Annotated in this window: 56 protein-coding genes (2 of these 56 running past the window's edge); 27 read left to right on the top strand and 29 right to left on the bottom strand. The window is 72.6% G+C overall.

Annotated elements, in window-relative coordinates; translation table 11 throughout:
• The 3 genes from ACIF8S_RS20470 to ACIF8S_RS20460 form a co-directional block, all read right to left on the bottom strand.
• A protein-coding gene (locus ACIF8S_RS20470) for a hypothetical protein (protein WP_400000599.1) crosses the window boundary here: on the bottom strand, positions 1-548 show its 5' portion. Its footprint begins 346 nt before the window's first position; only the first 548 of its 894 coding nucleotides appear in the window; the start codon lies at positions 546-548; its stop codon lies off the left edge, out of view.
• Positions 549-680: 132 nt separating this feature from the next.
• Entirely contained in the window at positions 681-1,490 is an 810-nt protein-coding gene (locus ACIF8S_RS20465) for an RNA polymerase sigma factor SigF (protein ID WP_400000598.1), read from the bottom strand.
• Positions 1,491-1,638: 148 nt separating this feature from the next.
• The gene (locus ACIF8S_RS20460; RefSeq protein ID WP_199785221.1) at positions 1,639-1,779 is read right to left on the bottom strand and encodes a hypothetical protein; all 141 of its coding nucleotides are present in this window, start codon (positions 1,777-1,779) and stop codon (positions 1,639-1,641) included.
• A gap of 258 nt (positions 1,780-2,037) precedes the next feature.
• Between ACIF8S_RS20460 and ACIF8S_RS20455 the strand changes: the two genes are divergently transcribed.
• Genes ACIF8S_RS20455 through ACIF8S_RS20445 form a run of 3 tightly spaced genes read left to right on the top strand, consistent with a single transcriptional unit; the run spans position 2,038 to position 3,519 of the window.
• Positions 2,038-2,430, top strand: a complete 393-nt coding sequence (locus ACIF8S_RS20455; protein WP_400000597.1) for a DUF2795 domain-containing protein — start codon at positions 2,038-2,040, stop codon at positions 2,428-2,430.
• Positions 2,431-2,458: 28 nt separating this feature from the next.
• Positions 2,459-2,944 carry a CBS domain-containing protein gene (locus ACIF8S_RS20450; protein WP_400000596.1) on the top strand — a complete coding sequence of 162 codons (486 nt, stop codon included), beginning with the start codon at positions 2,459-2,461 and terminating at the stop codon, positions 2,942-2,944.
• Between the two features lie 29 nt (positions 2,945-2,973).
• On the top strand, positions 2,974-3,519 hold the full coding sequence (locus ACIF8S_RS20445) for a type 1 glutamine amidotransferase domain-containing protein (protein ID WP_400000594.1): 546 nt from the start codon (positions 2,974-2,976) through the stop codon (positions 3,517-3,519).
• Between the two features lie 88 nt (positions 3,520-3,607).
• Here ACIF8S_RS20445 and ACIF8S_RS20440 read toward each other — a convergent pair whose 3' ends face one another.
• Positions 3,608-3,895, bottom strand: a complete 288-nt coding sequence (locus ACIF8S_RS20440; protein ID WP_400000592.1) for a DUF6158 family protein — start codon at positions 3,893-3,895, stop codon at positions 3,608-3,610.
• A 61-nt stretch (positions 3,896-3,956) separates the two neighbouring features.
• Here ACIF8S_RS20440 and ACIF8S_RS20435 point away from each other — a divergent pair, with 61 nt between their 5' ends.
• Positions 3,957-5,069 (top strand): Vms1/Ankzf1 family peptidyl-tRNA hydrolase, encoded by a 1,113-nt coding sequence (locus ACIF8S_RS20435; protein WP_400000591.1) that lies wholly within the window; start codon positions 3,957-3,959, stop codon positions 5,067-5,069.
• Positions 5,070-5,084: 15 nt separating this feature from the next.
• On the opposite strand, the gene ACIF8S_RS20430 is transcribed toward ACIF8S_RS20435, so the two are convergent.
• On the bottom strand, positions 5,085-6,704 hold the full coding sequence (locus ACIF8S_RS20430; protein WP_400000589.1) for an ABC-F family ATP-binding cassette domain-containing protein: 1,620 nt from the start codon (positions 6,702-6,704) through the stop codon (positions 5,085-5,087).
• Between the two features lie 160 nt (positions 6,705-6,864).
• Here ACIF8S_RS20430 and ACIF8S_RS20425 point away from each other — a divergent pair, with 160 nt between their 5' ends.
• Positions 6,865-7,686, top strand: a complete 822-nt coding sequence (locus ACIF8S_RS20425) for a methyltransferase domain-containing protein (RefSeq protein WP_400000587.1) — start codon at positions 6,865-6,867, stop codon at positions 7,684-7,686.
• Between the two features lie 34 nt (positions 7,687-7,720).
• Here the strand turns inward: ACIF8S_RS20425 and ACIF8S_RS20420 are convergent, their stop codons facing one another.
• The 13 genes from ACIF8S_RS20420 to ACIF8S_RS20360 all read right to left on the bottom strand — a co-directional run bounded on the left by ACIF8S_RS20420 (position 7,721) and on the right by ACIF8S_RS20360 (position 17,965).
• Positions 7,721-8,053, bottom strand: a complete 333-nt coding sequence (locus ACIF8S_RS20420) for a gas vesicle protein K (RefSeq protein WP_400000790.1) — start codon at positions 8,051-8,053, stop codon at positions 7,721-7,723.
• 113 nt (positions 8,054-8,166) lie between these two features.
• Complete coding sequence (locus ACIF8S_RS20415) at positions 8,167-8,355, bottom strand: gas vesicle protein (RefSeq protein WP_024883840.1); 189 nt, start codon at positions 8,353-8,355, stop codon at positions 8,167-8,169.
• A complete protein-coding gene (locus ACIF8S_RS20410; protein WP_400000585.1) occupies positions 8,352-9,131 on the bottom strand; it encodes a GvpL/GvpF family gas vesicle protein in 780 nt (259 codons plus the stop codon). Before ACIF8S_RS20410 ends, ACIF8S_RS20415 begins: the two co-directional genes overlap by 4 nt.
• On the bottom strand, positions 9,128-9,490 hold the full coding sequence (locus ACIF8S_RS20405; protein WP_349800154.1) for a gas vesicle protein: 363 nt from the start codon (positions 9,488-9,490) through the stop codon (positions 9,128-9,130). The genes ACIF8S_RS20410 and ACIF8S_RS20405 overlap by 4 nt, the downstream gene beginning before the upstream one ends.
• Positions 9,487-10,800 carry an SRPBCC family protein gene (locus tag ACIF8S_RS20400; protein ID WP_400000583.1) on the bottom strand — a complete coding sequence of 438 codons (1,314 nt, stop codon included), beginning with the start codon at positions 10,798-10,800 and terminating at the stop codon, positions 9,487-9,489. Before ACIF8S_RS20400 ends, ACIF8S_RS20405 begins: the two co-directional genes overlap by 4 nt.
• Positions 10,797-11,480: a DNA primase gene (locus tag ACIF8S_RS20395; RefSeq protein ID WP_400000581.1), complete on the bottom strand. Its 684-nt coding sequence runs from the start codon at positions 11,478-11,480 to the stop codon at positions 10,797-10,799. Before ACIF8S_RS20395 ends, ACIF8S_RS20400 begins: the two co-directional genes overlap by 4 nt.
• Positions 11,477-11,743 carry a gas vesicle protein GvpG gene (locus tag ACIF8S_RS20390; RefSeq protein WP_093765955.1) on the bottom strand — a complete coding sequence of 89 codons (267 nt, stop codon included), beginning with the start codon at positions 11,741-11,743 and terminating at the stop codon, positions 11,477-11,479. Before ACIF8S_RS20390 ends, ACIF8S_RS20395 begins: the two co-directional genes overlap by 4 nt.
• A 4-nt stretch (positions 11,744-11,747) precedes the next feature.
• Entirely contained in the window at positions 11,748-12,521 is a 774-nt protein-coding gene (locus tag ACIF8S_RS20385; RefSeq protein WP_349800149.1) for a GvpL/GvpF family gas vesicle protein, read from the bottom strand.
• The gene (locus tag ACIF8S_RS20380; RefSeq protein ID WP_190001543.1) at positions 12,518-12,937 is read right to left on the bottom strand and encodes a gas vesicle structural protein GvpA; all 420 of its coding nucleotides are present in this window, start codon (positions 12,935-12,937) and stop codon (positions 12,518-12,520) included. The genes ACIF8S_RS20385 and ACIF8S_RS20380 overlap by 4 nt, the downstream gene beginning before the upstream one ends.
• Positions 12,938-13,001: 64 nt before the next feature.
• Positions 13,002-13,448: a gas vesicle protein GvpO gene (gene gvpO, locus ACIF8S_RS20375; RefSeq protein WP_349800146.1), complete on the bottom strand. Its 447-nt coding sequence runs from the start codon at positions 13,446-13,448 to the stop codon at positions 13,002-13,004.
• A 121-nt stretch (positions 13,449-13,569) separates the two neighbouring features.
• Positions 13,570-14,496: a non-homologous end-joining DNA ligase gene (gene ligD / locus ACIF8S_RS20370; protein ID WP_400000578.1), complete on the bottom strand. Its 927-nt coding sequence runs from the start codon at positions 14,494-14,496 to the stop codon at positions 13,570-13,572.
• A complete protein-coding gene (locus ACIF8S_RS20365) occupies positions 14,493-16,340 on the bottom strand; it encodes a transketolase (RefSeq protein ID WP_400000576.1) in 1,848 nt (615 codons plus the stop codon). Before ACIF8S_RS20365 ends, ligD begins: the two co-directional genes overlap by 4 nt.
• On the bottom strand, positions 16,337-17,965 hold the full coding sequence (locus tag ACIF8S_RS20360; protein ID WP_400000575.1) for an NAD(P)/FAD-dependent oxidoreductase: 1,629 nt from the start codon (positions 17,963-17,965) through the stop codon (positions 16,337-16,339). Before ACIF8S_RS20360 ends, ACIF8S_RS20365 begins: the two co-directional genes overlap by 4 nt.
• 143 nt (positions 17,966-18,108) lie before the next feature.
• Here ACIF8S_RS20360 and ACIF8S_RS20355 point away from each other — a divergent pair, with 143 nt between their 5' ends.
• Entirely contained in the window at positions 18,109-19,059 is a 951-nt protein-coding gene (locus tag ACIF8S_RS20355) for an LLM class F420-dependent oxidoreductase (RefSeq protein ID WP_400000573.1), read from the top strand.
• 87 nt (positions 19,060-19,146) lie between these two features.
• Here the strand turns inward: ACIF8S_RS20355 and ACIF8S_RS20350 are convergent, their stop codons facing one another.
• Positions 19,147-19,638: a phage holin family protein gene (locus tag ACIF8S_RS20350; RefSeq protein ID WP_400000572.1), complete on the bottom strand. Its 492-nt coding sequence runs from the start codon at positions 19,636-19,638 to the stop codon at positions 19,147-19,149.
• A 121-nt stretch (positions 19,639-19,759) separates the two neighbouring features.
• Here ACIF8S_RS20350 and ACIF8S_RS20345 point away from each other — a divergent pair, with 121 nt between their 5' ends.
• A complete protein-coding gene (locus ACIF8S_RS20345) occupies positions 19,760-20,107 on the top strand; it encodes a VOC family protein (protein WP_024883854.1) in 348 nt (115 codons plus the stop codon).
• Positions 20,108-20,158: 51 nt separating this feature from the next.
• Here ACIF8S_RS20345 and ACIF8S_RS20340 read toward each other — a convergent pair whose 3' ends face one another.
• The 6 genes from ACIF8S_RS20340 to ACIF8S_RS20315 form a co-directional block, all read right to left on the bottom strand.
• A complete protein-coding gene (locus ACIF8S_RS20340; RefSeq protein WP_400000571.1) occupies positions 20,159-22,117 on the bottom strand; it encodes a DUF5107 domain-containing protein in 1,959 nt (652 codons plus the stop codon).
• A 119-nt stretch (positions 22,118-22,236) separates the two neighbouring features.
• Positions 22,237-22,794, bottom strand: a complete 558-nt coding sequence (locus tag ACIF8S_RS20335) for a GNAT family N-acetyltransferase (RefSeq protein WP_400000569.1) — start codon at positions 22,792-22,794, stop codon at positions 22,237-22,239.
• A 41-nt stretch (positions 22,795-22,835) separates the two neighbouring features.
• Positions 22,836-23,768, bottom strand: a complete 933-nt coding sequence (locus ACIF8S_RS20330; RefSeq protein ID WP_400000567.1) for an LD-carboxypeptidase — start codon at positions 23,766-23,768, stop codon at positions 22,836-22,838.
• A complete protein-coding gene (locus ACIF8S_RS20325; protein ID WP_400000566.1) occupies positions 23,765-25,729 on the bottom strand; it encodes an LpqB family beta-propeller domain-containing protein in 1,965 nt (654 codons plus the stop codon). The genes ACIF8S_RS20330 and ACIF8S_RS20325 overlap by 4 nt, the downstream gene beginning before the upstream one ends.
• Before the next feature lie 5 nt (positions 25,730-25,734).
• Positions 25,735-27,039, bottom strand: coding sequence for a M20/M25/M40 family metallo-hydrolase (locus tag ACIF8S_RS20320; protein ID WP_400000564.1), 1,305 nt, complete (start codon positions 27,037-27,039; stop codon positions 25,735-25,737).
• Entirely contained in the window at positions 27,032-27,865 is an 834-nt protein-coding gene (locus tag ACIF8S_RS20315; protein ID WP_400000562.1) for a M55 family metallopeptidase, read from the bottom strand. Before ACIF8S_RS20315 ends, ACIF8S_RS20320 begins: the two co-directional genes overlap by 8 nt.
• A 175-nt stretch (positions 27,866-28,040) precedes the next feature.
• Between ACIF8S_RS20315 and ACIF8S_RS20310 the strand changes: the two genes are divergently transcribed.
• The 7 genes from ACIF8S_RS20310 (at position 28,041) to ACIF8S_RS20280 (ending at position 34,717) form a co-directional block, all read left to right on the top strand.
• Complete coding sequence (locus tag ACIF8S_RS20310) at positions 28,041-28,934, top strand: SDR family oxidoreductase (protein ID WP_400000560.1); 894 nt, start codon at positions 28,041-28,043, stop codon at positions 28,932-28,934.
• A 234-nt stretch (positions 28,935-29,168) separates the two neighbouring features.
• Positions 29,169-30,350: a substrate-binding domain-containing protein gene (locus ACIF8S_RS20305; protein ID WP_400000558.1), complete on the top strand. Its 1,182-nt coding sequence runs from the start codon at positions 29,169-29,171 to the stop codon at positions 30,348-30,350.
• A 3-nt stretch (positions 30,351-30,353) separates the two neighbouring features.
• The gene (locus ACIF8S_RS20300; RefSeq protein WP_400000557.1) at positions 30,354-31,094 is read left to right on the top strand and encodes an ABC transporter ATP-binding protein; all 741 of its coding nucleotides are present in this window, start codon (positions 30,354-30,356) and stop codon (positions 31,092-31,094) included.
• Positions 31,091-31,831, top strand: coding sequence for an ABC transporter ATP-binding protein (locus tag ACIF8S_RS20295; protein ID WP_400000555.1), 741 nt, complete (start codon positions 31,091-31,093; stop codon positions 31,829-31,831). The genes ACIF8S_RS20300 and ACIF8S_RS20295 overlap by 4 nt, the downstream gene beginning before the upstream one ends.
• The gene (locus ACIF8S_RS20290; RefSeq protein WP_400000554.1) at positions 31,831-32,757 is read left to right on the top strand and encodes a branched-chain amino acid ABC transporter permease; all 927 of its coding nucleotides are present in this window, start codon (positions 31,831-31,833) and stop codon (positions 32,755-32,757) included. The genes ACIF8S_RS20295 and ACIF8S_RS20290 overlap by 1 nt, the downstream gene beginning before the upstream one ends.
• Positions 32,754-33,821 (top strand): branched-chain amino acid ABC transporter permease, encoded by a 1,068-nt coding sequence (locus tag ACIF8S_RS20285; RefSeq protein ID WP_400000552.1) that lies wholly within the window; start codon positions 32,754-32,756, stop codon positions 33,819-33,821. Before ACIF8S_RS20290 ends, ACIF8S_RS20285 begins: the two co-directional genes overlap by 4 nt.
• A complete protein-coding gene (locus ACIF8S_RS20280) occupies positions 33,818-34,717 on the top strand; it encodes an alpha/beta fold hydrolase (protein WP_400000550.1) in 900 nt (299 codons plus the stop codon). The genes ACIF8S_RS20285 and ACIF8S_RS20280 overlap by 4 nt, the downstream gene beginning before the upstream one ends.
• A gap of 66 nt (positions 34,718-34,783) precedes the next feature.
• Here ACIF8S_RS20280 and ACIF8S_RS20275 read toward each other — a convergent pair whose 3' ends face one another.
• On the bottom strand, positions 34,784-37,216 hold the full coding sequence (locus ACIF8S_RS20275) for an MFS transporter (protein ID WP_400000548.1): 2,433 nt from the start codon (positions 37,214-37,216) through the stop codon (positions 34,784-34,786).
• Between the two features lie 188 nt (positions 37,217-37,404).
• Entirely contained in the window at positions 37,405-37,851 is a 447-nt protein-coding gene (locus ACIF8S_RS20270) for an SRPBCC family protein (RefSeq protein WP_231156288.1), read from the bottom strand.
• Between the two features lie 158 nt (positions 37,852-38,009).
• Between ACIF8S_RS20270 and ACIF8S_RS20265 the strand changes: the two genes are divergently transcribed.
• From ACIF8S_RS20265 to ACIF8S_RS20250, 4 genes are all read left to right on the top strand, one after another.
• Positions 38,010-39,047, top strand: coding sequence for an Rv2578c family radical SAM protein (locus tag ACIF8S_RS20265; protein ID WP_400000546.1), 1,038 nt, complete (start codon positions 38,010-38,012; stop codon positions 39,045-39,047).
• Between the two features lie 133 nt (positions 39,048-39,180).
• Positions 39,181-40,764 carry an alpha/beta hydrolase gene (locus tag ACIF8S_RS20260; protein ID WP_400000545.1) on the top strand — a complete coding sequence of 528 codons (1,584 nt, stop codon included), beginning with the start codon at positions 39,181-39,183 and terminating at the stop codon, positions 40,762-40,764.
• Between the two features lie 48 nt (positions 40,765-40,812).
• Complete coding sequence (locus ACIF8S_RS20255; RefSeq protein WP_400000544.1) at positions 40,813-41,211, top strand: RidA family protein; 399 nt, start codon at positions 40,813-40,815, stop codon at positions 41,209-41,211.
• Entirely contained in the window at positions 41,208-41,732 is a 525-nt protein-coding gene (locus ACIF8S_RS20250) for a GNAT family N-acetyltransferase (protein WP_400000542.1), read from the top strand. Before ACIF8S_RS20255 ends, ACIF8S_RS20250 begins: the two co-directional genes overlap by 4 nt.
• Before the next feature lie 46 nt (positions 41,733-41,778).
• On the opposite strand, the gene ACIF8S_RS20245 is transcribed toward ACIF8S_RS20250, so the two are convergent.
• Entirely contained in the window at positions 41,779-42,384 is a 606-nt protein-coding gene (locus ACIF8S_RS20245) for an adenylosuccinate lyase (protein ID WP_400000540.1), read from the bottom strand.
• 350 nt (positions 42,385-42,734) lie between these two features.
• On the opposite strand from ACIF8S_RS20245, the gene ACIF8S_RS20240 reads away from it, so the two are divergent.
• The 9 genes from ACIF8S_RS20240 (at position 42,735) to pssA (ending at position 53,644) form a co-directional block, all read left to right on the top strand.
• Positions 42,735-44,540, top strand: coding sequence for a 3-hydroxyacyl-CoA dehydrogenase family protein (locus ACIF8S_RS20240; protein ID WP_400000538.1), 1,806 nt, complete (start codon positions 42,735-42,737; stop codon positions 44,538-44,540).
• 163 nt (positions 44,541-44,703) lie between these two features.
• Positions 44,704-45,519 carry a TetR family transcriptional regulator gene (locus ACIF8S_RS20235; protein ID WP_400000537.1) on the top strand — a complete coding sequence of 272 codons (816 nt, stop codon included), beginning with the start codon at positions 44,704-44,706 and terminating at the stop codon, positions 45,517-45,519.
• Positions 45,520-45,898: 379 nt separating this feature from the next.
• Positions 45,899-47,242 carry a crotonyl-CoA carboxylase/reductase gene (gene ccrA, locus ACIF8S_RS20230; protein ID WP_400000535.1) on the top strand — a complete coding sequence of 448 codons (1,344 nt, stop codon included), beginning with the start codon at positions 45,899-45,901 and terminating at the stop codon, positions 47,240-47,242.
• A gap of 14 nt (positions 47,243-47,256) precedes the next feature.
• Positions 47,257-49,284, top strand: coding sequence for a protein meaA (locus ACIF8S_RS20225; protein WP_400000533.1), 2,028 nt, complete (start codon positions 47,257-47,259; stop codon positions 49,282-49,284).
• Entirely contained in the window at positions 49,281-50,243 is a 963-nt protein-coding gene (locus ACIF8S_RS20220) for a CoA ester lyase (protein WP_349800083.1), read from the top strand. Before ACIF8S_RS20225 ends, ACIF8S_RS20220 begins: the two co-directional genes overlap by 4 nt.
• Positions 50,244-50,248: 5 nt before the next feature.
• Entirely contained in the window at positions 50,249-50,761 is a 513-nt protein-coding gene (locus ACIF8S_RS20215; protein ID WP_400000531.1) for a MaoC family dehydratase, read from the top strand.
• Positions 50,762-50,764: 3 nt separating this feature from the next.
• The gene (locus ACIF8S_RS20210; protein WP_400000530.1) at positions 50,765-51,979 is read left to right on the top strand and encodes an acyl-CoA dehydrogenase family protein; all 1,215 of its coding nucleotides are present in this window, start codon (positions 50,765-50,767) and stop codon (positions 51,977-51,979) included.
• A 170-nt stretch (positions 51,980-52,149) separates the two neighbouring features.
• On the top strand, positions 52,150-52,806 hold the full coding sequence (locus ACIF8S_RS20205) for a phosphatidylserine decarboxylase (RefSeq protein ID WP_400000528.1): 657 nt from the start codon (positions 52,150-52,152) through the stop codon (positions 52,804-52,806).
• A 22-nt stretch (positions 52,807-52,828) separates the two neighbouring features.
• Positions 52,829-53,644 (top strand): CDP-diacylglycerol--serine O-phosphatidyltransferase, encoded by an 816-nt coding sequence (pssA, locus tag ACIF8S_RS20200; protein WP_102640756.1) that lies wholly within the window; start codon positions 52,829-52,831, stop codon positions 53,642-53,644.
• Between the two features lie 338 nt (positions 53,645-53,982).
• On the opposite strand, the gene ACIF8S_RS20195 is transcribed toward pssA, so the two are convergent.
• Positions 53,983-54,110, bottom strand: partial view of a glycerate kinase gene (locus ACIF8S_RS20195; protein ID WP_400000788.1) — the final stretch only. The gene runs 973 nt beyond the window's last position; 128 of the gene's 1,101 nt are visible here — the last part of the coding sequence; its start codon lies beyond the right edge, outside the window; the stop codon is at positions 53,983-53,985.

Below are 54,110 nucleotides of genomic sequence, written 5' to 3'. Positions count from 1 at the left end.
GCGTAGGGATCCGCGGCGTACGGATCCTCGGCGTACGGGTTCGCGGCACCGGGGTCCACCGCTGCGGGACCCGCCGCCGTACCCGCCGCTCCGGGTGCGCCTGCCGTGCCCGGGGACCCGGCGCGCTCCTCGGCGTCGGCGCCGGGGATCAGCTCCTCCCAGGCGGTGTCGGGGGCCGCGGGCGGCTCCGCCGCGGACTCCGGCGCGAGCGGGTCCGCCTCCCCGGGCTCCTCGGGCACGAGGCCCTCGGAGGCGTCGAGGGATGTCGCGCCGTAGAGGTCCGCCTCGGTGAACTCCTCCACGAGGGTCTCCGCCTCGTACTCCTCGACGTCGTGCGCGCCCGGTTGCACGGGGCTCGGCGCCGCGCTCCACGACGGGTGCCCCGGCCGGCCGTGTCCGCCGGTCGGCGACGCGCACGGCGAGGGCGGGGCGGTCCTCCACGCGCCGACGCCGCCCGGGGCCGTCCCGGCGGACGCGGCCGGTGCGAGCGCGCCGAGGACGGTGCCGGCGACGGCGGCGACGGACAGGGCACGGGCGGTGCGGCGCATGGTGCGGGCTCCTTCGAGCGGCGGCTGGGACACGTCGGTCGTCCCGGTGCCATCACAGCCCGCCCGCCTCCGGCCCGCGCGCGGCCGGGCACCATTGGCGGGACCGGACACGCCCGTGCGGGTGAAGGGCGGTCACTCCTCGTCGGTGTCGTCCATGTCGCCCATGACCTGCTCCCGCACCCGGCCGCAGCTGCGGGTGATCAGCCGGGAGACGTGCATCTGGGACAGGCCCAGCTCCTCGGCGATGCTGTTCTGGGTCATGTCGTCGAAGAAGCGCATGTACAGGATCGCCCGCTCGCGCTCCGGCAGCTCGGCCAGCCGGTCCTTGACCGCCTGGCGGTCGACCACGGTGTCCAGCGCCGGGTCGGGACCGCCCAGGGCGTCGCTCAGGGAGTAGCCGTCGTCGCTGCCGGGCAACTCGGCGTCCAGGGACAGCGCGCTGAAGCTCTCCGACGCCGCCTGTCCGGTGCGCACCTCGTCCTCGGTGAGTCCGGCGCACTCGGCGATCTCGCTCACGGTGGGGGCACGGCCCTGGACGGTCTGGGAGAGCTCCTGGGCGGCGTGCCGGACACGGTTGCGCAGCTCCTGGACGCGGCGCGGCACGTGCAGGGTCCACATGTGGTCGCGGAAGTGCCGCTTGATCTCCCCGGTGACGGTGGGCACGGCGTAGCTCTCGAAGGCGTTGCCCAGCTCGGGGTCGTACCGGTCGACGGCCTTGAGCAGACCCAGGGCGGCGACCTGGCGCAGGTCGTCGTAGCTCTCGCCGCGGCTGCGGAACCGTCCGGCGAGGCGGTGCGCCATGGGCAGCCAGGCCTCCACGATCTCGTCCCGCAGCGCGTCGCGCTCGGGCCCTTCGGGCAGTGCGGCGAGCCTGAGGAAGGCCGCCGCTGTGTCGGGTGCGTCGTCGTGGGGATGCGCCTTGGCGCCGGTTCGGGTGCGCATGGTGCGTCGCAGCTCCCTCGGAGGTGCTCGGGGACGGACGGTCACCGTGGCGGACGCACCCGCCGGGGACAGGGGCGCCGCGGCGGGGTTTTCCGCCACCACGGACGTGCCTCCTGTCCGAAGCACTTCAAGACCGCCTGCCCCCGCGTCAGCCGCGCAAACGTCCCGCGGGGGACTCGCGTGGTTCGGGATCGGCCTCCCGGGGTGGCAGGACGAAGTCCTCGTAGCGGCCCAGCATCAGGATCACGCCGAGCATGAGGGACGGGACGAGCAGGGCGAGCACCGCCATGGCCGGTCCTTCCGGAAGCCGCGTGGGGGGCGTGCGCTCCGGGTCTCCCGGCGTCCCGGCGCCAAACCCCGGCGATCCGCGGCCGTCGCCCGGTCCTGCCCGGTCCTGCGCGGTTCCCCCCGGTCAGGGGCGGGACCGCCGTCCGGAGGACGACTCCGGTCCCGGCTCGGATCCGTCCCGGATCGCGGCCCTTGTACCGGTGTCGGCCCGCGCTCCTCGGGTACGCGGTCGGCACCCCCGAAGGACCTGGAGGGAGACATGCAGCGAGGCAGTGACCGGCTCAGCGTCCACCGTGACGACGAGATGAAGCACGAACTGCAGGACCTGCTGCGGTCGGGGCACCCGACCCGCACCGAGGAGTGGCACGACCCGGAGCCCGTCGCCGACGACGACCCGGAGGTCGCGCGCGGCCCCGTGACACCGGGCCGCGGTCCGACGTCGCTGGAGTCGACGCGACTGGAACTGGCCCGGATCCTGGGCCGTGGGGTCTTCCCCGCGGGCCCCCGTGAACTCATGCGTGCCCTGGACCGGCGGCACGCCCCCGACGCGCTCGTCGAGGCACTGGAGCGGCTGCCGCGCAAGGACCGGTACACCGGTGTCCAGGAGCTGGCCGAGGCGCTGATCCGGTCCCGGGAGACGGAGACGGCATGACGGTCCGGCACAGGGAGGCCCGCTGACCATGGCCCGGTACGTGAAGGACGTGATGACCCCCGGGGTGGTGGCCGTACGGCCGGACGCCTCGGTCGTCGAGGCGGCGCGGCTGATGCGCGGCCAGAACATCGGCGACGTGGTGGTGGCCGACGGACAGCGCGTCGTGGGCGTGGTCACCGACCGGGACATCACCGTACGGGCGGTCGCCGAGGGCAGGGACCCGTTCGGGGTGAGCGTGGAGTCGGTATGCACGCCGGACCCTCTGACCCTCGCCCCGGACGACCCGGTGTCCTCGGCCGTCGCGCTGATGCGGGAGCACGCGGTGCGCCGGATCCCCGTGGTGGAGGGCGGTCTGCCCGTCGGCCTGGTGACGCTCGGCGACCTGGCCGAGGCCCGGGACCCGGAGTCGGCGCTCGCCGACATCAGCCGCGCGGAACCCGACGACGGCAACCGAACGACGAACCGGACGACCGACCGACCGGTTGACCGACCGACCGACGAACCGAACGACTGACGAACCGAACGAAGGGACGTAGCACCATCATGCGCATCGCATTTCTGACCGCACCCGAGGGCGTGGAGCAGGTCGAGCTGACCGAGCCCTGGAAGGCGGCCGAGGAGGCCGGGCACGAGCCCGTCCTCGTGTCGACGCAGTCCGGGGAGATCCAGGGGTTCAACCACCTCGACAAGGCGGACACCTTCCCCGTGCAGGAGGTCGTCGGCGACACGTCGGCGGACTCCTTCGACGGGCTGGTGCTGCCCGGCGGGGTCGCCAACCCGGACTTCCTGCGGATGGACGACAAGGCCGTCGCGTTCGTCCGTGACTTCTTCGAGCAGGGCCGGCCGGTGGCCGCGATCTGCCACGCGCCGTGGACCCTCATCGAGGCCGACGTCGTACGGGGCCGCGTGCTGACCAGCTGGCCGAGCCTGCGGACGGACCTCCGCAACGCGGGCGCGACCTGGGTCGACGAGCAGGTCAAGGTCTGCGACCACGGGTCCAACAAGCTGGTCACCAGCCGCAAGCCGGACGACCTGAAGGCCTTCTGCGAGACCTTCCTGGAGGTCTTCACGGCGGAGCGCGCCGCCTAGGCGGTCGCCGCCTGGGCGGCAGGAGAGAACGGGAGTCCCGCGCGGGACTCCCGTTTCGCGTTCACGTATCCGCCCGGGCGCTTCGCGCTCAGGTGCCCGAAGCGGTCGGTGTCGCGGAGTCCGCCGCGCCGCGCTCGCGGGCCCCCTCGCGGGTCCGGCCCGGGGCGACCGGGCGGCTCGGGTTGCGCCGCAGGTACTCGCCCTCCAGCTGGGCCATCCGCTCGTTGTGGGCGCGCAGCGCGTCGTTGGAGCCGTACAGCAGCGTGTCGTGACGCGTGCGGTGGATGGTCTCCAGTTCCTTCATCAGCTGCTGGTCGTCCAGGCGGTTCGGGTCGACTCCGGTCATCGTGCTGCCCCGCTCGTCGTGTGCGTTCATGGCCCCCGGGTACCCGCCCGGCGGCACAGGCACCACCCCGAACGGCAACCGGGAGGGACCCATGGACCTCGCATTCCTGAACCCGCTCTACGACCGTCCCGGCCCCTGGGCCTCCGTCTACGTCGACACCTCCCGGCACACGGAGAACACCCCGCACGAACGCCGGCTCACCGCCGAGGCGATGGCGCGGGAACTGGCAGGGCAGGGCGCCGACGAGGCCACCTGCACGGCGGTGCGGCAGGCGCTGGAGGAGCTGCGGCACTCCGGCGAACCGCACGGCCGCGCCCTGTTCGCCCGGGACGGCGAGGTGGTGCTCGACCCGTCGCTGGCCCGGCCACCGCGGCGTGACGGGGCCGAGTGGGCGCCCCTGCCCCGGGTCGCGCCGCTGCTGGAGCTGGCCGGTGAGGACCCGGTGTGCGTCGTGGCGTACGTCGACCGCGCGGGCGCCGAGTTCGAGCTGCGCAGCGCGCTCGGCCGGGAGGACGCCGGCGGGGTCACCGGGCAGCAGCACCCACTGCACCGGACCGCCACCGGCGACTGGTCGGTGCGCCACTTCCAGCTGCGGGTGGAGAACACCTGGGAGCACAACGCGGCGGAGATCGCCGACGCGCTCGCCGTCTGTCAGGAGGAGACCGGCGCCGACCTGGCGATCCTGGTGGGTGACGACCGTGAGCGGCGCACGGTGCGCGAGCGGCTGCCGCAGCGGATGCGAGGGATGGTCGCCGAGGCGTCGCACGGCGCCGGGAGCCGGCTGCTGGACGAGGACGTGGAGCGGATCCGCGCCGGGCACGTGCGCGACCGTACGGCGGCCGAGCTGGAGCGGTTCCTGGCCGCCCGCGGCCCCGACGACGAGGGCCGGGCGGGTGCCGTGGAGGGCGTGCCGGCGCTGGTGGAGGCGGCCCGGGAGCACCGCATCGAGGAGCTGCTGATCCGGCCGGACGGGCCGGACGCGCACCGCGAGGTGTGGATCGGCGAGGACCCGGACCAGCTGGCGGTCCGGCGCACCGACCTCAAGATCCTCGGCGAGCAGAACTCCTGGGCGGCACGCGCGGACGACGCGCTGATCCGGTCGGCCGTGACGACGGACGCGCCCGCCCTCTCGGTGACCGCGGCGCCGGACGCGGGCGGCGACGCGCCGGTCGGCGGGCTGGGCGCGCTGCTGCGCTGGAGGTGACCCGCCCGCCGCGGGTCACCTGGCGCGTTCCACCCGGCGTTCGTCCCAGACCGCCTCGGGTGTCTCGCGGACCCTGCCGTCGCTGCCGAAGACCAGGAACCGGTCGAAGGAGCGGGCGAACCAGCGGTCGTGCGTGACGGCGAGGACCGTGCCCTCGAAGCCCTCCAGGCCCTCCTGGAGGGCTTCGGCCGATTCCAGGTCCAGGTTGTCGGTGGGCTCGTCCAGGAGCAGGGCGGTGACGCCCTGCAGCTCCAGCAGCAGGATCTGGAAGCGGGCCTGCTGTCCGCCGGAAAGCCGGTCGAAGGTGCGCTCGGCCTGCTGGGTCAGCTCGTAGCGGCGCAGCCGGGACATCGCGGCGCCCCGGTCCTGGGAGTGCTCGGTCCACAGGATGTCGAGCAGGGTGCGGCCCAGCAGCTCGGGGTGGGCGTGGGTCTGCGCGAAGTGTCCCGGCACCACGCGCGCCCCGGTCCGCCAGGTCCCGGTGTGCGCGACGTCCTCGCCCGCGAGCAGGCGCAGGAAGTGCGACTTGCCGGAGCCGTTGGAGCCGAGCACCGCGACCCGCTCGCCGTAGAAGACCTCCAGGTCGAAGGGTTTCATCAGGCCGGTCAGTTCGAGCTGCTCGCAGGTGACGGCGCGGACGCCGGTACGGCCGCCCTTGAGGCGCATCCGGATGTCCTGCTCGCGCGGCGGCTCGGGCGGCGGGCCCGCCTCCTCGAACTTGCGCAGCCGGGTTTGGGCGGCGCGGTAACGGGACGCCATGTCCGGGCTGTTCTCGGCGGCCTGACGCAGGGTCAGCACCAGCTTCTTCAGCTGGGCGTGCTTCTCGTCCCAGCGGCGGCGCAGCTCCTCGAAGCGGGCGAAGCGCTCACGCCGGGCCTCGTGGAAGGTGGCGAAGCCGCCGCCGTGCACCCAGGCATCGGCGCCCGCGGGCCCCGGTTCGAGGGAGACGATCTTCTCGGCGGCCCGGGCGAGCAGTTCACGGTCGTGGGAGACGAACAGGACCGTCTTGCGGGTCTCCGCGAGGCGCTCCTCCAGCCAGCGCTTGCCGGGCACGTCCAGGTAGTTGTCCGGCTCGTCGAGGAGCAGCACCTCGTCCGGGCCGCGCAGCAGCGCCTCCAGCACCAGCCGTTTCTGCTCACCGCCGGAGAGGGTGCGGACCTGGCGCCACTGGGCCTTGTCGTAGGGGACCCCCATGGCGGCCGTGGTGCAGATGTCCCACAGCGTCTCGCTCTCGTACCCCTGGGCCTCGGCCCAGTCGGCGAGGGCCTGCGCGTAGCGCATCTGGGCGGCCTCGTCGTCGACCGTCATGATGGCGTGCTCGGCGGCGTCCACGGCGCGGGCGGCCTCGCGGATGCGGGGCGGCGCCACGGACACCAGCAGGTCGCGCACGGTCGTCTCGTCGCGTACCGAGCCCACGAACTGGCGCATCACGCCGAGGCCGCCGCTGACGGCGACGTTCCCGCCGTGCGGGGTGAGCTCGCCGGAGAGGATGCGCACGAGGGTGGTCTTGCCCGCGCCGTTGGGTCCCACGAGGGCGACGACGGCGCCCTCCCCCACCCGGAACGACACGTCGCCCAGGAGAGCCCTCCCGTCGGGGAGGTGGTACTCGATGTGCGCGGCTTCCAGGTGACCCATGGCGCGATTCTGCGGGGCGCCCGCGGCCGGTGGCAAACGGGTTTCCCACGGCCCGTCCCGCCCCGGCATCTGTCCCGCATCATGAGACGTGGGTCTCATCATGCGACCGTCGCGCGTAGCGTGGACGTCCTCCTACGACAGTGGAAGGGGTGGGCCTGTCATGCCGCACGCACGGGAGACCGCCGTCTACACGCACGGGCACCACGAGTCGGTGCTGCGCTCGCACACCTGGCGCACCGCCGGGAACTCGGCCGCGTACCTCCTCGGGGCGCTGAAGCCGCACATGCGGATCCTGGACATCGGCTGCGGGCCCGGCACCATCACCGCCGACCTGGCGGCGCTGGTGCCCGAGGGGCACGTCACCGGTCTCGACCGGGAGCCGGGCGTCCTGGAGCGGGCCCGGGCGGAGGCCGGGAAGCGGGGCCTCACGAACGCCGGCTTCGCGGTGGGTGACGTGCACGCGCTGGACTTCCCCGACGACACGTTCTGCGTGGTGCACGCCCACCAGGTGCTCCAGCACGTGGGCGACCCGGTGCGCGCGCTGCGCGAGATGGCCCGGGTGACGAGACCCGGCGGGTTCATCGCCGTACGGGACGCGGACTACGCGGCGATGACCTGGTATCCCGCTTCGCCCGGCCTGGACGACTGGCTGGACCTGTACCGGCGGGTGGCGCGGGCCAACGGCGGCGAGCCGGACGCGGGCCGGCGCCTCAAGGCGTGGGCACTGGCCGCGGGGCTCACCGACGTCACCGCGACGTCGAGCGCCTGGACCTTCTCCACACCGGAGGAACGTGCCTGGTGGAGCGGGTTGTGGGCGGACCGCACGGTGGCGTCCGCGTACGCGGGACGGGCCGTCGACTCCGGGTACGCCACCCACGATCGGCTGGCCCAGGTGGCCGACGCGTGGCGGGAGTGGGGTGCCCGGGACGACGGCTGGTTCGCCGTGCTGCACGGCGAGATCCTCTGCCGCAAGGACGTCTGACCGGCGGACGGGAAGGGGCGGGCCGCCCCGGGACTCAGTCCCGGGGCAGCAGCGGGCCGAGCGGCCCGAGGTCGAGGTTGAGGTCCTCGGGGCGCAGGCCGTAGCGGTTGCGCAGCTCGGCCATCCGGTCCTCCAGGAGCATGAGGGTCAGTCCGACCCGCTCCTCCTGCTCCTCGGTGAGGTCGCCCTCGTCGAAGCGGCGCACCGCCTGGCGTTCCATGAGCTGACGCAGCAGTTCCACGACGGTCAGCACCAGTTTCACCAGGTCGCGCTCCACCGTGTCCGGCTCCAGGTCGAGCCGGCGGCGGCGGCTGGCGTGCGGTTCGCGTGGCTCCGGGCGCGCGTCGAAGGACGTCTCCGGCGCCAGGGCGGGCCCTCCGTCGAAGGTGTCCGCGTCCACGTCGGACACGGTGAAGGGCTGCGGCGCGTCGGGCGTGTGGTGGCGCGGCGCGTGGGGCGCCTTGTGGCGCGGTTCGTCGGTCAAGGGGACTCCTCGAAGGGCGAGGGGACCTGCTGGTTCACCGAGCTGATGAGCGCGTTGAGGTCGATGCGGACCAGGTCGACGTCCGCGATCCGCAGCGTGATGTCGCCCGTGATCACCACGCCCCCGGCCAGCAGCCGGTCGAGCAGGTCGACCAGGGCGATCTCACGCCGTTCGACGACGGTCACGAGCCCTCCTCCCCGGCGTTCTCCTCACCGGCGAAGGAGTAGGCCGCCCACGGCCCGGTGAGTTCCACCCGGAGTCCGGGGACGTCGTCCTTCGTCCGGTCCACCTGCTCCACGAACTGCTCCGACTCCCCCCGCGGCACCAGGTAGGCGGCGTTCAGCACGTTGCGCCCGCGGGCGCCGGACAGGGTGGGGTTCTGCGGCGCGTGCAGCCGGGAGTCCTCGGCGAACTCGGCGAGCGTGCCGTGCAGCCGGGTGGCGAAGGTCTCGGCCTGCTGCCACTGGTCCTCCCGCGACCGCGTCTGCTGGCGGCGCCGTCGCAGGTAGTCCCGTCCGGACATCGCCGCCGGCGCGGGCGCGGAGGCCTGCTCCGGCTCGCCCTGCGGCTCCAGGAACACCTTGACGCCCCACTCGACCCGGCCCTCGAGCCGGTCCAGCCGCCGCAGGAAGTTCTCCTCGCGCTCCTCGATCATCGACCGTACGCCGCTGTCGTCGCGGAACACGGTGCCGAGCCGCAGCGGCAGCGGCGTGGTGACGGTGGTGAGCGCGTCGATCACCCCCTGGTGCGCCCGCGCGACCGCGGTCAGCCAGTCGAGATCCTCCAGGTGCGCGCGCAGCGGCCCCTCGGCGAAGTCCTCCTCGGGCACATGGCTGACCACGGCCACCAGGTCGTGGTGCGGCACCAGCCGGGGCGGGTCGCCGGCCACCCCGGTGAGCTGGGCCTGCAGCGGTGTGCCGAAGGGACGGCAGACCGCGTACACGTAGCGCAGTCCGGTCACGGGGTCTCCTCCTCCGTGCGGCGCGGCTCCAGCTGCTCCTCGCCGCGACGCGGCGCCAGCTCCTCCAGCCGGGCCAGGCGCTCGCGCAACTCGGCGTTCTCACGCGCGAGTTCGTCGCGCCGGGCGCCCGAGGAGAGCGCCGGGTCGGACTCCCACCAGTCGATCCCCATCTCCTTGGCCTTGTCCACGGAGGCGACGACGAGGCGCAGCTTGATGGTGAGCAGTTCTATGTCGAGCAGGTTGATACGGATGTCGCCCGCGATCACCACGCCCTTGTCCAGCACCCTCTCCAGGATGTCGGCAAGGTTGGCGCTGCTGCCCTGGCCATAGGGGTCGGGGAGTCGGCTGGGGGTGGTCATCGGCGGCTCCGGCCCTCGGTTTCCTCGTGCCCGGCCTCGTCCTCGGCCGGTTCGTCGTCCTCGTACTCGTCGTCGTCCTCGTCCTCGTAGTCCTCCTCCGGGGGCACACCCTCCTCGTAGTCGTCGTCCTCGCCGTCGGCGGCTTCCTCGTCCTCGTCCTCGTACGGGTCGTCGGTCTCGGTGCCGCCGGCCTCGTCCTCGGGCTCGGTGCCGCCGTCCTCCCCGTCCTCGTCCTCGTACGCGTCCTCGGGTTCGGTGCCGTCCTCGTCGGCCTCCTCGTCCTCGTACGCGTCCTCGGGCTCGGTGCCGTCGTCCTCCGCGTCCTCGTCGTCGTACGCGTCCTCGGCCTCGGCGTCGGGCTCGCCGTCCTGGTCCTCGGAACCGGAGTCCTCCTGCTCGCCCTCGGCGCCCTGCTCCTCTTCCTCCTCGGCCACGGCGTCCTCGTGGCTCTTGACGACCTCGCCCTCGCGGATCTCGCCGCGCCAGCTGTCCTCGGCCTCGCCCTTGATCGTGATGAAGCGGGCGAAGTTCTTCAGGTCGAGCCGGGCGCGGCGGCCCTGGGCGCGCCAGATGTTGCCGGTCTTCTCGAAGAAGCCCGAGGGGTAGTACTCGATCACCATCAGAACCCTGGTCAGGTTCTCGGCGATCTTGTGGAAGGAGACGACGCCCTTCATCGTGCCCTTGGCGCCTTCCGTGGACCACGCGATGCGGTCGTCGGGGACCTGCTCGGAGGTCGACGCCTTCCAGCTGCGGCTGGACCACCAGATCTTCGCCTGCCAGTCCGAGGTGGTGTCGTCGGACTTGTTGGCGCTCTTGACGCCCTTGGCGAAGGTGCTGAAGTCCTGGTACTGCGTCCACTGGTCGTACGCCGTGCGCAGCGGCACACCGACGTCGATGTACTCCATGATCACGGTCGGCTTGTTGCCGGACGACTTCTTGCGCTTGCCCTTGCCGCCGCCCAGATTCTGCAGGGCGCCCTTGACGTTGTCCTTGGCGCGCGTGGCACCGAGTTCCACGGCGGTGCGCAGGGGGCCCTTGCCCTCGGCGAGCTTCTTGCCGCCGTCGGCGGCGAGCTTGGCGAAGCCGGGGCTGTTGCCCTCGGCGATGTCGTTGAGCTTGCCGGTGGTCTCGCCCAGCTTCTGGCCGACCCCGCTCAGCAGCCGGGTGGCCTGGGCCGCGAGGTAGTCCTGGACCTCGCTCTTGAGCCGGTCCGCGGCCTCGCTGTGGGCGATGTCGGACAGGGGGTTCCTCGTGGCGCCGTCCGCACCGTCACGTGCGGCGGACGTGGCCTTTCCCACGGTCTCGGTCATCGCTCACCGCCTCCCTTCGAGCTGCGGGAACGGGCGCCGCCGCCGGATGCGGACGCGCTCTTCTTCGCGGCCGTCTTCTTGGCGGCGGTCTTCTTCGCGGGTGCCGTCCGCCCGGAGGCGGCCTTCTTCGCCGGCGCGGCCTTCTTCGCCGGGGCGGACTTGCGGGCCGGAGCCTTGCCGGCCGCCTTCCGCGCCTTCCGCCCGGCCTCCGGCTCGTCATCCCGGTCGCCGGACTCCTCCGCGCCGTCGCTGTCGTCCGTGTCGTCGGCGTTCCCGGTGTCCTCGGCGTCCTGGGCGTCTTCGGCGTCGCGGTCCTCGGAGGTGCCGGTGTCCTCGTCCTCCTCGTCCCGGTCCTCGGCGCCGCCCCCGGCCAGCCGGCCGCGCACCTCGGCGGTGCGGCCGTGCAGCCGGTCGGCGAGCGAGCTGATCTGCCGCTCGACCAGTGCGCCGGAGGCCGCCTTGCCGACGCCGCGCAGATCACCGCGGACCTGGTCGCCCAGCTCCTTGAACTGCGGGTTGTCGCGCAGCTGCTGTTGCAGCAGGTCGGCGACCGCCCGCGGGCTGAGATTGAGCTTCTTGCCCGCCACCAGCCCGCCGACGGCCAGCGCCATTTTCAGCTTCTTGGTCCGTCCGAGGAGATACCCGGCCCCGATGGCGAGGCCCATTCCCGTTCGATTCATCGTTGTGCCGTCCCGTCCCCATTACCCGCGCCCGTGCGCGTAGCGATCTCCAGCCGGTCCAGGAGTGCGTCCTCCTGTTCGTCGAACTCCTCCTCGGTGATCTCCCCGGCCTCCAGCAGTTCCTCCAGCCGGGCCAGCTCGGCACGGATGGTCGCGGGGTCGTAGTAGATGCGTTCCGCTTCCTGCAGGACCTGCCGGATGGCCCAGGCGCCGCCGCGCGCCGGGGCGAGCGGCAGCAGCAGCACTTCCGAGATCAGGCCCATGTCGTCACCCCGCTTCGGTGTCCGTCCCGCCGGCCACCGAGCCCGCCGGCTCGGCCGGGCCGGGCTCGACGAAGCTGTACGGCGGCAGCGGGCCGTTCAGACGGATTTCCAGGTGGGGCATGTCCGTGCGGGCCTGCTCCACCGCGGCCAGGAACTCCTCCGCCGTCTCGCGCTTGACCAGGTACGAGACGTTGGCGAGCCAGCCGGTGGACTCGGGGCCCACGCTCTCCGCGTCGGCGATGCCCCGCAGCGCGTTCTCCAGCGCGGCGCCGTCCTCGGCCTCCCGGGCCTTGACCGCTTCGGCGACCATCTCGCCGAGGCGGATCTTGTCGTCGTAACTGCCGCCCCCGGACTGCCGGTTGGCCTCCGCGAGGGCGCGGATCTCCGGGTTGAGGGCCATCACGTGGTGCAGGACGGCCTCTTCCACGTGGTTGGCCTTGACGTTGTACTCGACGCGGTCGTCGAGGGCGCGCAGCCGCTCCAGGTAGTGGTCGGCCCGCTCGGCGAGGACGCCGGTCACGGACTCGTCGTCCGGGGCGACACTGCCGAAGCGCATGGGCAGCACGCAGCCGCCCGCGCCGATCTCACTGAGCACGTTCTGGTGGGCCAGCAGTTCCCTGCGCTTGGGACGCAGCCCCTCCGGCGCGTCGCTGACGACCGCCGCGAGGTCGCCCTGGGTCAGCACCCGCACCTCACGCGCCGGGTCGCCGACGCCACCCATGCCCTCGGGCAGGGTCGGGTGCGAGGCCGCCGTGATGCCGTAGACGTAGGTACTCACTCCTGCTCCTCCTTCCGGCGGGACGTGCTCTTACGCGCCCGCGGCCGCGACTCGGTCTCTCCCTCACGCCCCTGCTTGAAGGCGTCGGAGATGGTCTCTGCGGCGCCGGAGAGGGCGCCCTTGGACTTGCCGCGGGCACCGGACTCGGTGACCTCGCCGACGATCTCGGGCAGCCCCGGGCTCTTGTTGGGTCCGGACTCGAGGTCGAGCCGGTTGCACGCCTCCGCGAACCGGAGGTAGGTGTCGACGCTCGCCACGACGACACGGACGTCGATCTTGAGGATCTCGATGCCGACCAGGGACACGCGCACGAATGCGTCGATGACGAGCCCCCTGTCCAGAACAAGCTCAAGCACGTCGTAGAGGCCGCTGCTGCCGCCTCCACCGCCGGACTGCTGTGCCGGTACGACTGTCATGCCGGCCCTTCCTCCTTCTTGTCGGTGGGTGTGGTCTTCGTACGTGTGAGGGCGCGGGGGCGGCCTAGCGGCCGCCGGACCTGCGCGCGTCGGCGCGTCCGCGCTCGTAGCGGCGGACCCTCCGGTACCCGGTGAGGTCCCCGTCGGGGTCCAGCTCCACCTGGTAGCTCGCCATCAGGCTCATCGTGTCGGGCACCCGCTCCAACTCGAGGACCTCGACCTCCAGCACCCAGCCCTCCGAGGTCTGCTCGAAGGACGACACGGACTCGGCCTCCATGCCGGTGAGCTCGGCGAGCTGCTCGCGCGCCTGGCGCAGCACCTGCATGGGCTTCGGCTTCTTCCGTTCCGTGGTGCTCTCGGTCGTGTCGCTGTCGTTCTCGGGCCGTTTGCGGGGTGCGGTTCGTTTACGGGGCGTACGTGAGGTCCGGGCCTGCTCGGAGTCCTGGCCCTCACGGGAGTCCTGAGATCCCTGTGAATCTTGTGACTCTTCGGTGTTTTTCGTGTTCGACATGGCCACCTCCCCCTCCGTGTGGCCGCAAGTGTGTTCGCCAAACCTCCGCGGACTCACCCGTTCGCCACGTCCGGCTGTCGCCCCTGGTCGCAAGGGGGCGAGCGGCGACGGCTCCTACGATCTAGCCGCGCAGCGCGGCGAGCCTCCGGCGGGCCGGGGCGAGGGAACGGCCCTTGCGGGACAGACCCGCCCACGGGTTGGTGGCGGCCTGTTCGACGGCGTTCTCCACCGTCCAGCCGCGGGCGTGCAGCTCCGGATCGTCGAGCTGGTCCCAGGTGATCGGGGTGGCGACGGGGGCGCCGGGCAGGGCACGGACGGTCCAGGGGGCGACGGCGGTCTGCGCGTAGGCGTTGCGCCCCACGTCGAGGTACAGCCGGTCGCCGCGGTCCTTCTTGCGGGCCGCGGTGGTGAGCCGGTCGGGGTGGGCGTCCGCCAGCGTGTCGGCGACCTCGCGGGCGAACTCCCGTACGGCGTCGAAGTCCTCGCCGCCGTCCAGGGGCACGATCACGTGCAGACCCCGGGACCCGGTGGTCATCAGGACGGAGGGCAGAGCGAGTTCGCCGAGCAGCTCCCCCAGCCGGCGGGCGGCCTCCCGCACCGCCTCGAAGTCGTCGCCGGACGGGTCGAGGTCGAAGACCAGCCGGTCGGGGCGGTGCACGTCGTCAGCGCGGGAGAGCCAGCGGTGCAGCGTGACGCCCGCCTGGTCGACCAGGTAGAGGAGGGTGGCGGTGTCGTCGCACACCGTGTGCGTGACGGTGCCGCCCTCCTTGGCCACCTCGGCCCGCCTGATCCAGTCCGGATAGCTGTCGGGGGTGTTCTTCTGCATGAACGCCGGTCCGCCGAGGCCGTCGGGCCGCCGGTCCAGCATCAGCGGCCGGCCCCGCAGGTGCGGCAGCATGTGCCGGGCGACGGCCCGGTGGTAGTCGACGAGGTCGCCCTTGGTGTACGCGTGGGCGTCGTCGTCGCCCGGGAGGAGCACCTTGTCCGGGCGATGGATCTCCACCCGGCGGCGGCCGGCCCGTACGGTGCGCGACCCGCCGTCGCTCACGACACGATCGCCTCCCCCACCAGCAGCCGGCCGGCCGCGGCGATCGACTCGGCGTCGATGCCGGCGATGTGCAGCTGCTGCTCCGGGGAGGCCGAGCCCGGCACGCTCCGCACACCCAGCCGCACCAGCCGCGGGACGGGACGCCCGTCGCCGAAGGCCTCCGCGACAGCGTCGCCGAGGCCGCCCTCGGGATGGTGGTCCTCGACCGTCACCAGGCAGCCGGTCTCCTCGGCGGCGGTGCGCAGCGTCTCCCGGTCGACAGGCTTCACCGAGTACAGGTCGACGACCCGTACGGCGATGCCCTCGTCCGCGAGGGCGTCGGCGGCGGCCAGCGCCTCCGGCACGGTGACGCCGGCGGCGACCAGGGTGAGCCGGTCGTCGTCGGAGGCGCGCAGCACCTTGCTTCCGCCGACCGGGAACTCCTCGTCGGGGCCGTAGAGCACCGGGCTCTCGCCGCGCGAGGTGCGCAGGTAGCGGATGCCGTCGAGGTCGGCCATGGCGGCCACCAGGCGGGCCGTCTGGTTGGCGTCGCACGGGTACAGCACGGTGGAGCCGTGCACCGCCCGCATCATCGCCAGGTCCTCCAGGCCCATCTGGCTGGGCCCGTCCTGGCCGATGGCGACGCCGGCGTGCGACCCGACGAGGTTGAGGCCGGAGCCGCTGATCGCCGCCATGCGGACGAAGTCGTGGGCGCGGGTGAGGAAGGCCGCGAAGGTGGAGGCGTACGGCGTCCAGCCGCGCGCGGCGACCCCGACGGAGGCGGCCACCATCTGCTGCTCGGCGATGTAGCACTCGATGTACCGCTCGGAGTGCTCCTTGGCGAAGAACTCCAGGCGGGTGGAGTCGCCCACCTCGCCGTCCAGGGCCACGACGTCGCCGCGCGCGGTGCCGAGGGCGGCGAGCGCCTCGCCGAAGGCGTTGCGGGTGGCCACCTCCTCACCCTTGTCCCAGCGGGGCAGCTCGGGCGTCGCGGTCCGCCGGGCGGGTGCCTGCCCGTCGGTGGCCGGCGGGTGGACGGTGATCCGCAGGTCGCGCGGGCCGCCGAGTTCGGCGATCGCGTCCTCCGCCTCCGGCAGCGGCTTGCCGTGCAGTCCCTCCCTGTCCTGCACGGACTCCACGCCCTTGCCCTTGAGGGTGCGGGCGATGATCGCGGTCGGCTGGCCCCGGGTGGACAGGGCCTCCCCGTAGGCGCGGTCGACCGCGTCCACGTCGTGGCCGTCCACCTCCACGGTGTGCCAGCCGAACGCCTGGAAGCGGCGGGCATAGGCGTCGAGGTCGTGGCCGTGCCGGGTGGGGCCGCGCTGGCCCAGCCGGTTGACGTCCACGATCGCGGTCAGGTTGTCCAGGTTCTCGTACGCGGCCTGCTCGGCCGCCTCCCACACCGAGCCCTCGGCCAGTTCGCTGTCGCCGCACAGCACCCACACCCGGTAGTCGGTGTGGTCCAGCCGCTTCCCGGCGAGCGCGATGCCGACGCCGACGGGCAGGCCCTGGCCGAGGGAGCCGGTGGCCGTCTCGACCCAGGGGAGCTTGCGGGGCGTGGGGTGTCCTTCGAGCCGGCTGCCGTCCTTGCGGAAGGTGAGCAGCTCCTCGTCGTCGATGGCGCCCGCCGCCTTGTAGGTGGCGTACATCAGCGGGGAGGCGTGGCCCTTGGAGAGCACGAAGCGGTCGTTGGCCGGGTGGTCGGGGCGCTCGAAGTCGTAGCGCAGGTGGTTCGCGAAGAGGACGGCCATCAGGTCCGCCGCGGACATCGACGACGTGGGGTGCCCGGAGCCGGCGGCGGCCGCCGCCCGGACACTGTCCACGCGCAACTGCTGTCCTAGCTCGGCGAGTTCACCGGTGTTCATGCGTCTCCTTCGGTAAAGCGGTCGGTACGCCGGACGGGCCCGGGTGCCACGTCGGGGCCGGGCTCCGGCTGGTCGGGCGGCGGGGCGAGGTCGGACGTGCCCCGCACGGGCTGGTTCCTGGCGGGTTCGCCGCCGGGCTGGTTCTTCGCCCGTTCGCCACCGGGCTGGTTCTTCGCCGGCTCACCGCCGGGCTGGTTCTTCGCCGGCTCACCACCGGGACGGTTCTTCGGGGGTGCGTCGTCCGAGTGGGCCGTGGCCGGCCGGCCGGCTTCGTCGGACGTGCTGCCGGACGGGCTCGCGGAGGGGCGGTCGGTCCCGGGCCGGCCCGGGACGCGTGCCACCTCGGGGGACGCCGTGTCCAGGGGCACCGACCAGGACCGTACGAGGCCCAGCTGCACGGCCTGCCGCGGCAGTACCGCGTCGAGCAGCCAGTCGGCGGCCACCCGCACCCGGTTGCCCGGCATCGCGGCCAGGTGGTAGCCCCGGGTCACCGCACCGGCCGCCGGCCCGGAGAGGTTGACGCCGAGCGGGTTGGCGGCGGCCTTCACACCGCCGAGGTCCACGACGAACCCCAGGTCCTTGTGGCGGTACGCGCGCCGCTCCCCGTCACCGAAGGACGCGGCGATGTTCTGCGCGCACACCTTGCCCTGCCGCCAGGCGTGCTGGGCGGTCATCGGGGTGTAGGAGCCCGGCTTCTCCAGGTCGGGCACCGCGGCGGCGTCACCGCACGCGAACACCTCCGGCCGGCCGGGAACCTGCAGGTGCGGATCCACCAGCAGCCTGCCGCGTTCCAGGGGCAGCCCGAGGGACTCGGCGAGCGGGTCGGGGCGTACGCCCACGCACCACACCAGGGTGCGGGTGTCCACGAACTCGCCGTCGGTCAGCAGCACGCCGTCGGGCGTGGCCTCCTTCACCGAGGTGCCCATCCGTACGTCCACACCCCGTTCCCTGAGCACCGTGTCGGCGGTGCGGGAGAGCCGTTCGTCCAGCTCGGGCAGGACCCGGTCGGCGATGTCCAGCAGCATCCAGCGGGGCCGCATCCCGGTGCGCAGGGGCTGCTTGGCCACCTGCGCGTCCGTGAACAGCTGCCCGTGCGCGGCGACCTCCGTGCCGGTGTAGCCGGCGCCCACGACGACGAACGTGCACCGGGAGGCGCAGCGCTTCGGGTCGTCGGTGGCGGCGGCGAGCTCCACCTGCCGGGTCACGTGGTCGCGCAGGTACAGCGCCTCGGGCAGGCCGCGGAAGCCGTGGGCGTGCTCGGCGACGCCGGGGATGGGCAGCAGCTTGTTGACGCTGCCTGCCGCGAGCACGAGACGGTCGTAGCTGAGGGTGCCGCCCTCGCCCTCGGGGCCGGTGTAGTGCACCTGGCGTCCGTCGAGGTCGATCCGGTCGGCCTCGCCCAGCACCAGCTTGACGTGCGGCAGCGTGCCGGTGAGGGAGACCGTGACGCGGCGCGGCTCCAGGATGCCGGCGGCGACCTGGGGCAGCAGGGGCAGGTACAGGAAGTAGTCGGTGGGGTTGAGCAGGATGATCTCGGCACGGCCCTTGGCCGTCTTCGACAGGGTCTGGGCCGTGCGGTAGCCGGCGAAGCCGGCACCGACGATCACAATGCGGGGTCGACTCACGGTTCGCCTCCGGCGCGGTCGCGTACGTCGGGAGACTTCCGCGTCCCCCTGTGCGGGGCCGCCAAACGTCCGGCCGGTTGCCGCGGGGCGGCTCGGGTACCCGGGCCGCGACCCGGACGGCCCATGTCACGGAGGCACCCCCCATGCCCGAGTACGGCTACTTCCTCTCCTGCGAGCAGTACGGTCCCGCCGAGCTGATCGAGCAGGCGCGCATGGCCGAGCAGGCCGGCTTCCAGGCGCTGTGGATCTCGGACCACTACCACCCGTGGAACGACGAGCAGGGGCAGAGTCCCTTCGTCTGGTCGGTGCTCGGAGCGCTGTCGGAGGCCGTGTCCCTGCCGGTGGGCACGGCGGTGACCTGCCCCACCGTGCGGACGCACCCGGCGGTGGTGGCTCAGGCGGCGGCGACCGCCGCGGTGATGTCACCGGGCGAATTCCGGCTGGGCGTGGGCACGGGCGAGGCGCTGAACGAACACGTGGTCGGCGGTCCCTGGCCGCCCGCGCACGTTCGCCTGGAGATGCTGGAGGAGGCGGTGCAGATCATGCGCCGGCTGTTCTCCGGCGAGGAGGTCAACCACCGCGGCACGCACTACACGGTGGAGAACGCCCGGCTGTACACGCTGCCGGACAAGCCGGTGCCGGTCGACATCTCGGGCTTCGGCCCGGCGGCGACCAAGCTGGCGGCGCGGGTCGGTGACGGCTACATCACGATGATGCCGGACGCCTCGATGGTGGAGCAGTACCGCAAGGGCGGGGGCGGCCGAAAGCTGGTCAGCGGCGGCACGAAGGTCTGCTACGGCGCCGACCGCGAGGAGTGCGTGCGCACGGTGCACCGGCTGTGGGCGAACGAGCTGCTGCCCGGTGAGCTGGGTCAGGTACTGCCCTCGCCCAAGCACTTCGAGCAGGCGCAGACACTGGTCACCGAGGACATGGTGCGCGAGAACCGGGTGTGCGGCGACGACGCGGACGAGCACGTCGCGGAACTGCGCCGGTTCGCCGACGCGGGCTTCGACCGGATCTACGTCAACCAGATCGGACCCGATCTGCAGGGCTTTTTCGACTTCTACCGCACGAAGGTGCTGCCGCAGTTGTAAGGCCGTGGACGGGTGCCACGCCGTTGCGGCGCGGCACCCGTCCACGGCCTCGTGAGCCCGCGGCCCGGGGTGCCGGCGGGCGGTGGTTCAGGAGTGGCCGGGGCGCGGGTCGTGGTCGGTGGCGGGGTCCGGGTGGGGAGTCGCCGTTCCGGCCGTGGGCGGTGTGGACGGGACCGGAGGCACGGGCGCGGAACCGGCGCCGGGCGCCGGCCGCGCGGACGGAACCGCGTGGGACGTGCCGGAGGCGCCGGACGGAACCGCGTGAGACGTGCCGGAGGCGCCGGGCGGGGCCGGGCGGGCTGCCGTACGGAGGGCGAAGGACAGGGCGGCCAGGAGGACCGCCGTGATCAGGGCCGCCGCCCAGCCCGGCAGGGCCAGGTCCAGGGCGAGGCCCACCGCCAGGGCGACCGCCGCGCCCGCGTAGAGCGCGGCGGCGCCGGAACCGGCGTACAGGGCGGCCTTGCGCCGCTGCCCCCGCGTCTGCTCGCGCAGTTCGGCGCGCACGGACTCCCGGGCCACCTGGGCCAGTTCGTCCGCCAGGTGCTTGTCCAGATGCTGCAAGTGCTCCAAGCGCTGCATGGCGTGCGGGTACCCGCGACCGGGGCCGGGTAACTCCCGCCGCGCGGACGGCGGGGAAGAGTGGTGTGGAGATCGCCGACGTCCCGTCCCTCCCCCGCGCCGCCCAACTAGGCTCGTGCTCATGGAGATTCTGGGTGCCACACTGCGCGTCTGCGTCGACGACATCGAGACCGCCATCCCCTTCTACGAGCGTCTGTCGGGCGGCACGGCCCTGCGGTTCGAACGGGAGGGCGTCCAGGTCGCCGCCGTGGGCTGCTTCCTGCTGATGAGCGGTCCCGAGGCCCAACTGGACGTGCTGCGCAAGGTCGCCGCGACCATCGCGGTCCAGGACGTCGACGAGACCCGCCAGGTGCTGGAGGAGATGGGCGCGGCCGTCCTCGCGGGGCCGCTGCCCACCCCCGTCGGCCGCAACCTGATCGCGCGGCACCCGGACGGGGCGGTCTACGAGTACGCGGACCGCCGCGCCTGACCTGGCGCCTGACCTACCGTCACGACGAGATCGTCAGGATGTGACGTCCCGTCATGGTGTCGGCCGCATCCGGAAGTCGTACCGCTCGGGCAGCGGTTCCTCCGTGAGCCGGGCCCACAGCCGCCCGATGACCTCGTCGCCCTCCCGCAGGTCGGCGACCTCGAAGCCCGCGTCGAACACGGCGCGGGCCTCGTCCCGCCGGTCTTCGGCGAGCAGCAGGCCCGCCTCGACGAGCCGGAACCGCCCGCGGGTCCGGGTCGCGGGGGCCAGCCGCTGCCACACGGACCGGGCGTCCTCGGTGCGTCCCACCGCGAGCAGCGCCTCGATCGCCTCCCGGCCGAGCGCGGCGGCGACGGCGGCCCACTCCCCGTCCGGTTCCGCGGCCTCGCGGCACAGGTCGTCGAAGGCCCGCACATAGCGGTCGGCGGCGCGTTCGGGGTGGCGTTCCTCCCGGTCGGCGACGGCGAGGCAGCGCAGTACCGGCCAGGACGGGCCCGGCTGCGCCAGCCCGCGCTCCCAGCTGCGTACGGCCTGCGCCCGGTCGCCGCCGTGCCACTGGGCGACACCCAGGTGGTACTCGGTGAGACCGGTCGCGGGCGCCGTCTCCAGCATGTCCCGCCAGTGCCGGGCCACCAGCGTCCCGCCGGGCGGCCGACTGCCCGGCGGCTCGGGGAAGGACCCGGCGCGCAGCAGATGCAGCCACGGCTCCTGCTCGTCGCCCAAGGTGGACTCGTCGAAGGGTGTGCCGGACAGCTTCCACCCGGCCCGCAGCACTTCGAGGGCACCCCAGCCGGACCCGGTCGCCAGCCGCTCGCCGGGTTCGTTGTCGGCGTACGGCAGCCAGGCCGCGTAGGCAGCCTCGACGTCGGCGCGCGGCAGGACGCCCTCCAGACGGGTCTCCGCCTCGTCCAGGACCGCGCCCCACTCCCCGTCGCGCGGCGCCTCGAAGGGCCCGTACGCCTCCAGCCAGGACACCTCGCTCTCCGGCTCAAGCCGTACGTGTTCCAGCTGGGTGCGGGCGAGTCCGGCCTGGATCTCGCAGTAGCCGGCGGTGCCGGGCTCGGTGAGCCACTGCTGCCAGCTCCGCCCGCCGGGGCCCCGGCCCCAGACGAACAGTTTCCGCCCGCGCAGCGTGTCGGTGGAGGTCTGCACGAGTCCGTGGCCGTCGGCGTCCAGCGCGGCGATCCAGCGCCTGCGGGCCTCGGGGACCTCGTAGAAGTAGTCGGCGGCGTACGTGCTGTTCGCCGGGTAGGTGCGGTCGGCGCCGTCGTACTCCGGGACGGGGACGCGGCGCAGGCGCTGTTCGTAGCCGAAGTGGTAGGCCTCCTCGGCGGGGGCCAGCACCCGGCAGTCCTCGGGGACGGCGATGTTGGACCACCAGTAGGTCGGCACCTGCCGCTCGTGCGGGTTGCGGATCCGCGCGCCGACATGGAGGAAGTCGGAGCCGTCCGGCAGCCACAGGTCGACCTGGAAGGGCAGGTCGCGCAGCCGCTCCCACTCCCACAGGCGCAGCATCTCCCCGCCGTCGGGGGCCGGGACGACGGCGGCGTGCACCGGTGAGCAGGACAGGGTGGTGTGGCCGGTGGCGCCGATGTTCCACTCGACGCCGCCGGAGAACCAGGCGCCGTTGAGGGCGAAGTTGGCGGGCTGGAACACCGGGTTCACGTACAGCAGTTCACGGCCGGTGGGCTTGTGGACGAGGGAGGCGATCCGGCCGCCGAGGCCGGGCAGCACGGTGGCCCGCAGCCGGTCGTTCTCGATGACGAGGGCGTCGAGCCGACGGGGCTCGCGGTGACGGCCATAGCCGTCGCGGACCGGGACCGGCAGCAGGCTGTGCAGGGGGGCGTAGCCGATCTGCCGGGCCATGTCGCGCGGCAGGTCCTTCTTGTCACGGTCCTCGATGCGATGCATCTCGTCGAGGGGCCGCAGGGCGGGCAGGGGGTTGTCGGGGCCCAGCTGTGCCGCGGGCAGCGTCAGTACCTCACGTCGGATCGTCGTCACGATCTCCATGGAAGCCGCCGGACGCCCGCCTGAACAGAGGGCCGTCACGAGTACGTTCCGCGTGGGCGGCACCAAGGCGCCCCCGCGGGGGCACGGAGCCGGGAGCCGCGCCCCGGTCAGGTGCCGGCTCAGGTGCCGGGCGTCAGCATCTCGCTGGTGAGCGCCCAGCGTTCGTGGTCGCGCCAGGCGCCGTCGATGTAGAGCATCTTCGGGGAGAAGCCCTCTTCGCGGAAGCCGCAGGCGCGGGCGAGGGCGATGGAGGCGGCGTTGCCCGGCTGCACGTTGATCTCCAGCCGGTGCAGCCGCATCGGCCCGAAGGCGTACCGCGCGAGGAGGTCCAGTGCCTCGCGCATCAGCCCGCGTCCCGCCGCGTGGGCGAAGGCGCCGTAACCCAGCGCGCCGCACAGGAAGCCGCCCTCGACGATGTTGTTGATGTTGACGAACCCGGCGAGGGCGCCGTCCGCTTCCTTCTCGCACACCAGGAACCCGGCCTTGGTGGGGTCCTCGATCAGCCGCTTCGCGTACGCGGCGTAGGCGGGTGCGGTGTCCGGCGGGAACAGCCAGGGGTGGTGCAGGTCCTTGCTCTCCCGGGCGCGCGCGGTGAACTCGGCACCGTCGGCCTGGGTGAAGTGACGGAGCCCCACGCGGCGGCCTTCGGTGAGGTAGGGGGAAGTGGTGTGCGGCACCCTGTCACCCTACGACGGCGTCCGGCCGCGCGCGGCGGGTCTCAGCTCAGCGCGGGTTCCTCCAGGGTCAGGGTGCCCGCGTCGGCGTCGAGTTCGGCGCCGACCCCGAAGGGGAGGGTCAGGGCGTCGTCGCAGTGACCGAACCCGAACTGCTCGGCCACCGGAACACCGAGCCCCCCGAGCCGGTCGGCGAGCAGGGCGCGCACCTGGTCGTACGGATCGCACTCGGCCCAGGAGCCGAGCAGCACCCCGGTGACCCCGTCGAGGTATCCGGCGCGCAGCAGCTGGGTGAGGTAGCGGTCGAGACGGTAGGTCTCCTCCCCCACGTCCTCCAGGCACAGCAGTCCGCCGCGCGCGCGGGCGCGGGTGTGCGGGGTGCCGATGCCGCCGACGATCAGGGAGAGGCAGCCGCCGAGGGTCACCCCGCGGGCTCGCCCCGGCACCATCGCGGTGCCGCCGGAGCGGATCGTGCGGACGGACTCGGGGTCGAAGAGGGTGGCTCTGAGGTGTTCCTGGGCGCGGGCGCTCTTGACGAAGTCGGCGCCGGCGGCCATCGGCCCGTGCAGGGTGACCAGGCCGAGCCGCACCGCGAACGCCTCGTGCAGCGTGGTGATGTCGCTGAATCCGACGAGCGTCTTCGGCCCGGCGGCGCGCATCGCCTCCCAGTCGAGGGCGTCGACCATGCGCTGGGCGCCGAACCCGCCGCGCGCGCAGATCACCGCGTCGACGGCCGGGTCGCACCAGGCGTTCTGCAGGTCGGCGGCGCGGTCGGCGTCGGTACCGGCGAGGTGGCGCAGCTCGCCGTGCCGGTCGAGGACGTGCGGGGCGGTCACCGGGTCGAGGCCCCAGTCGCGCAGCACGTCCAGCCCGGCCGCGAGCCGCTCCTCGGGGATGGGGCCGCTGGGGGCGACCACGGCGACCCGGGCGCCGGGGGCGAGGCGGGGCGGCCGCCGCAGCGGCGCGAGCGCGCTCACGGCCGCAGCTCCAGGACCGGGACGCCGGGCGTCTTCAGCTCGAACACCTGGGCGTACAGGGACAGCTCGGCCTCCAGGGCGCGCACCATGGTCTCGGCGCGCCGGAAGCCGTGTCCCTCCCCCTCGAAGGTGAGGTAGGCGTGCGGGACGCCCCGCCCGGCCAGCCGGGCCAGGAACCGCTCGCACTGCACGGGCGGGCAGATGACGTCGTCGAGTCCCTGGAGCAGCAGGAACGGCGCGGTGAGACGGTCGGCGTGGGTGGCGGGCGAGCGCTGCTCGTACCGCTCGGGCACCTCGGCACGCGGGCCGATCAGGGTCTCCAGGTACTGGGACTCGAAGTCGTGGGTCTCCCCCGTGCCCCAGCCGGTGAGGTCCAGCACCGGGTAGATGATGGTGCCGCAGGCGTAGACGTCGGTGGTGGTGAGGGAGGCGGCGGTGGTCCAGCCGCCGGCGCTGCCGCCGCGCACGGCGAGCCGGTCGCGGTCGGCGGTGCCCTCCTCGGCGAGGGCGAGCGCGACGGCGGCGCAGTCCTCGACGTCGACCACGCCCCACTGTTCGCGCAGCCGGTTGCGGTAGGCGCGTCCGTAGCCGGTGGAGCCGCCGTAGTTGACCTCGGCGACGCCGATGCCGCGCGAGGTGAAGTAGGCGATCTCCAGGTCGAGCACCAGCGGCACCCGGCTGGTGGGGCCTCCGTGCGCCCAGATCACGTACGGGGGCAGCTCGCCCTCGGGGCCGGTGCAGTCCGGGTTGCGCGGCGGGTAGACCTGGGCGTGGATCTCCCGGCCGTCCGGTCCGGTGAAGGTGCGGACCTGCGGCTCGGGGTAGTAGGCGGGGTCCACGGCGTCCTGGTGCGCGGAGCCGATGACGCGGGCCCGGCCGGTCCTGGTGTCCAGCTCCACCACCTCGTGGGAGCTGGCCGGACCGGCGCCGACGGCGACGACCCGTTCGCCGAGCGCCGCGAGGCCGGGCGTGAACTCGCTCCACGGGCCGGCCGCGTCGACGACCTCGCAGGTCTCCGGGTCGAGCACGCCGAGCCGCAGCGCGCCCTTGCCGTGCAGGACGGCGATCAGGCCGCCGTCCAGCGGGGCGAACCAGCTCAGGCCCACCTTCCACAGCGGCCCGCCGAACTCCTCCGGACGCGGACAGACCGGCTCCCCGTCCCGGTAGAGGTTCCACCAGCCGGTGCGGTCGCTCGCCCACAGCAGGCGGCCGTCGCCGGTCCAGTCGGCCTGGGCGACGGACTCCTCGGGTCCGCCGGCCACGGTGCGGGCGCCGCTCAGGGTGCCGTCCGGGCGGACGTCGGCGACGAGCAGTTCGGTGCCGTCCCACGGCATGCGGGGGTGGTCCCAGCCGATCCAGGCGGCGCGCGTGCCGTCCGGAGAGAGGCGCGGTCCGGTGACGAACCGGTGCCGCCCGTCGGTCAGTTCCCGTACGGCGGTCCGGTCGCCGGCGGCGGAGCCGTCGAGCGGCACGGCGGCCAGGACCCGGCGCACGTCGCTCGGGCCGTCACCGGTGAACTCCTCCAGGACGCACCACACCTCGTCGCGCTCCGGCAGCACCACGGGGTCGGCCCAGCGCAGCCCCAGCCCGACCGGGGAGACCGGGGTGAGGGGGCGGGGCTCCTCGCCCGGCTCCCAGCGGTACAGGCGCTGGTCGGGGAAGTGCGCGAACACCACGAGCGGGGCGTCGTCGCGCACGGTGCCGGCCCAGGGGCGGCCGCCGTACTCGACGACCCGGCTGCGGACGTTCCACGGGGCGGACAGCACGGACTCCTCCGTGCCGTCGGCGTGCCGCCGCACCAGGGTGCGCCGGCCCGCCTCGGCGGGCCGGGGTTCGGTCCACCACACCTCGTCGCCGACGAAGCCCGCGAACTCGGGACTGCCGTCGTGCGCCGCGGCGGTCGCCGCGTCGACGGGCGAGGGCCATTCGCCGTAGGCCAGGGTCTGCACTGTCTCCCCCACTTGTTTCAGGCCGACCGCAGGAACCGGTCGAGCACCCGGACACCGAACTCGAGCGCCTCGACCGGGACGCGCTCGTCCACCCCGTGGAAGAGGGCCTGGTAGTCGAAGCCCTCGGGCAGCTTCAGCGGTGCGAAGCCGTAGCCGGTGATGCCGAGCCGGGCGAACTGCTTCGCGTCGGTGCCGCCGGACATGCAGTACGGCACGGTGTGCGCCCCGGGGGCGAACTCCTCGACGGCCTCCCGCATCCGGGCGAACGTCGGCGAGTCGACCGGCGCCTGCAGCGCCACCTCGCGGTGGGCGAACTCCCAGTCGACGTCCGGTCCGGTGAGCCGGTCCATGGTCGCCCGGAACTCGTCCTCGGCGCCCGGCAGGAAGCGGCCGTCGACGTGCGCCACGGCCTCGCCCGGGATCACGTTGACCTTGTACCCGGCGTCGAGCATGGTCGGGTTGGTGCTGTTGCGGACGGTGGCCTCGACGAGCTTGGCCGCACCGCCGAGCTTGTCCAGCAAGGCGTCCACGTCGGACAGGTCGGCGTCGACTCCGTACACGGCGGCGATCTCGGTCAGCGCGGCCCGCACGGTCGGGGTGAGCCGCAGCGGCCACTCGTGCCCGCCGATGCGGGTGATGGCGGCGGCGAGGCGGGTGACCGCGTTCTCCCGGTTCACCTTGGAGCCGTGTCCGGCCCGGCCGCGGGCGGTGAGCCGCATCCAGCCGGTGCCGCGCTCGCCGGCCCCGATCGGGTAGAACTGCCGGCCCTCGCCGTCGTGGAAGGTGTACGCGCCGGACTCGCTGACGCCCTCGGTGCAGCCCTCGAAGAGGCCTGCGTGCCGGTCGGCGAGGAAGCCGGCGCCGTCCGCCGCGCTCGCCTCCTCGTCGGCGGTGAAGGCGATGACGACGTCACGGCGGGGCCGCACGCCCTCGCGCGCCCAGGACCGCACCACGGACAGGATCATCGCGTCCATGTTCTTCATGTCGACGGCGCCGCGTCCCCACACGACGCCGTCGCGGATCTCCCCGGAGAAGGGGTGCACGCTCCAGTCGGCGGGCTCGGCCGGCACCACGTCCAGGTGGCCGTGGAGCAGCAGCGCGTCGGCGGACGGGTCGGTGCCCTCCAGGCGCGCCACGACGTTGGTCCGGCCGGGGGTGCGCTCCAGCAGGACCGGTTCGAGACCGGCCTCGGCGAGCCGCGCCGCCGCGTATTCGGCGGCCGGCCGCTCGCGGCAGTCGCCGCCGCCCCGGTTGGTCGTGTCGATCCTGATGAGGTCGGACGTGAAGGTCACGACCTCCTCCAGGGCCCGCTGGTCAGCCATACTGCTCCTCCACCGCGGCCGAGGCGATCGTGGTGACCGCCTTGAAGGTGCGGATTGCGTCGTACATGGTGTCGCTGGTGTACAGCACCTTGCGTTCGCCGGTCCGGGACACGCCCGGGACGACGGTGACGGAGGTCGCCAGGTGCTCGGCGTCGAACTCCACCGCCACGGTGAAGGGCCCCCCGCGGACCGGTTCGTGGCGCACCGCCAGCGCGGCCGCCTCCCTGGCCGCCGCGTGGATGTCGGCGGCCGTACGCGCAGGGGTGCGGCACACCGCGGCGTAACGCGACACGTGGTCCTTGACGGCGACCTTGAGCGCTTCGGGCGCGTAGCCCAGGGCGTCCTCGCAGGCCACGTCGTCTCCGGTGACCAGGACCACCGGCACGCCGTACTCGGCGGCCACGTGCGCGTTGAGCAGGCCCTCGCTGGCCCGCACGTCGTTGAGCCACACGCCGGTGATCGAGTTGGCGAGGAAGGTGTGCGCGAGGACACCCTCCATGCCGGCGCCCGCGTGGTAGCCGATGAACGCGATGCCGTCGACGTCGCCGTGCTGCACGCCCTCGACCATGGACAGGGACTTGTGGCGGCCGGTCAGCATCTCGGCGCGCTCGTCGAGCCGCTCCAGCAGCAGGTTGCGCATGGTCCAGTGCGCCTCGTTGATCAGCACCTCGTCGGCGCCGCCGTCGAAGAAGCCCCGGACGGCCGCGTCCACGTCGGACGTGAACATCGACCGGCACCGCTCCCACTGGGGCGTCCCCGGCAGGACGTCGGCCGGCCAGGTGACACCGGTGGCGCCCTCCATGTCGGCGCTGATGAGGATCTTCATGCGGCACACGCTACGTCGTCCCGCCGAGGTCCGGCCACCCTGTGGAAAACTCTCACCGGTCCAGACCACTGACGCACTCCCCGGTGCGCGGCAGCCGTCCCCGACCTGCGCGGATGCTCGCCCGGACCTACCGTGAACGGGACGAACGCCCGCCACGGAGCACCAGGAGCGTCGTATGCCGGTCACCCGGAACCCCTTGGAGGGAAGGACCGCCGTCGTCACCGGGGCGGCGCGCGGGCTGGGCGCGGCACTGGCCCGGGAGCTGTCCGCGCGCGGCATGAAGGTGGCGTTGCTCGGGCGGGAGGAACGGACGCTGCGGCAGGTGCGGGAGGAACTGCCGGGCGAGGGCGGCTGCTGGGAGGTCGACGTCACCGACGACCGGGGTCTGGCGGAGACCGGCGCGGACATCCGGGCGCGTCTCGGCCCGCCGTCCGTCGTGATCGCCAACGCGGGGGTCGCCGAGGGCGGGCCGTTCCCCGAGTCGGACCCGGCGGTGTGGCGCCGGGTGATCGAGGTGAACCTGATCGGCAGCGCGGCCACCGCCCGCACGTTCGTCGGGGACCTGACCGGCACGGCCGGCTACTTCCTCCAGGTGGCGTCGCTGGCGTCGATCGGCTCGGCGCCGCTGATGAGCGCGTACTGCGCGTCCAAGGCGGGCGTGGAGTCGTTCGCGCACTCCCTGCGGGCGGAGATGGCCCACCGGCACGTGGGGGTGGGCATCGCCTACATCAACTGGACCGACACCGACATGATCCGCGGTGTGGACGACCACGCGGTGCTGCGCGAACTGCGCGGGCACATGCCGGCCCCGGCCCGGAAGGTGTATCCGGTGGAGCATGTGGCGGGGCGGCTGGTGGACGCGGTGCAGCGGCGCCGCCCGTCGGTCTACGTGCCGGGCTGGCTGCGCGCGACCCAGCTGGTGCGCGCGGCGATGCCGCCGGTGGTGACGGCGCTGTCCCGGCGCGAGCTGCCTCGGCTGGCCGCCTCCCGGCCGTTCGAGGCGACGGGTCTGCTGGGCGCCGGGGGCCGCGCGGACCAGGAGGCCGCGCGGCACCGCCGCACGTCCTGACCTACGCCCCCGGACGGCGCGCGGCCGTCGGTTCACTCGCGACGGCCCCCTGCCTGGACGCCCGCAACGACGTTGGCCCGCACCATGGTTGGTCGCTCCCTCATGTGTGCGGGCCACATTGTGGCCGGATCTGGCGCGGAACACACTGCCGGATACCGCTCAGCGCACAGTGATCATCCGTGACCGATCGTGCCGCTGGAGTCGTCCGCCGTCGCATCGAGGAGCCGTACGGTCATGCGTAGACCCCTTTTCCCGGCCGCCGTGGCCCTGCTCGCCACCGCCTTCACCGCCGGCTGTTCCAGCCCCGGCAGCAGCACCGCCTCCGGTTCCGAGGAGGTGAAGGTCGCCCTCATCACCTCCACCAGCGGCCCGCTGGCCTCGTACGGGGAGCAGTACCTGCGGGGCTTCGAGGCCGGCCTCGACCACGCGACCGACGGCACCGGCACCGTCGACGGCGTCAAGGTGACGGTGCTGAAGGACGACGACGGCGGCGACCCCGCCAAGGGCGTCTCCCTCGCCAAGCAGCGCATCGGGCAGGGCGTGCCGATCATCGCCGGCTCCGCGGTCTCCGGTGTCGCCACCCAGATCGCGCCCGTCGCGGCGCAGAACAAGACCCTCTACATTAGCGGGCCCGCCGCCACCGACGCGCTGACCGGTGTGAACCGCTACACCTTCCGTTCCGGCCGCCAGACCTACCAGGACGTGCTGACCGCCCAGCACATCCTGGGCGACTCCCCGGGCAGGAAGGTCGTCGTGCTGGCCCAGGACAACGCCTTCGGGCAGGCCAACGCCGCCGCCGTCACCGCCGTCCTCGGCACCGGCGGGACCACGGTGAGCGAGGTGCTGGCCCCGCCCGCCGCCACCGACCTGACCCCCGTGGCGAGCAAGGTGAAGGCGGCCCGGCCGGACATGGTGTTCGTGGCCTGGGCCGGGGACACCGCCCAGTCGATGTGGTCCACCCTCGACCAGCAGGGCGTGCTGGACGCCGCCACCGTCGTCACCGGCCTGGACAGCAGGGCCAGTTACCCCGTCTTCGGCAAGGCGCGGGAGAAGGTGACGCTGCTCGCGCACTACGTGCCCGGCGCCGCGGCCACCCCGGAGGCGAAGGCCATGCGGGCGTACTTCGGGAAGAAGAAGTGGCAGGAGGACCTGTTCACCCCGGACGGGTTCAACGCCGCGCAGATGGTCGTCGAGGCGGTCCGGGCGGGCGGCGCGAAGGGCGACACCGACGCCATGGTGAAGGCCCTCGAAGGCTTCTCGTTCTCCGGGGTGAAGGGGCCGAACACCGTGCGGGCCGCCGACCACGCGCTGCTGCAGCCCACGTTCCAGGCGCGGTTCACCGGCGAGGGAGCACCGCGCGTGTCGCGGACCTTCTCCGCCGAGCAGGTCGCCCCCGCCGAGTCGAGGATCGGCTGACGCATGACGCCCGTACTGCAACTGGAACGGCTGAGCTGGTCGGTGGGGGGAGCGCACATCATCGACGAGGTGTCCCTCACCGTGCGCGAAGGGGAGCTCCTCGCCGTCATCGGCCCCAACGGAGCGGGGAAGACGTCCCTGTTCAACCTGATCACCGGACTGACCCGGCCGTCCGGCGGCGCCGTCCGCCTCGACGGCCACGACATCACCGCGCTGCCCCCGCACCGCCGGGTGCGCCGGGGCGTCGGACGGACCTTCCAGTCGTCGTCGGTGTTCGCGACCATGACGGTCGCCGAGCACGTCGACCTGGCCGCCCGCTCGGCCGGGGTGCGCCGGATCGGCGCGGCGGACGTGGCCGGCGTCCTGGACCGGGTCCGTCTGGCCCACCGGGCCGCGGACCTCGCGGCCGGCCTCTCGCACGGCGACAAACGCAAGCTGGAGCTGGCGATGCTGCTCGCGCCCACCCTCGGCGCGGGCTCGTCCGGCTCCCGGCTGATGCTGCTGGACGAGCCGATGGCCGGGGTCGCCTCCGAGGAAACCGCTGAACTCACCGACCTGATCCGGTCGTTGCACCGCGACGAGGGCCGCACCGTGCTGCTGGTCGAGCACCACATGGACGTGGTGCTCGGCCTGGCCGACCGGGTCGCCGTCATGCACCACGGCCGGCTGCTCGCCGCCGCGAGCCCCGCCGAGGTGATGGCGGACGCCACCGTCCAGCAGGCCTACCTGGGAGACGAGCTGTGACCGCGCCACCGATCCTGCGCGTCGAGGGCCTCGACGTGGACATCGCCGGGTCCCGCATCCTCACCGGCGTCACCTTCGACGTCCCCGCCTCCGGGGTGACCGCCCTGCTGGGCCGCAACGGCGTGGGCAAGACCACCACCATCCGCGCGGTGCTGGGGCTGCTGCCCGACGGCGGCCGGGTGACCGCGGGCCGTGTCACCTTCGCCAGTGATGACATCACCCACGAACCTACCCACCGCACGGTGCGCCGTGGCATCGGCTACGCCCCCGAGGACCGCGGGGTGTTCGCCGGACTCACCGTCGCGGAGAACCTCGCCCTCGCCGAACGCCCGGGGGTGACCCACCACTACGACCTGGTGCACGACCTGTTCCCGGAGCTCGCCGCCCGCCGCGGCCAGCGCGCCGGCACCCTCTCCGGCGGCCAGCAGCAGATGGTCGCCCTCGCCCGGACCCTGCTCAACGACAACGCCCTGGTCGTCGTCGACGAACCCACCAAGGGCCTCGCCCCCCGTGTGGTCACCGAGGCCGCCGAGGTGCTGGAACGGGCCGCCGAACGCGTGCCGCTGCTGCTGGTCGAGCAGAACCTCGCCGTGGTGCGCCGGCTGGCCCGCAGCGCGGTCGTGCTGGACGCCGGCCGGGTGGTGCACACCGGCGACGCCCGCGACCTGCTCGCGGACACCGCCCGTACGACCGCGCTGCTGGGTGTCGGCAGCCGCCCCGACCACGGAGCCGCCTGATGGACACCCTCGTCCTGCTCACCCTGACCGGACTGGGCCTCGGAGCCCTGTACTTCCTCATCGCCTCCGGACTCGCCCTGATCTTCGGCCTGATGGACGTGCTGAACTTCGCGCACGGCGCGTTCCTCACCGTCTCCGTCTACACCGCCTGGCGCACCGCCGGGACGGTCGGCGGGCTGCCGGGGCTGCTGCTCGCCGCCGCCGTGGGCACCCTCACCGGGCTGCTGCTCGCCGCCGTGGTCGAACTGGTCCTGATCCGGCGGCTGTACGGCCGGGTCAAGGAGCAGATCCTGGTGACCGTCGGCCTGTCGCTGGCCGTCCCGGCGCTGGTGCAGACCGTGTGGGGCGCCGACGCCCGGCCCTTCCCGGTGCCCGACGCGCTCTCCGGCACCGTCGGGATCCTCGGGGCGCGCGTGCCGGTGAACCGGTTCCTGCTGATCGCGGTGGCGCTGCTGGTCCTCGCGGGCATCCACCTGTTCCTGTCCCGCACCCGCTACGGGCTGATCGTCCGCGCCGGGGTCGAGGACCGCGCGATGGTCACGGCGCTCGGCATCGACGTCACCCGCGCCTTCACCCTGGTCTTCGCGCTCGGCGGCGCCCTCGCGGGCCTCGCCGGTGTGCTCGGCGGCCTCTACTTCGGCTCGCTTTCCCCGCACCAGGGGACGTCGCTGCTGGTGTTCGCGTTCGTCGTGGTGATCATCGGCGGTCTCGTCTCCATCACCAGCGTGGCGCTGTCCGCGCTCAGCGTGGGCCTGGTGCAGCAGTACGCGAACTACTACGCGGGCGGCTACGGCGACCTGGCCGTCGTGTTCCTGCTGGCCGCCGTGGTGCTGGCGCGGCCGGCCGCCGGGACCGGGTCGCCGCTGACGCGGCTGCGCCGCGCGCTCACCGCACCCCGCACCCGATCCGCAGGAGGCACGGCATGACCGCCACCCGTACCCCGCGGACCACCCCCGCCGCCCCGGCGCCGAGCGTGAAGGACACACCGGGCGCGAGGCACGGGCTGCTGCGCCGACTGCGTCCGGCGACCGTCCCGGTGGCGGTGCTGCTGGTCCTCGCGCTGCTGCCGTACTCGGCACTGGACATCCCCGTCCTGCTCGACGGCCCGGTCAACTCCCCCGGGTCGCTGCAACTGTTCGCGCTCTGCCTGGTCTTCGGCGCGCTCGCGCTCGGCTACGACCTGATGTTCGGGCGTACCGGGCTGCTCTCCTTCGGTCACGCCCTCTACATCGCCGGCGGCAGCTACGGCACCCAGCTCGCCATGACCGAGCTGGGCCTGAGCCTGCTGCCGGCGGCCCTGCTCACCCTCGTCCTCGGGGCGCTGGCCGCGTGCGTCCTGGGCGCGGTGTCGCTGCGCACGCTCGCGCTCGGCAGCGTGGGGTTCGCGATGGTCACCCTGGCCTTCGCGCAGGCCGGCTCCATCTACGTGGAGCGCAACCCGGGCGGTCTCACCGGCGGCGAGGAGGGCCTGCCGCTGTTCGTGGACGGGGTGCCGGACGCCCTGGTCGGCGTGCGGAACACCGCGAACGTGTACTGGCTGGCGCTCGCCTACCTGGTCCTGGTCGCCGCCGTGGTGTGGACGGTCACCGCCCGCCCGGCCGGCCGGGTCTGGCAGGCGATCCGGGACAACGAGCAGCGGGTGGCGGTCCTCGGGCGCAGCCCGTTCGCGCACAAGCTCGGCGCGTTCGTGCTCGCCTCGTCGCTGGCCGTGCTCGGCGGGGTGCTGCACCTGCTGGTCACCGCGGGCGCCACCCCGCACACCTCCACACCCGAGTTCACGCTCACCCTGCTGGTGATGGTGGTGCTGGGCGGCAGCGGCACCCGCTGGGGGCCGGTCGTGGGCGGGGTGCTGTTCACCTATCTCGACCAGCGGCTCGGCGGCTGGGACCTGGGGGTGGAACCGATGCTGATCCTGGGCAGTCTCTTCGTCCTGGCCGTCTATCTGGCCCCCGGCGGCATCACCGCCCTCGGCCGAAGGAGAAGCGCATGACCACGTCCGGGTCCGCCCTCGCGCGGGATCTGACCGTCCCGGTCCACGGCGGCCGGCTCGCCGTCACCCACTGGCCGGGCGACGGTCCGCCGGTCGTCGCCCTGCACGGCATCACCGCCAACTCGCTGGCCTTCGCCGCCCTGGCCGACGCCCTGCCCGGCATCGACCTGTACGCCCCCGACCTGCGGGGCCGGGCCGGGAGCGCGGAACTGCCGGGACCGCACGGGCTGGGCGCGCACGTCGACGACACGGTGGCGCTGCTCGACCACCTGGCACTGGAGCGGGCGGTACTGGTGGGCCACTCGATGGGCGCGTTCGTCGCCGCGCTGGCCGCCGCCCGGTACCCCGAGCGCTTTCCGCGTGTGGTGCTGGTCGACGGCGGGCTGGGCTTCCCGCCGCCCCCGGGCACCGACATCGACGCGCTGCTGAAGGCGGTGATCGGCCCGGCGATGGACCGGCTGTCGATGACGTTCGAGAGCGCGGAGGACTACCTGGCGTTCTTCCGCGCCCACCCGGCGCTCGCCCCGCACTGGGGGCCGTACGTGGCCGGCTACGTGACACGGGACCTCACGGGCCGGGCACCCGAGCTGCACAGCAGCTGTGTCCTGGACGCGGTGCGCGCGGACGGCGCCGACGTGCTCCACGACCCGGACGTCCTGGACGCCGTGCACCATCCGCGGGTGCGCGGTCAACTGCTGTGGGCCGAGCGGGGGTTGCTCGACGAGCCGCAGGCGCTGTACGACGCCGGGCGCGTCGCCGCGGCCGCCCTGGACCCGGCGCGGATGCCGGCCCGCCGGATCGACGGCACGAACCACTACTCGATCCTGTTCCCGCCGGCCGTCGAGGAGGTCGCCGCCGCCGTACGGAACGCGGCGGACGTGGCGGCCGGAGGGTGAGAGGACGGTGGACCGGAGCCGAGGAGGGGGGCGGCTCCGGTCCACCGGGGAGGGGTGCGGGGAGGGTCAGTCCTCGTGCCCCAGCTGGAGGTCGCGTTCGGTGCGTCCGCCGCCGGCCACCTGGAGCACGGTGGCGACGGGCGGGTAGCCGGCGGCGATGACCGTGTACTCGCCGGACGACAGGTCGACGAAGCGGAACGTGCCGTCGGGCCCGGTGGTGAGGGTGTCGACGACGTTGCCCGCCGCGTCGAGCAGCGTCACCCGCGCGTCCTCCACCGGCCGGCCGCCGCCGGCCCGCACGGTGCCGCGCAGCACCGCGCCGCCCGCCAGTTCCACGTCCTGCCGGGTTTCGCGGGCGGCCTGCACGGTGACCGGCAGGGCCGCCGGTCGGAAGGCGGGGGCGCTGGCCGCGAGGGTGTACTCCCCCGCGACCAGTTCGGTGATGACGTAGCCGCCCTCGCGGCCGCTGCGGGTGCTGGCGACGACCTCGCCGTGCACGTTGGTGAGGGTGACGGCGGCGTCCCGCACGGGGGTGCCGTCGGCGGTGAGGACGCTGCCCGCGAGCCGGCCGGCGCCGCCGAGGACGACGTCGAGCTCGACCGGCCGCTCGCCGACGGTCACGGAGACCGCCTGCGGCTGGTGGCCGCCGGCGGCGGCGATCAGGACGTACGAGCCGGGTCCTGGTGTGGCCAGCGCGTACCGTCCGTCGGGGCCGCTGGCGCCGCGTCCGGTCTGCTGCCCGGAGACGTCGATGAGGGTGAGGGCCGCGTGCGGCACGGGGGTGGCGTCGGGGTGCTGGACGGTGCCGCAGACGGGGATGCCGCCGCTGGGCGCGGAGCGGGCCGGGGGCACGCGGGGGTCGAACCGCGGTGCTTCCTGGGCCGGGTCGGCGGTGGGGGTGTGGTGGGACACCAGTGGTTTCTCCTTGAGGAAGAAGGCGATGAGCAGGCCGAGGACGAGCACCGGCACGAGGTAGAGGAAGATGCGCGGCATGGCGTCCGCGTAGGCCTGGATGTAGGCGTCGCGCAGCTCGGGCGGCAGGGCGTGCACGAGCTCGGGCGTGATCGACTCGGCGTCGGCCGGTACGCCGGCCAGGTCGGCGGGGAGACGCTCGGCGAGCGCGTCGGTGAGCCGGCCGGCGAACAGGGTGCCGAAGACGGCGGCGCCGACGCTGCCGCCGATCTGCCGGAAGTAGTTGTTGGCGCTGGTGGCGGTGCCGAGGTCCGCGGGGCGCACGGAGTTCTGCACGGCGAGGATCAGGACGGGCATCACCATGCCGATGCCGGCGCCGAGGACGAACATCCAGACGCTGTAGTGCAGCCGCGGGGTGTCGGTCTCCAGCCGGGACAGCAGCCACATTCCGACGACGGAGAGGGCGGCGCCGACGATGGGGTGGCCGCGGTAGCGGCCTGAGCGGCTGATCATCTGCCCGGAGACGATGGACGTCCCGACGATGCCGCCCATCATGGGCAGCATCAGCAGTCCGGACTCGGTGGCCGAGGCCCCGTCGACCATCTGCAGGTAGGTGGGCAGGTAGCTCGCGGCACCGAACAGGGCGACGCCGATGACCAGGCCCACCAGGCCCGTGACGTTGAAGACGGAGTCGCGGAACAGCCGTAGCGGGATGAGCGGTTCGACGGCGTGGCGCTCGACGAGCAGGAAGGCGGCGGTGGCCGCGACGGCGCCCGCGCCGAGGCCGAGCACGGTGCGGGAGCCCCAGGCGTACTCGGTGCCGCCCCAGCTGGTCAGCAGCACCACGCAGGTGGAGGCGGCGGTGAGCAGCAGGGTGCCGAGCACGTCGAAGCGGCGGCGGCCCGTCGGCTTGGGCAGTTTCAGCACGGCGGCGACGACGGCCATGGTGACGAGGCCGAACGGCACGTTGATGTAGAAGCACCAGCGCCAGGAGTGGTGGTCGGTGAAGTAGCCCCCGAGCAGGGGTCCGGCGACCGACGCGAGACCGAAGGCGGCGCCGATCAGGCCCATGAAGCGGCCCCGCTGCCGCGGGGGCACGATGTCCGCGATGATCGCCTGGACGCCGATCATCAGGCCGCCCGCGCCGACGCCCTGCACCGCGCGGTAGGCGATCAGCTGGTCCATGGTCGTCGCCCGGCCCGCGAGCGCGGAGCCGACGACGAACACCAGGATGGCGAACTGGAAGACGCCCTTGCGGCCGAGCTGGTCACCGAGCTTGCCGTACACCGGCAGTCCGACGGTGGCGGTGAGCAGGTAGGCGGTGATCGCCCAGGACATCTTGTCCAGGCCGTGCAGCTCCCCGACGATCCTGGGGAGCGCGGTGGCGACGATCATCTGCTCCAGGGCGGCGAGGAGCAGCGCCAGCATCAGGGCGACGAAGACCAGCCGGACCCGGCCGGGGCTCAGGGCCGGTCCGGTCTCCGGGGCCGGGGACGGCCGGTCCCCGGCCGGTGGCACGGGGGGCGGCGGCCCCCCGGCCGATGGAGCCGTGACCGGCTCGTCCTGCGTCAGAGTGATCCCGCCCACGTGCCGCTCCCCTCGTCGCACTGCCGGACAATTCCCGCGTAAAAGCGACAACTACGAGCAAGCGCGACGAGTTACGGCACAGAGACGGTCCGCCGAGAGATCACCCGAACCGGTGACGGAAGAATGAACTCCGTTTCAGCGCGCCGGAGTTGACGGCGACCGCTTCCTCCTGCACGACGGCGCCCCCCCTACTGCTTCTCGACCTCCGCGGCCAGACGGGCCAGAACGGCGTCGTGGATGCGGGCGAGGCCCTTGGGGGCGAAGGTGCGCTCGAAGAAGCCGCCGATGCCGCCCGCCCCGTCCCACACGGTGGTCACGACGACCCGGGAGCGGCCCTCGCCGGCCGGGGTGACCCGCCAGGTGGTGACCATGGAGGAATTGCGGTCCTTCTCGACCAGCTCGCCGTCGGTCGGCTCGGTGACCTCCAGGAGGCAGTCGCGCACCCGCTTGCTGGTGGCCTGGAGCTTCCAGTGCACGAGGGTGCCCTCACCGTCGCCGCCCTCGCGGACCTCGTACTCGCTGTACTGCTCGGGCAGCAGCTTGGCGCGGGTGCCGCTGTAGTCGGCGAGGGCATCGAACACCGTCTCCGCGTCCGCCGCGACGATCCGCTCCGTAGTGGCCTCGACCTGCGCCATCGCTTTCCTCCAGGGCTGGGTTCTCCAGGGTCGGGGCAAGCCAACCACCCCCGCGCCCGGCCGCCCAAATCGGGGTTCCGGAAGTGACCGAAGATGTCGCTCGCACGATCAAGGGAACATGTGTTCTATTCTGTGGCCAGCGACACCGAGGAGGCGTCATGCGCTGGGAGAACCTCTCACCGGACTCCGAACACGGCCGTGCCGACACCGCGCTGTTCGGCGCGGAGGCGGTCACGACCCGCACCTTCGACACGCCCGAGTTCCGCGGCATCACGTTCCACGAGATCCGGGCCCGCTCCATCGTCAACCGGGTGCCGGGTGCCTCCCGCATGCCGTTCGAGTGGACGGTGAACCCCTACCGGGGCTGCACGCACGCGTGCGTCTACTGCTTCGCCCGCAAGACCCACAGCTACCTGGACCTGGACACCGGGCTGGGCTTCGACAGCCAGATCGTGGTCAAGGTGAACGCCCCCGAGCTGGTGCGCCACCGGCTGGCCTCCCGCTCCTGGCACGGCGAGCACATAGCGATGGGCACCAACGTCGACTGCTACCAGCGCGCGGAGGGCCGCTACCGGCTGATGCCGGGCATCATCGAGGCCCTGCGCGACCACGCGAACCCCTTCTCGATCCTGACCAAGGGCACGCTGATCCTGCGCGACCTGCCCCTGCTGCGGCAGGCCGCCGAGGTGACCGACGTCGGCGTCTCGGTCTCGGTGGGCTTCACCGACGAGGAGCTGTGGCGCACGGTCGAGCCGGGCACCCCGGCGCCCGAACGGCGGCTGGACGTGGTGCGCGCCTTCACGGACGCCGGCATCGGCTGCGGGGTGCTGATGGCACCCGTGATCCCGTTCCTGGGCGACCGGCCGGAGCAGCTGCGGGCGACCGTGCGGGCCATCGCCGCGTCGGGCGCCACCTCGGTCACCCCGCTGGTGCTCCATCTGCGGCCCGGCGCCCGCGAGTGGTTCATGTCCTGGCTGGCGGAGCACCACCCGCACCTGGTGGCCCGCTACGAGCGGCTGTACGCCGAGGGCGCCTACGCCCCCCGGTGGTACCAGCGCCGGATCACGCGTCAGGTGCACGACCTGGCCCGGGAGTACGGCATCGGCCCGGACCGCGCGGAGGCCCGGCGCCGCGTCCCGGCCCCGGCGCCCGCGGAGCCGGATGCGGAGCTGCCGACCCAGCTGACGCTGCTCTGAGGGCATCCGGGCGCATCCGGCGGCCCGATTGGGTCAAGAACTGAACGAACACGTTCAGGTGGGGCGCCACATCGGGACGATGCCGCGTGAGCCGTGAGTGTCGCGGTCCGCAGCACATCGCCCTGGGAGAACCATGAGAAAACGCGCAGCCGTGCTGTGCGGCGCCGCCGCCGTCGTGGCCTCGGGCCTCACGGCCGTGCCCGCCGAGGCCGGCGCCCCGCACGCCCCGGAGACGTTCCGCGCCGCCGCGCCCGCCTGGAAGAAGTGCGGCACCGACGACTACCCGACGCTGCAGTGCGCGTCCGTCGAGGTGCCGCTGGACCACGCCGATCCCTCCGGGCGCACGATCACGCTGGCGCTGTCGCGCATCCCGCACACCGCGAAGAAGTACCAGGGCCCGCTGCTGGTGAACCCGGGCGGTCCGGGCGGCAGCGGACTGACGCTCGCCGGGTTCGTCGCCGCGTCGCTGCCGAAGAAGGTCGCCGCCGAGTACGACGTCGTCGGGTTCGACCCGCGCGGCGTGGGCGAGAGCCGCCCGGCGCTGGACTGCGTGCCGGGCCACTTCGACGCCGTGCGCCCCGACTCGGTGCCCACCTCGCCCGAGGTCGAGCAGGCCAACCTGGAGCGCGCGAAGTCCTTCGCCGAGGCGTGCGGCGCGAAGTACGGGGACCTGCTGCCGCACATGACCACCACGGCCGCCGCGCGCGACCTGGACGTCGTCCGGCAGGCCCTGGGCGCCGAGCGGATCAACTACTTCGGCTACTCCTACGGCACCTACCTCGGCACCGTCTATGCCAAGCTGTACCCGCAGCGGGTACGGCGCCTGGTGCTGGACTCCGTGGTCGACCCCACCGGCGTCTGGTATGACTCCAACCTCGACCAGAACCAGGCGTTCAACTCCCGCCACCGCGCCTTCATGGACTGGGTCGCCAAGTACGACGCGACGTACCACCTGGGCACCGACGCGGAGAAGATCGAGACGGCCTGGTACGCGATGCGGTCCGCGCTGAAGGAGAACCCCGCGGGCGGAAAGGTCGGCGCGGCCGAGCTGGAGGACACCTTCGTCCCGGGCGGCTACTACAACGGCTACTGGCCCTACCTCGCCGAGGCGTTCGCCGCGTACGTGAACGACGAGGACGCCGAGCCGCTGGTCGAGGCGTACGACAACTTCGGCGCGAACGACGTCGCCGGGGACAACGGCTACAGCGTCTACACGGCGATCGAGTGCCGGGACGCCGGCTGGCCGCGGGACTGGGCGCAGTGGCGCAAGGACAACTGGGAGATGTACGAGCGGGCGCCGTTCATGTCCTGGAACAACGCCTGGTACAACGCGCCGTGCGCGTTCTGGCCGACCGGGTCGGTACGCCCGGAGCGGATCAACACCACCGGCCAGGTGCCGCCGGCGCTGTTGTTCCAGGCCACGGACGACGCGGCCACGCCGTACCAGGGGGCCGTCACCGTGCACCGCCGGCTGGAGCGCTCCGCCCTGGTGGTCGAGTCGGGCGGCGGCAACCACGGCATCACACTGAGCGGCAACGCCTGCCTGGACCGGCACCTGGCGGCCTACCTGGCCGACGGCACGGTGCCGCGCGGCAGTCACGGGGACGCCGACGCGGTGTGCGCGGCGCTGCCCGACCCGAAGCCGCTGACGTCGAAGGCGGCGCCCGGCACGGCCCGCGGCTCGGTCCTGCACGGCCTGCTCGGCTCCCGCATCTGACGTTTATCAGGGGGCGGTGGCGCGCGGCGGTGGGCCATGATGATCCGCATGACCCACCTCACACGCATACCCGCCCCCGACGGAGTGGCGCCGGCGGCCCAGTACGCCCACGTGGTGACGGGCACCGGCCGCCTGGTCGCCGTCTCCGGCCAGCTCGCCCTGGACGAGGACGGCGCACTCGTCGGTGAGGGCGACGCCGGGGCGCAGGCCCGCCAGGTCTTCGAGAACCTCCGTCGCTGCCTCGCCGCCGTCGGCGCGACGTTCGACGACGTCGTGAAGCTCACCTACTTCGTGACGGACATGGCGCACATGCCGGCCGTCCGCGTGGCCCGCGCCGCCCACCTCCCCGACGACCGCCTCCCGGCCGCCTCCGCCGTCCAGGTCGCCGCCCTGGTCCGCCCGGAGTTCCTCCTGGAGGTCGAGGCTCTCGCGGTGGTCCCGGCATGACCGGCCCGCGCATCCGTCCGATGACCGCCGACGACTGCGCGGGCGTCGCCGGGATACGGGTCGCCGGGTGGCGGTACGCGTACCGGGGGCTGGTCCCGCAGGCGTACCTGGACGGGATGGACGTCGGGGAGCAGGCCGAGTGGCAGCGGGCGCGGCTGGCGGCCGGCGACGGCAGCGTGGTCGACCTGGTCGCGGAGGCGGAGGACGGCACCCTCGCCGGATGGGCCGCCTACGGTCCGTACCGGGACGGCGACGTGCGCACCGAGGACGGCGAGCTGTACGCGCTGTACGTGTCGCCGGAGCGCATCGGCCAGGGGCTGGGGCGCACCCTGCTGACCGAGGTGACCGGCCGGTGTGCGGCGGCCGGCCACCGGCGGGTGTTCCTGTGGGTCCTGAGGGACAACGCGCGGGCCCGGCGCTTCTACACGGCCGCGGGCTACACGGCGGACGGCGCCGAGGAGCACTTCGAACTGGCCGGGGTCCCGGTCCCCGAGGTGCGGTACGTGCGGGAACTCGTGTGAGCGACCCGCTGCCGGGGCCGGGCAGCGGGTGACGGGCCGTCACCCGTCAGCGCTGTCCGGGGATCCGGCCGCGCGCGCTCCCCTGGCGGGGGATGCGGGCCAGGGCCTGGACCGCCGCCTGGGCCAGTGCCGGGTGGGCGAGCGCCTCGCCGAGGACGGGCTCCGCGCGGGGGTCACCGAGCGCGCCCAGCCCTTCCACGCAGGCGAGCGCGACCCGTCGGTAGGGGTCCTGGGGGCGCAGCCGCCTCCGCAGGGTGGTGATCAGGGCCGGGACGGCCTCGGGGGCGCGCAGCTCGGTGAGCAGACGGACCGGGTGCAGGGCGTAGGCGACGCGTAGTTCGTTGGTGGCGAGGGCGGCCGCGGCGCGGGCGGTGCGCGGGTCGCCGAGGCGGGCGAGGGCGTGCGCGGCGGCGGCGCAGCGCGGCGGGTCGCGGTGGTTGAGGAGCAGCACCAGCGCCTCGAACGCCCGCCGGTCCCCGGCGGTCCCCAGCCGGAACGCGGCCAGTTCGCGCGCCCACAACGGCTGCCCGGGTGCGGTGAGGACGCCGGCCAGGACGTCGTGGTCGTCCGTGGCGGCCAGCCGCTCGAACGCGGCCGTACCGCCGGACTCCGCCCGTAAGCGCTCCGTGAGCGTTCGCACCTCTTCGTCCATGCGACGAGGTTAGGGGGATCACACCGGGCGCGGGACCCACCTCACAAATCCGGGGGCTGGCGCGCTCGTTACCCGCGGGTTAATCTCAGACGAGCGAGTTACCCACTCGCACCCTCCTCACGGCGGTCTGGTGACGCGGCCGCAGTGAGTCGCAGTCGGTTCGGTACCCCGTGTACCGCAGTACGGCTCGGCCCCGGGACAGGGCCGGTCGGATCCACCGCCGCTTCGCCGGCGGACCGGGCGTGTGCGCTCGCAGCCCGGCCAACACCCGCATCCAGCACGCACCCGGTGCGCCTGTCGGCGCACCGGGGCGCGGCTTCCGTCGTCACCCTCATTCCTGGAGTCCCGCGATGGCCACTCCCCTGTCCGACACCCCCCTGTCCCCGCTCCGGACGATCGCCGTGGTCGGCCTCGGCACGATGGGCACCGGCATCGCCGAGGTCCTGGCAGCCGCCGGCCGCGACGTCGTCGGCATCGACATCAGCGAGGCCCAGGCCGCGAAGTGCGTCGCCGCCCTGGAGGCCTCCACCGCCCGCGCCGTCGAGCGCGGCCGGCTGACCGGTGAGCAGCGCGAGGAGCTCCTCGCCCGGGTCACCACCGCCACCGGCCTCTCGGCCGCCGCCGACGCCGACCTGGTGATCGAGGTGGCGCCGGAGTCGTACGAGATCAAGCAGCAGATCTTCCGTGAGCTGGACGGCGTCGTGCGGCCGGACACGGTCCTGGCCACCGGCACGAACGCGCTGTCCGTGACCCGGCTGGCCGCCGACTCCGCCCACCCCGAGCGGGTGCTGGGCATGCACTTCTTCAACCCGGCGCCCGCGATGAAGCTGGTCGAGGTCGTCTCCAGCGTGCTGACCGCGCCCGCCGCCGTCACCGCCGTCACCAACCTCGCCCTGGACCTGGGCAAGGAGCCGGTGGCGGTCGGCGACCGGCCCGGGTTCGTCGCCGACGGCCTGCTGTTCGGCTACCTCAACCAGGCCGCCGCGATGTACGAGGCCAACTACGCCTCACGCGAGGACATCGACGCCGCGATGCGGCTGGGCTGCGGCCTGCCGATGGGCCCGCTGGCGCTGCTGGACCTGATCGGCATCGACACCGCCCGCACGGTCCTGGAGGCCATGTACGCCGCCTCCCGCGACCGGCTGCACGCCCCCGCGCCGGTCCTCAAGCAGCTCAGCGAGGCGGGCCTGACCGGCCGCAAGGCGGGCCGGGGCTTCTACACCTACGCGGCGCCGGGCAGCGGCACGGTCGTCGGGGACGCGCTCACCCCGCGGGAGGACGGCCCGTCGGTGGCCGGACGTCCGGTGCGCTCGGTGGGCGTGGCCGGCTCGGGCACGATGGCGTCCGGGATCGCCGAGGTCTTCGCCAAGGCGGGCTTCGAGGTCGTCCTGGCCGCCCGCAGCGAGGAGAAGGCGCAGGCGGCGAAGGCCCGCATCGGCAAGTCGCTGTCCCGGTCGGTCGACAAGAGCCGGATGACCGCCGAGGCCGCCGCGGGCACCCTGGACCTGATCCGTGCGACGGGCACCTACGACGACTTCGCCGACGTCGACCTCGCGGTCGAGGCGGTCGCCGAGGACCTGGAGGTCAAGCGGCAGCTGTTCGCGACGCTGGACAAGGTCTGCAAGCCGGGTGCGGTGCTCGCCACCACGACCTCCTCCCTCCCGGTCGTCGCCTGCGCCCGCGCCACCTCGCGCCCGCAGGACGTGATCGGCATGCACTTCTTCAACCCGGCGCCGGCGATGAAGCTGGTCGAGGTGGTGCGCACGGTCCTGACCGGCGACGACGTGCACGCCACCGTGCGGGAGGTCTGCGCGCGGATCCGCAAGCACGCCGTGGACTGCGGGGACCGGGCCGGGTTCATCGTGAACGCGCTCCTGTTCCCGTACCTCAACAACGCGATCAAGATGGTGCAGGAGCACTACGCCACCCTCGACGACATCGACGCCGCGATGAAGCTGGGCGGCGGCTACCCGATGGGCCCGTTCGAGCTGCTGGACGTCGTCGGGCTGGACGTCTCGCTGGCCATCGAGAAGGTGCTGCACCGCGAGTTCCGCGACCCGGGTCTGGCCCCGGCGCCGCTGCTGGAGCACCTGGTGGCCGCGGGCTGCCTCGGCCGCAAGACCGGCCGTGGCTTCCGCGAATATGCCAAGCGCTGAGCGGTTCCCCGGCGAGCCGCTCCCGGGCGGTGCCGAGTGGGGCGGGCTGCTGGATCCCGACCGGTTCCCGCCACCCGCCGGCACCGCCCCTCCCCCGCCCCCCGAGGGCGGGGGAAGCCCCGGTCACGCGCACCGAGCTGCGCGCATGCAGTACGTTCAGGGCATGTCCCAGCCCGCCAAGTCCGTACGTACGCCAGCCACGACCGAGCCGCCGGAGTCCACGGCCGGCTCGCGTGCCGCCGCCCAGCGGCTGAAAATGCGCCGGGAGCTCGCGGCCGCCGCGATGGAGCTGTTCGCGACCAAGGGGTACGAGGCGACCACCGTCGACGAGATCGCGGCCGCCGCCGGGGTGGCCCGCCGCACGTTCTTCCGCCACTTCCGCTCCAAGGAAGAGGCGATCTTCCCGGACCACGACGACACCCTGGTCCGCGCCGAGGCGGTGCTCAACGCCGCCCCCGCGCACGAGCATCCGCTCGACACGGTGTGCCGGGGCATCAAGGAAGTCATGAAGATGTACGCGGCGCGGCCGGACATCTCGGTCGCCCGCTACAAGCTGACCCGCGAGGTCCCCACGCTGCGCGAGGCGGAGATCGCCTCGGTGGCCCGCTACGAGCGGCTGTTCACCCGCTATCTGCTGGGCCACTTCGACGAGCACGCGCACGACGACGACGCCAACGACGACCCGCTGCTCGCGGAGGTCGCCGCGTCCGCGGTGGTCACGGCGCACAACCACGTGCTGCGGCGCTGGCTGCGGGCGGGCGGCCAGGGCGACGTGGAGGCGCAGCTGGACCACGCCTTCGCGATCGTGCGGAAGACCTTCGGCACGGGGATCATGGCGGGCCGGCGCTCCGCCGCCCCGGCCGGGCCGGCCGCGGTCACGGCGTCCGCGCACGACGAGGTGCTGGTGACGGTGGCCCGCACCGATGCCCCGCTGGACGAGGTCATGCGGGCCATCGAGCAGGCGCTCAAGGAGCGCTGAACCACTCTCCACCGCTGTGATGACGGCCACCCCTCGGGGTGGCCGTTTTGCCATGTCAGGGGCGCTTTTCGCCCGCGTTTCCGGGCCGTTTCGATCGATCATCGCTCATCTGATGCGTAAAGATTTCACCTGAGCCTAAGTTCTGGCACGCAGTGCCTTGCCGACTGACACGGCGTGCCATACGTTGAAGAGGTCCGGGCGAGTCCCGGCGGGTCCACCACCCGCACGTCCGGCGCCTGCGTCACAGGCAACCTCCCGCGCACACCACGCGCTGCCGAAGCACCACCGCCGAACCGACGGCACCCCTCAACCCTCAGCAGCACACCGACGTAACCCTCAGCGCCCCTCCCTCAGGGCGCCCATCGCCGGAGGCAACACCGTGACCGTCAAGGACATCCTGGCCGCGATCCAGTCGCCCGACTCCACGTCGGAGGACTTCGCCGCCCTGCCGCTCCCCGAGTCGTACCGCGCGATCACCGTGCACAAGGACGAGACGGAGATGTTCGCGGGCCTCGCCACCCGCGACAAGGACCCCCGCAAGTCGATCCACCTGGACGACGTGCCGCTGCCCGAACTGGGCCCCGGCGAGGCCCTGGTCGCCGTGATGGCCTCCTCGGTCAACTACAACTCGGTGTGGACCTCGATCTTCGAGCCGCTGTCCACCTTCGGGTTCCTCGAGCGCTACGGCCGCACCAGCGACCTGGCCAAGCGCCACGACCTGCCGTACCACATCATCGGCTCCGACCTCGCGGGCGTCGTGCTGCGCACCGGTCCCGGCGTGAACAGCTGGAAGCCCGGCGACGAGGTCGTCGCGCACTGCCTGTCCGTCGAGCTGGAGTCCTCCGACGGCCACAACGACACGATGCTCGACCCCGAGCAGCGCATCTGGGGCTTCGAGACCAACTTCGGCGGCCTCGCCGAGATCGCGCTCGTGAAGTCCAACCAGCTGATGCCGAAGCCGGACCACCTCAGCTGGGAGGAGGCGGCCGCGCCGGGCCTGGTCAACTCCACCGCCTACCGCCAGCTCGTCTCCCGCAACGGCGCCGGCATGAAGCAGGGCGACAACGTCCTCATCTGGGGCGCCAGCGGCGGCCTCGGCTCCTACGCCACCCAGTTCGCGCTGGCCGGCGGCGCCAACCCGATCTGCGTCGTCTCCAGCGACCAGAAGGCGGAGATCTGCCGGAGGATGGGCGCCGAGGCGATCATCGACCGCAACGCCGAGGGCTACAAGTTCTGGAAGGACGAGAACACCCAGGACCCCAAGGAGTGGAAGCGCTTCGGCAAGCGCATCCGCGAACTCACCGGCGGCGAGGACATCGACATCGTCTTCGAGCACCCCGGCCGCGAGACCTTCGGCGCCTCGGTCTTCGTCACCCGCAAGGGCGGCACCATCACCACGTGCGCCTCAACCTCGGGCTACATGCACCAGTACGACAACCGCTACCTGTGGATGTCCCTGAAGCGCATCATCGGCTCCCACTTCGCCAACTACCGCGAGGCCTGGGAGGCCAACCGCCTCATCGCCAAGGGCAAGATCCACCCCACGCTCTCGAAGACCTACGCCCTGGAGGACACCGGCCAGGCCGCGTACGACGTGCACCGCAACCTCCACCAGGGCAAGGTGGGCGTGCTGTGCCTGGCGCCCGAGGAGGGTCTCGGCGTGCGCGACCACGAGAAGCGGGCCAAGCACATCGACGCCATCAACCGCTTCCGTAACGTCTGAGGGCGGGCAGGACCATGACAGAGCGTCAGAAGGACCGTCCGTGGCTCATGCGGACGTACGCCGGCCACTCGACCGCCGAGGCGTCCAACGAGCTGTACCGGCGCAACCTCGCCAAGGGGCAGACAGGGCTGTCGGTCGCCTTCGACCTGCCGACCCAGACCGGCTACGACTCCGACCACGTCCTCGCCCGCGGCGAGGTCGGCCGGGTCGGCGTGCCGGTCGCGCACCTCGGTGACATGCGCCGGCTGTTCCAGGACATCCCCCTGGAGCAGATGAACACCTCGATGACGATCAACGCCACCGCCATGTGGCTGCTGGCGCTCTACCAGGTCGTCGCCGAGGAGCAGGGCGCGGACGTCACCAAGCTCCAGGGCACGACCCAGAACGACATCGTCAAGGAGTACCTGTCCCGCGGGACGCACGTCTTCCCGCCCGGGCCGTCGCTCCGTCTGACGACCGACATGATCGCGTACACGGTCTCCCACATCCCGAAGTGGAACCCGATCAACATCTGCAGCTACCACCTGCAGGAGGCCGGGGCCACGCCGGTGCAGGAGATCGCGTACGCGATGTCCACCGCCATCGCCGTCCTCGACGCCGTGCGCGACAGCGGCCAGGTGCCGCAGGAGCGCATGGGTGACGTCGTCGGCCGTATCTCCTTCTTCGTGAACGCGGGCGTCCGCTTCGTCGAGGAGATGTGCAAGATGCGCGCCTTCGGCCGCATCTGGGACACCGTCACCCGCGAGCGGTACGGCATCGAGAACCCCAAGCACCGCCGCTTCCGCTACGGCGTCCAGGTCAACTCGCTCGGGCTGACCGAGGCGCAGCCGGAGAACAACGTCCAGCGGATCGTGCTGGAGATGCTGGCCGTCACCCTCTCCAAGGACGCCCGCGCGCGTGCCGTGCAGCTGCCCGCCTGGAACGAAGCCCTCGGCCTGCCCCGACCCTGGGACCAGCAGTGGTCGCTGCGCATCCAGCAGGTCCTCGCCTACGAGAGCGACCTGCTCGAGTACGACGACATCTTCGAGGGCTCGAAGGTGATCGAGGCGAAGGTCGGGGAGCTGGTCGCGGAGGCGACGGCGGAGATCGGGCGGATCCAGGAGATGGGCGGCGCGATGGCCGCCGTGGAGTCCGGCTACCTCAAGTCCCAGCTGGTCTCCTCGCACGCCGAGCGCCGGGCGCGGATCGAGTCCGGCGAGGAGAAGATCATCGGGGTCAACGCCTTCGAGGGCACCGAGCCCAACCCGCTCACCGCGGACCTGGACACCGCCATCCAGACCGTCGACCCCGCGGTCGAGGCCCGGGTGATCGCCTCGCTGCAGCACTGGCGCGACACCCGCTACCAGCCGCCCTTCAACCACCCGCGCCCCTGCAAGGCGCTGGAGAAGCTGAAGGAGGCCGCGCGGGGCACCGACAACCTCATGGAGGCCACCCTGGAGTGCGCCCGGGCCGGCGTGACCACCGGCGAATGGGCCGGCGCGCTGCGCGAGGTGTTCGGCGAGTTCCGCGCGCCGACCGGGGTGTCGTCCGCCCCCGTGGCGGTCGCCGCCGAGGAGGGCTCCCCCCTGTCGGAGGTCCGCCGGAAGGTGGAACTCACGGCGAAGGACCTGGGCGTCGGCAAGCTGCGCTTCCTGGTCGGCAAGCCCGGCCTGGACGGTCACTCCAACGGCGCCGAGCAGATCGCCGTGCGCGCCCGCGACGCCGGGTTCGAGGTGGTCTACCAGGGCATCCGGCTCACCCCGGAGCAGATCGTGGACGCCGCGCTGGCGGAGGACGTCCACGCGGTGGGCCTGTCCATCCTCTCCGGATCGCACGCCCAGCTGGTGCCGGACGTGCTCGAACGGCTCCGTGTGGCCGGCGCCACGGACATTCCCGTGATCGCCGGTGGCATCATCCCCAGCGGTGACGCCGAACAGCTGCGGGCCGCGGGAGTCGCCGCGGTCTTCACCCCGAAGGACTTCGACATCACCGGGATCATCGGCCGCATCGTCGACGAGATCCGCACCGCGAACAAGCTCGACCCCCTGGAGGTCCCCGCATGACCACGGTCAACCGCCTTCGCCCCCGGCGTTCCTGCCTGGCGGTACCGGGCTCGAACCCGCGCTTCCTGGAGAAGGCCCAGGGCCTCCCCGCCGACCAGGTCTTCCTCGACCTGGAGGACGCGTGCGCCCCGCTCGCCAAGCCCGAGGCTCGCCACACCATCGTGAAGTTCCTCAACGAGGGCGACTGGACCGGCAAGACCCGCGTGGTGCGCGTCAACGACTGGACGACCGAGTGGACGTACCGGGACGTCGTGACGGTCGTCGAGGGAGCCGGCCAGAACCTCGACTGCATCATGTTGCCGAAGGTGCAGACCGCCCAGCAGGTCGTCGCCCTCGACCTGCTGCTGACGCAGATCGAGAAGACGATGGGCTTCGAGGTCGGCAAGATCGGCATCGAGGCGCAGATCGAGAACGCCCAGGGCCTGAACAACGTCAACGAGATCGCCCAGGCCTCCCAGCGCCTGGAGACCATCATCTTCGGCCCGGCCGACTTCATGGCGTCCATCAACATGAAGTCGCTGGTCGTGGGCGAGCAGCCGCCCGGCTACCCGGCGGACGCCTACCACTACATCCTGATGAAGATCCTGATGGCCGCCCGCGCCAACGACCTCCAGGCGATCGACGGCCCCTACCTGCAGATCCGCAACGTGGACGGCTACCGCGAGGTCGCCCAGCGGGCCGCCGCGCTCGGCTTCGACGGCAAGTGGGTGCTGCACCCGGGCCAGGTCGAGGCGTCCAACGAGATCTTCTCGCCCTCGCAGGAGGACTACGACCACGCCGAGCTGATCCTGGACGCGTACGACTACTACACGTCCGAGGCGGGCGGCAAGAAGGGCTCCGCGATGCTCGGCGACGAGATGATCGACGAGGCCAGCCGCAAGATGGCCCTGGTCATCTCCGGCAAGGGCCGCGCCGCCGGCATGCGGCGCACGTCGAAGTTCGAGATCCCGGAGGCCTGAGGACCATGCAGTTCGGACGCAGCTACGAGGAGTTCGAGGTCGGGGCGACGTACAAGCACTGGCCGGGCAAGACGGTCACCGAGTACGACGACCACCTGTTCTGTCTCCTCACCATGAACCACCACCCGCTTCACATGGACACCAACTACGCCGAGAAGACGACGGACTTCGGCAAGAACGTGGTGGTCGGGAACTACATCTACTCCCTGCTGCTCGGCATGAGCGTGCCGGACATCTCCGGCAAGGCGATCGCCAACCTGGAGATCGAGTCGCTCAAGCACGTGGCGCCCACCTTCCACGGCGACACGATCTACGGCCAGACGACCGTCCTGGACAAGTGGCCGTCGAAGTCGAAGAACGACCGCGGCATCGTGTACGTCGAGACCAAGGGCTACAAGCAGGACGGGACCCTGGTCTGCGTGTTCCGCCGCAAGGTGATGGTGCCGACCGAGACGTACATCAAGGAGCGCGGCGGCGAGCAGCCCGGCCGCCCCGAGCTGAGGGAACAGGGGAAGTAAGCGATGGCCCGTCTCGCCCAGACCGCCGGTCTGACCGACGTCCAGCAGGAGATCCTCTCCACCGTCCGGGGCTTCGTGGACAAGGAGATCATCCCGGTCGCGACCGAGCTGGAGCACCGCGACGAGTACCCGCAGCAGATCGTCGACGGGCTCAGGGAATTGGGCCTGTTCGGTCTGATGATCCCCGAGGAGTACGGGGGTCTGGGCGAGTCCCTCCTCACGTACGCGCTGTGCGTGGAGGAGATCGCCCGCGGCTGGATGTCGGTCTCCGGCATCATCAACACGCACTTCATCGTGGCGTACATGCTCAAGCAGCACGGCACGCAGGAGCAGAAGGACCACTTCCTGCCCCGGATGGCGGCCGGCGACATCCGCGGCGCCTTCTCGATGTCCGAGCCGGGCCTCGGCTCCGACGTGTCGGCCATCACCTCCAAGGCGGTGAAGGACGGTGACGAGTACGTCCTCAACGGCCAGAAGATGTGGCTGACGAACGGCGGAACGTCGTCCCTGGTGGCCGTTCTGGTGCGAAGTGACGAAGGACACTCCCCTGAAGAGGCAGCCGCCAAGCCGCACAAGTCGATGACCACCTTCCTGGTGGAGAAGGAGCCGGGCTTCGGCGAGGTCCGTCCGGGCCTGACCATCCCCGGCAAGATCGACAAGATGGGCTACAAGGGCGTCGACACGACCGAGCTCATCATGGACGGCCTGCGCGTTCCCGCCGATCGGGTGCTCGGCGGCGTCACCGGCCGAGGTTTTTACCAAATGATGGACGGGGTCGAGGTCGGCCGCGTGAACGTCGCGGCACGTGGCTGCGGCGTCGCTCAGCGTGCCTTCGAGCTCGGTGTCCAGTACGCCCAGCAGCGTCACACTTTCGGCAAGCCGATCGCCGAACACCAGGCCATCCAGTTCAAGCTGGCGGAGATGGCTACCAAGGTGGAGGCCGCGCATGCCATGATGGTCAACGCAGCACGCAAAAAGGACTCCGGGGAGCGAAACGACCTTGAGGCAGGGATGGCGAAGTACCTCGCCTCCGAGTACTGCAAGGAGGTCGTGGAGGACGCCTTCCGGATCCACGGCGGCTACGGCTTCTCCAAGGAGTACGAGATCGAGCGCCTCTACCGGGAGGCACCGATGCTGCTGATCGGTGAGGGCACCGCCGAGATCCAGAAAATGATCATCGGCCGCCGACTGCTCGAAGAGTATCGATTCCAGGGATAGATGTCCGGATACGGGGTGTTTTCTTGAGGAAGAGGATCACACCCCGTATGCACTCTTCAGCCGCCGACTTGGTTGCCTGGCTTACCCAGTTGCGGCCGGGAGCCGCTACGATCGCCGGAAAGCCGCCGTCCCCCGCAGTTGCGCGGCATCATCCGCTACGAAGGTCATCCATGCCCCACAGCCAAACCTCTGCACACCGCGACAGCCTCGCCGGCGTACGCCTCGCGCGCGGAGCCTCGCCGTGGCTTCTGCCGACCGTCGCCACCGCAGCCGTGAGCCTGCTCCGCGCCCGCCGCTCGGGCGCCGCCAAGGCCGTCGCCGTCCCCGCCACCGCGCTCGCGGCGGGGATGCTGTGGTTCTTCCGCGACCCCGAGCGCGAGATCGCCCAGGGCCGCGTCATCTCCCCGGCCGACGGTGTGGTGCAGAGCATCATGCCCTGGAAGGACGGGCGCACCCGCGTCGCGATCTTCATGAGCCCGCTCAACGTCCACGTGAACCGCGCCCCCCTGGCCGGCACCGTGACGTCCGTGGAGCACATCCCCGGTGGCTTCGTTCCCGCCTTCAACAAGGAGAGCGAGAACAACGAGCGCGTGGTGTGGCACTTCGACACCGAGCTCGGCGACATCGAGATGATCCAGATCGCCGGCGCGGTGGCCCGCCGCATCGTCCCCTACGTGCCGCAGGGCAGCAAGGTCGAGCAGGGCGAGCGCATCGGCCTGATCCGCTTCGGCTCGCGCGTCGACATCTACCTGCCCGAGGGTGTGGAGGTCGATGTCGAAGTGGGTCAGAAGACCGTGGCTGGGGTGACTCGCATTGACCGTGGTTGATCCAGAGACCCAGGCCGGCTGGGTGCCGGAGGCCGACGAGGACGACGACGAGGAGATGCCTCTGTCGCTGCGCCTGTCGATAGCGGACACCCTCACGCTGGGCAACGCCACGTGCGGCTTCATGGCGGTGTACTTCACCACCACCGGCATCCTGATCCCCCATCTGCAGGGCAGCCAGGAGACCGGCATGGCCCGCCACAGCGCGGCCACCGCGGTCATCCTGATGCTGTGCGCGGCGGTCTTCGACCTGTTCGACGGCCTGGTGGCGCGCAAGCTGCGCTCCTCGCCGATGGGTGCCGAGCTGGACAACCTCTCGGACCTGATCAGCTTCGGCCTGGCGCCGGCGTACTTCGTCCTCGTCTACGGCATGGTCGCGGACGACGCGCACCAGAGAGTGGCCGCGGTCGGCGCGATCGTGGTGCTGCTGGCGGTGGTGCTGAGGCTGGCGAGGTTCTCCTGCGTCACGGTGAAGGACGGCACCTTCCAGGGCATGCCGTCGCCGTTCGGGGCGCTGACGGTCGTGTCGATCGTGCTGCTGGAGCTGCCGTTCGTGGCGACCCTGCTGGCGATCATCGGCACGGCGTGGCTGATGGTGAGCCGCGTGGAGTACCCGAAGCCGCGGGGCCGCCTCGCGGTGGCGATGCTCTCGTGGATCGTGCTGTCGATGGGGCTGCTGGCGGCGTGGGCGTTCGACGCGCCGAGCGGTCAGCTGCTGCTGCAGACGGGGTGTGCACTGCAGCTGGTGATGGGCGCGGTGATTCCGCTCTTCGCCACGGCACGGCGGGTGAACAACTTCCGCGACAACCGTCGCGAGGCGCGGGCGGCGCAGCTGCCGTAGCGCACGGCGCGCGAGTTTTTCCGGGGTCCGGACCCAGCTGTGGGTCCGGACCCCGGTTCTTTTTTGCCCACCCGCCCACCCGACTCGGGCGTTCCCCAGGCACCGCCCGGGGGCTCCGCCCCCCCGGCCCCCGGCCTTCGCCCACCCACCACCCGTTACGGGTGTCGCAGCAGTGGCCGCCCAGCTCCGCCGATAGTGCTGGGGGTGCCGGCCCGGGCCGGCACCCCCAGCCCGTCCGGCGTTTGAGGACGAGGCCCGTCAGGGCCGACAAGGGGGTCTGGGGCGCAGCCCCAGGGTCGGGACGGGAAGGGGCGGCGGGGGCGAGGAAACCCCGTCGGTCAGGACAGGTAGTCCTGGGCGATCCGCTCTGCCGTCCGCTCAAGGATCGGCCCCGCATCGGCGATGCACTTCGCCACGTCCGGCTCCACGTCCGTCAGGGCGTACGCCCGCCGGATACCGGCCCGCC

Source organism: Streptomyces sp. NPDC085937 (genome assembly GCF_044540535.1).
GTDB lineage: Bacteria > Actinomycetota > Actinomycetes > Streptomycetales > Streptomycetaceae > Streptomyces.
This window is presented reverse-complemented; position numbering and strand designations above follow the sequence as displayed.

What these genes read in the sequence shown, in the direction of transcription:
- ACIF8S_RS20465 (WP_400000598.1), bottom strand. Translation starts at nt 1,490, where the DNA reads ATGCGCACCCGAACCGGCGCCAAGGCGCATCCCCACGACGACGCACCC.
- ACIF8S_RS20460 (WP_199785221.1), bottom strand. Translation starts at nt 1,779, where the DNA reads ATGGCGGTGCTCGCCCTGCTCGTCCCGTCCCTCATGCTCGGCGTGATC.
- ACIF8S_RS20455 (WP_400000597.1), top strand. Translation starts at nt 2,038, where the DNA reads ATGCAGCGAGGCAGTGACCGGCTCAGCGTCCACCGTGACGACGAGATG.
- ACIF8S_RS20450 (WP_400000596.1), top strand. Translation starts at nt 2,459, where the DNA reads ATGGCCCGGTACGTGAAGGACGTGATGACCCCCGGGGTGGTGGCCGTA.
- ACIF8S_RS20445 (WP_400000594.1), top strand. Translation starts at nt 2,974, where the DNA reads ATGCGCATCGCATTTCTGACCGCACCCGAGGGCGTGGAGCAGGTCGAG.
- ACIF8S_RS20440 (WP_400000592.1), bottom strand. Translation starts at nt 3,895, where the DNA reads ATGAACGCACACGACGAGCGGGGCAGCACGATGACCGGAGTCGACCCG.
- ACIF8S_RS20435 (WP_400000591.1), top strand. Translation starts at nt 3,957, where the DNA reads ATGGACCTCGCATTCCTGAACCCGCTCTACGACCGTCCCGGCCCCTGG.
- ACIF8S_RS20430 (WP_400000589.1), bottom strand. Translation starts at nt 6,704, where the DNA reads ATGGGTCACCTGGAAGCCGCGCACATCGAGTACCACCTCCCCGACGGG.
- ACIF8S_RS20425 (WP_400000587.1), top strand. Translation starts at nt 6,865, where the DNA reads ATGCCGCACGCACGGGAGACCGCCGTCTACACGCACGGGCACCACGAG.
- ACIF8S_RS20405 (WP_349800154.1), bottom strand. Translation starts at nt 9,490, where the DNA reads ATGACCACCCCCAGCCGACTCCCCGACCCCTATGGCCAGGGCAGCAGC.
- ACIF8S_RS20400 (WP_400000583.1), bottom strand. Translation starts at nt 10,800, where the DNA reads ATGACCGAGACCGTGGGAAAGGCCACGTCCGCCGCACGTGACGGTGCG.
- ACIF8S_RS20395 (WP_400000581.1), bottom strand. Translation starts at nt 11,480, where the DNA reads ATGAATCGAACGGGAATGGGCCTCGCCATCGGGGCCGGGTATCTCCTC.
- ACIF8S_RS20390 (WP_093765955.1), bottom strand. Translation starts at nt 11,743, where the DNA reads ATGGGCCTGATCTCGGAAGTGCTGCTGCTGCCGCTCGCCCCGGCGCGC.
- ACIF8S_RS20380 (WP_190001543.1), bottom strand. Translation starts at nt 12,937, where the DNA reads ATGACAGTCGTACCGGCACAGCAGTCCGGCGGTGGAGGCGGCAGCAGC.
- gvpO (WP_349800146.1), bottom strand. Translation starts at nt 13,448, where the DNA reads ATGTCGAACACGAAAAACACCGAAGAGTCACAAGATTCACAGGGATCT.
- ACIF8S_RS20365 (WP_400000576.1), bottom strand. Translation starts at nt 16,340, where the DNA reads ATGAACACCGGTGAACTCGCCGAGCTAGGACAGCAGTTGCGCGTGGAC.
- ACIF8S_RS20355 (WP_400000573.1), top strand. Translation starts at nt 18,109, where the DNA reads ATGCCCGAGTACGGCTACTTCCTCTCCTGCGAGCAGTACGGTCCCGCC.
- ACIF8S_RS20350 (WP_400000572.1), bottom strand. Translation starts at nt 19,638, where the DNA reads ATGCAGCGCTTGGAGCACTTGCAGCATCTGGACAAGCACCTGGCGGAC.
- ACIF8S_RS20345 (WP_024883854.1), top strand. Translation starts at nt 19,760, where the DNA reads ATGGAGATTCTGGGTGCCACACTGCGCGTCTGCGTCGACGACATCGAG.
- ACIF8S_RS20340 (WP_400000571.1), bottom strand. Translation starts at nt 22,117, where the DNA reads ATGGAGATCGTGACGACGATCCGACGTGAGGTACTGACGCTGCCCGCG.
- ACIF8S_RS20320 (WP_400000564.1), bottom strand. Translation starts at nt 27,039, where the DNA reads ATGGCTGACCAGCGGGCCCTGGAGGAGGTCGTGACCTTCACGTCCGAC.
- ACIF8S_RS20315 (WP_400000562.1), bottom strand. Translation starts at nt 27,865, where the DNA reads ATGAAGATCCTCATCAGCGCCGACATGGAGGGCGCCACCGGTGTCACC.
- ACIF8S_RS20310 (WP_400000560.1), top strand. Translation starts at nt 28,041, where the DNA reads ATGCCGGTCACCCGGAACCCCTTGGAGGGAAGGACCGCCGTCGTCACC.
- ACIF8S_RS20305 (WP_400000558.1), top strand. Translation starts at nt 29,169, where the DNA reads ATGCGTAGACCCCTTTTCCCGGCCGCCGTGGCCCTGCTCGCCACCGCC.
- ACIF8S_RS20300 (WP_400000557.1), top strand. Translation starts at nt 30,354, where the DNA reads ATGACGCCCGTACTGCAACTGGAACGGCTGAGCTGGTCGGTGGGGGGA.
- ACIF8S_RS20290 (WP_400000554.1), top strand. Translation starts at nt 31,831, where the DNA reads ATGGACACCCTCGTCCTGCTCACCCTGACCGGACTGGGCCTCGGAGCC.
- ACIF8S_RS20285 (WP_400000552.1), top strand. Translation starts at nt 32,754, where the DNA reads ATGACCGCCACCCGTACCCCGCGGACCACCCCCGCCGCCCCGGCGCCG.
- ACIF8S_RS20280 (WP_400000550.1), top strand. Translation starts at nt 33,818, where the DNA reads ATGACCACGTCCGGGTCCGCCCTCGCGCGGGATCTGACCGTCCCGGTC.
- ACIF8S_RS20270 (WP_231156288.1), bottom strand. Translation starts at nt 37,851, where the DNA reads ATGGCGCAGGTCGAGGCCACTACGGAGCGGATCGTCGCGGCGGACGCG.
- ACIF8S_RS20265 (WP_400000546.1), top strand. Translation starts at nt 38,010, where the DNA reads ATGCGCTGGGAGAACCTCTCACCGGACTCCGAACACGGCCGTGCCGAC.
- ACIF8S_RS20260 (WP_400000545.1), top strand. Translation starts at nt 39,181, where the DNA reads ATGAGAAAACGCGCAGCCGTGCTGTGCGGCGCCGCCGCCGTCGTGGCC.
- ACIF8S_RS20255 (WP_400000544.1), top strand. Translation starts at nt 40,813, where the DNA reads ATGACCCACCTCACACGCATACCCGCCCCCGACGGAGTGGCGCCGGCG.
- ACIF8S_RS20250 (WP_400000542.1), top strand. Translation starts at nt 41,208, where the DNA reads ATGACCGGCCCGCGCATCCGTCCGATGACCGCCGACGACTGCGCGGGC.
- ACIF8S_RS20245 (WP_400000540.1), bottom strand. Translation starts at nt 42,384, where the DNA reads ATGGACGAAGAGGTGCGAACGCTCACGGAGCGCTTACGGGCGGAGTCC.
- ACIF8S_RS20240 (WP_400000538.1), top strand. Translation starts at nt 42,735, where the DNA reads ATGGCCACTCCCCTGTCCGACACCCCCCTGTCCCCGCTCCGGACGATC.
- ACIF8S_RS20235 (WP_400000537.1), top strand. Translation starts at nt 44,704, where the DNA reads ATGTCCCAGCCCGCCAAGTCCGTACGTACGCCAGCCACGACCGAGCCG.
- ACIF8S_RS20225 (WP_400000533.1), top strand. Translation starts at nt 47,257, where the DNA reads ATGACAGAGCGTCAGAAGGACCGTCCGTGGCTCATGCGGACGTACGCC.
- ACIF8S_RS20220 (WP_349800083.1), top strand. Translation starts at nt 49,281, where the DNA reads ATGACCACGGTCAACCGCCTTCGCCCCCGGCGTTCCTGCCTGGCGGTA.
- ACIF8S_RS20215 (WP_400000531.1), top strand. Translation starts at nt 50,249, where the DNA reads ATGCAGTTCGGACGCAGCTACGAGGAGTTCGAGGTCGGGGCGACGTAC.
- ACIF8S_RS20210 (WP_400000530.1), top strand. Translation starts at nt 50,765, where the DNA reads ATGGCCCGTCTCGCCCAGACCGCCGGTCTGACCGACGTCCAGCAGGAG.
- ACIF8S_RS20205 (WP_400000528.1), top strand. Translation starts at nt 52,150, where the DNA reads ATGCCCCACAGCCAAACCTCTGCACACCGCGACAGCCTCGCCGGCGTA.